This window comes from Lysobacter sp. Root494 (assembly GCF_001427225.1).
Taxonomy (GTDB): domain Bacteria; phylum Pseudomonadota; class Gammaproteobacteria; order Xanthomonadales; family Xanthomonadaceae; genus Agrilutibacter.
Genome location: NZ_LMFH01000006.1, coordinates 110428 through 167522, shown reverse-complemented (window position 1 = coordinate 167522; position 57095 = coordinate 110428). Strand labels below are relative to the sequence as shown.

The 57095-nt window shown below is 64.3% G+C and carries 50 protein-coding genes (2 of these 50 only partly in view); 19 read left to right on the top strand and 31 right to left on the bottom strand.

The genetic code is table 11. The features are described from left to right. The 3 genes from ASD14_RS10060 to purE all read right to left on the bottom strand — a co-directional run. On the bottom strand, positions 1–2033 hold the 5' portion of the coding sequence (locus tag ASD14_RS10060; protein ID WP_056132845.1) for a tetratricopeptide repeat protein. 595 nt of this gene lie to the left of the window's left edge; the window shows 2033 of its 2628 coding nt (coding positions 1–2033); it begins with the start codon at positions 2031–2033; its stop codon lies beyond the left edge, outside the window. A gap of 137 nt (positions 2034–2170) precedes the next feature. Further along, on the bottom strand, positions 2171–3316 hold the full coding sequence (locus ASD14_RS10055) for a 5-(carboxyamino)imidazole ribonucleotide synthase (RefSeq protein WP_056132842.1): 1146 nt from the start codon (positions 3314–3316) through the stop codon (positions 2171–2173). A 10-nt stretch (positions 3317–3326) separates the two neighbouring features. Beyond that, a complete protein-coding gene (gene purE, locus ASD14_RS10050) occupies positions 3327–3842 on the bottom strand; it encodes a 5-(carboxyamino)imidazole ribonucleotide mutase (RefSeq protein WP_056132839.1) in 516 nt (171 codons plus the stop codon). 85 nt (positions 3843–3927) lie between these two features. On the opposite strand from purE, the gene ASD14_RS10045 reads away from it, so the two are divergent. Together ASD14_RS10045 and nadC are read left to right on the top strand one after the other, a co-directional pair. Further along, a complete protein-coding gene (locus ASD14_RS10045; RefSeq protein ID WP_056132836.1) occupies positions 3928–4197 on the top strand; it encodes a Trm112 family protein in 270 nt (89 codons plus the stop codon). Beyond that, the gene (gene nadC / locus ASD14_RS10040) at positions 4194–5096 is read left to right on the top strand and encodes a carboxylating nicotinate-nucleotide diphosphorylase (protein WP_082538899.1); all 903 of its coding nucleotides are present in this window, start codon (positions 4194–4196) and stop codon (positions 5094–5096) included. Before ASD14_RS10045 ends, nadC begins: the two co-directional genes overlap by 4 nt. 66 nt (positions 5097–5162) lie before the next feature. On the opposite strand, the gene ASD14_RS10035 is transcribed toward nadC, so the two are convergent. After that, positions 5163–5951 carry an FHA domain-containing protein gene (locus ASD14_RS10035; RefSeq protein ID WP_056132833.1) on the bottom strand — a complete coding sequence of 263 codons (789 nt, stop codon included), beginning with the start codon at positions 5949–5951 and terminating at the stop codon, positions 5163–5165. A gap of 67 nt (positions 5952–6018) precedes the next feature. On the opposite strand from ASD14_RS10035, the gene ASD14_RS10030 reads away from it, so the two are divergent. Further along, entirely contained in the window at positions 6019–6342 is a 324-nt protein-coding gene (locus ASD14_RS10030; protein ID WP_056132830.1) for a DUF3301 domain-containing protein, read from the top strand. 17 nt (positions 6343–6359) lie between these two features. Here the strand turns inward: ASD14_RS10030 and ASD14_RS10025 are convergent, their stop codons facing one another. The 6 genes from ASD14_RS10025 to ASD14_RS10000 form a co-directional block, all read right to left on the bottom strand. Then, positions 6360–6827, bottom strand: coding sequence for a ClpXP protease specificity-enhancing factor (locus tag ASD14_RS10025; protein ID WP_157475293.1), 468 nt, complete (start codon positions 6825–6827; stop codon positions 6360–6362). Between the two features lie 104 nt (positions 6828–6931). Further along, entirely contained in the window at positions 6932–7567 is a 636-nt protein-coding gene (locus ASD14_RS10020) for a glutathione S-transferase N-terminal domain-containing protein (RefSeq protein WP_056132827.1), read from the bottom strand. 181 nt (positions 7568–7748) lie between these two features. After that, positions 7749–8495, bottom strand: a complete 747-nt coding sequence (locus tag ASD14_RS10015) for a cytochrome c1 (protein ID WP_056132824.1) — start codon at positions 8493–8495, stop codon at positions 7749–7751. Continuing rightward, positions 8488–9747 carry a cytochrome bc complex cytochrome b subunit gene (locus ASD14_RS10010; RefSeq protein ID WP_056132821.1) on the bottom strand — a complete coding sequence of 420 codons (1260 nt, stop codon included), beginning with the start codon at positions 9745–9747 and terminating at the stop codon, positions 8488–8490. Before ASD14_RS10010 ends, ASD14_RS10015 begins: the two co-directional genes overlap by 8 nt. A 3-nt stretch (positions 9748–9750) precedes the next feature. Continuing rightward, positions 9751–10383 carry a ubiquinol-cytochrome c reductase iron-sulfur subunit gene (gene petA / locus ASD14_RS10005; protein ID WP_056132818.1) on the bottom strand — a complete coding sequence of 211 codons (633 nt, stop codon included), beginning with the start codon at positions 10381–10383 and terminating at the stop codon, positions 9751–9753. Positions 10384–10566: 183 nt separating this feature from the next. Further along, the gene (locus ASD14_RS10000; protein WP_056132816.1) at positions 10567–11499 is read right to left on the bottom strand and encodes a lytic transglycosylase domain-containing protein; all 933 of its coding nucleotides are present in this window, start codon (positions 11497–11499) and stop codon (positions 10567–10569) included. 166 nt (positions 11500–11665) lie between these two features. On the opposite strand from ASD14_RS10000, the gene miaB reads away from it, so the two are divergent. Further along, positions 11666–13087, top strand: a complete 1422-nt coding sequence (miaB, locus tag ASD14_RS09995; RefSeq protein ID WP_056132813.1) for a tRNA (N6-isopentenyl adenosine(37)-C2)-methylthiotransferase MiaB — start codon at positions 11666–11668, stop codon at positions 13085–13087. Between the two features lie 319 nt (positions 13088–13406). Here miaB and ASD14_RS09990 read toward each other — a convergent pair whose 3' ends face one another. From ASD14_RS09990 to ASD14_RS09970, 5 genes are all read right to left on the bottom strand, one after another. Beyond that, positions 13407–15071 carry an amidohydrolase gene (locus ASD14_RS09990; RefSeq protein WP_056132810.1) on the bottom strand — a complete coding sequence of 555 codons (1665 nt, stop codon included), beginning with the start codon at positions 15069–15071 and terminating at the stop codon, positions 13407–13409. Between the two features lie 97 nt (positions 15072–15168). Beyond that, positions 15169–16278, bottom strand: a complete 1110-nt coding sequence (locus ASD14_RS09985) for an ABC transporter permease (protein ID WP_056132807.1) — start codon at positions 16276–16278, stop codon at positions 15169–15171. Beyond that, the gene (locus tag ASD14_RS09980; protein WP_056133489.1) at positions 16275–17204 is read right to left on the bottom strand and encodes an ABC transporter ATP-binding protein; all 930 of its coding nucleotides are present in this window, start codon (positions 17202–17204) and stop codon (positions 16275–16277) included. The genes ASD14_RS09985 and ASD14_RS09980 overlap by 4 nt, the downstream gene beginning before the upstream one ends. Before the next feature lie 20 nt (positions 17205–17224). Beyond that, a complete protein-coding gene (locus ASD14_RS09975; protein ID WP_056132804.1) occupies positions 17225–18175 on the bottom strand; it encodes an HlyD family efflux transporter periplasmic adaptor subunit in 951 nt (316 codons plus the stop codon). Positions 18176–18185: 10 nt separating this feature from the next. Beyond that, positions 18186–18872, bottom strand: coding sequence for a TetR/AcrR family transcriptional regulator (locus ASD14_RS09970; protein ID WP_056132800.1), 687 nt, complete (start codon positions 18870–18872; stop codon positions 18186–18188). Between the two features lie 383 nt (positions 18873–19255). Between ASD14_RS09970 and ASD14_RS09965 the strand changes: the two genes are divergently transcribed. Beyond that, positions 19256–20242 carry a PhoH family protein gene (locus tag ASD14_RS09965; protein WP_056132798.1) on the top strand — a complete coding sequence of 329 codons (987 nt, stop codon included), beginning with the start codon at positions 19256–19258 and terminating at the stop codon, positions 20240–20242. Between the two features lie 40 nt (positions 20243–20282). After that, on the top strand, positions 20283–20765 hold the full coding sequence (ybeY, locus tag ASD14_RS09960; RefSeq protein WP_056132796.1) for an rRNA maturation RNase YbeY: 483 nt from the start codon (positions 20283–20285) through the stop codon (positions 20763–20765). A gap of 188 nt (positions 20766–20953) precedes the next feature. On the opposite strand, the gene ASD14_RS09955 is transcribed toward ybeY, so the two are convergent. Next, positions 20954–21655, bottom strand: a complete 702-nt coding sequence (locus tag ASD14_RS09955) for a hypothetical protein (protein WP_056132793.1) — start codon at positions 21653–21655, stop codon at positions 20954–20956. Between the two features lie 257 nt (positions 21656–21912). On the opposite strand from ASD14_RS09955, the gene ASD14_RS09950 reads away from it, so the two are divergent. The 5 genes from ASD14_RS09950 (at position 21913) to ASD14_RS09930 (ending at position 27532) form a co-directional block, all read left to right on the top strand. Further along, entirely contained in the window at positions 21913–22701 is a 789-nt protein-coding gene (locus ASD14_RS09950) for a transporter associated domain-containing protein (RefSeq protein ID WP_235565391.1), read from the top strand. Between the two features lie 49 nt (positions 22702–22750). After that, a complete protein-coding gene (locus ASD14_RS09945; RefSeq protein ID WP_235565375.1) occupies positions 22751–23989 on the top strand; it encodes a DUF4105 domain-containing protein in 1239 nt (412 codons plus the stop codon). 154 nt (positions 23990–24143) lie between these two features. After that, positions 24144–25136 carry a magnesium/cobalt transporter CorA gene (corA, locus tag ASD14_RS09940; protein ID WP_235565374.1) on the top strand — a complete coding sequence of 331 codons (993 nt, stop codon included), beginning with the start codon at positions 24144–24146 and terminating at the stop codon, positions 25134–25136. Between the two features lie 109 nt (positions 25137–25245). Next, positions 25246–27306, top strand: coding sequence for a carbon starvation CstA family protein (locus ASD14_RS09935; RefSeq protein ID WP_056132785.1), 2061 nt, complete (start codon positions 25246–25248; stop codon positions 27304–27306). A gap of 10 nt (positions 27307–27316) precedes the next feature. Continuing rightward, the gene (locus ASD14_RS09930) at positions 27317–27532 is read left to right on the top strand and encodes a YbdD/YjiX family protein (RefSeq protein WP_056133484.1); all 216 of its coding nucleotides are present in this window, start codon (positions 27317–27319) and stop codon (positions 27530–27532) included. A gap of 23 nt (positions 27533–27555) precedes the next feature. Here the strand turns inward: ASD14_RS09930 and ASD14_RS16335 are convergent, their stop codons facing one another. Beyond that, on the bottom strand, positions 27556–27729 hold the full coding sequence (locus tag ASD14_RS16335; RefSeq protein ID WP_200947053.1) for a hypothetical protein: 174 nt from the start codon (positions 27727–27729) through the stop codon (positions 27556–27558). A gap of 209 nt (positions 27730–27938) precedes the next feature. Between ASD14_RS16335 and ASD14_RS09925 the strand changes: the two genes are divergently transcribed. The 3 genes from ASD14_RS09925 to ASD14_RS15740 all read left to right on the top strand — a co-directional run bounded on the left by ASD14_RS09925 (position 27939) and on the right by ASD14_RS15740 (position 30915). After that, positions 27939–28829 carry a hypothetical protein gene (locus ASD14_RS09925; protein ID WP_056132780.1) on the top strand — a complete coding sequence of 297 codons (891 nt, stop codon included), beginning with the start codon at positions 27939–27941 and terminating at the stop codon, positions 28827–28829. A gap of 150 nt (positions 28830–28979) precedes the next feature. Further along, complete coding sequence (locus tag ASD14_RS09920; protein WP_056132778.1) at positions 28980–29726, top strand: ankyrin repeat domain-containing protein; 747 nt, start codon at positions 28980–28982, stop codon at positions 29724–29726. Between the two features lie 34 nt (positions 29727–29760). After that, complete coding sequence (locus ASD14_RS15740; RefSeq protein ID WP_082538897.1) at positions 29761–30915, top strand: XVIPCD domain-containing protein; 1155 nt, start codon at positions 29761–29763, stop codon at positions 30913–30915. A gap of 101 nt (positions 30916–31016) precedes the next feature. Here the strand turns inward: ASD14_RS15740 and ASD14_RS09905 are convergent, their stop codons facing one another. Together ASD14_RS09905 and ASD14_RS09900 are read right to left on the bottom strand one after the other, a co-directional pair. Further along, a complete protein-coding gene (locus tag ASD14_RS09905; protein WP_056132770.1) occupies positions 31017–33092 on the bottom strand; it encodes a S9 family peptidase in 2076 nt (691 codons plus the stop codon). A gap of 115 nt (positions 33093–33207) precedes the next feature. After that, the gene (locus ASD14_RS09900) at positions 33208–35214 is read right to left on the bottom strand and encodes an oligopeptide transporter, OPT family (protein WP_056132767.1); all 2007 of its coding nucleotides are present in this window, start codon (positions 35212–35214) and stop codon (positions 33208–33210) included. Positions 35215–35342: 128 nt separating this feature from the next. On the opposite strand from ASD14_RS09900, the gene ASD14_RS09895 reads away from it, so the two are divergent. Further along, positions 35343–37295, top strand: a complete 1953-nt coding sequence (locus ASD14_RS09895) for an oligopeptide:H+ symporter (RefSeq protein ID WP_162247698.1) — start codon at positions 35343–35345, stop codon at positions 37293–37295. A 74-nt stretch (positions 37296–37369) separates the two neighbouring features. On the opposite strand, the gene ASD14_RS09890 is transcribed toward ASD14_RS09895, so the two are convergent. The 8 genes from ASD14_RS09890 to ASD14_RS09855 form a co-directional block, all read right to left on the bottom strand. Then, positions 37370–39346, bottom strand: coding sequence for a S9 family peptidase (locus tag ASD14_RS09890; RefSeq protein WP_056132762.1), 1977 nt, complete (start codon positions 39344–39346; stop codon positions 37370–37372). 12 nt (positions 39347–39358) lie between these two features. Further along, positions 39359–41395: a S9 family peptidase gene (locus tag ASD14_RS09885; protein ID WP_082538896.1), complete on the bottom strand. Its 2037-nt coding sequence runs from the start codon at positions 41393–41395 to the stop codon at positions 39359–39361. A gap of 78 nt (positions 41396–41473) precedes the next feature. Then, on the bottom strand, positions 41474–42358 hold the full coding sequence (gene rfbD / locus ASD14_RS09880; RefSeq protein ID WP_056132757.1) for a dTDP-4-dehydrorhamnose reductase: 885 nt from the start codon (positions 42356–42358) through the stop codon (positions 41474–41476). 5 nt (positions 42359–42363) lie between these two features. After that, positions 42364–42921: a dTDP-4-dehydrorhamnose 3,5-epimerase gene (gene rfbC / locus ASD14_RS09875; protein WP_056132755.1), complete on the bottom strand. Its 558-nt coding sequence runs from the start codon at positions 42919–42921 to the stop codon at positions 42364–42366. Beyond that, entirely contained in the window at positions 42918–43805 is an 888-nt protein-coding gene (rfbA, locus tag ASD14_RS09870; protein ID WP_056132752.1) for a glucose-1-phosphate thymidylyltransferase RfbA, read from the bottom strand. The genes rfbC and rfbA overlap by 4 nt, the downstream gene beginning before the upstream one ends. A 33-nt stretch (positions 43806–43838) precedes the next feature. Beyond that, a complete protein-coding gene (gene rfbB, locus ASD14_RS09865; RefSeq protein ID WP_056132748.1) occupies positions 43839–44894 on the bottom strand; it encodes a dTDP-glucose 4,6-dehydratase in 1056 nt (351 codons plus the stop codon). Between the two features lie 81 nt (positions 44895–44975). Continuing rightward, positions 44976–45458, bottom strand: a complete 483-nt coding sequence (ssb, locus tag ASD14_RS09860) for a single-stranded DNA-binding protein (protein WP_056132746.1) — start codon at positions 45456–45458, stop codon at positions 44976–44978. 246 nt (positions 45459–45704) lie between these two features. Beyond that, positions 45705–46613, bottom strand: coding sequence for an AraC family transcriptional regulator (locus tag ASD14_RS09855; protein ID WP_162247697.1), 909 nt, complete (start codon positions 46611–46613; stop codon positions 45705–45707). Positions 46614–46947: 334 nt separating this feature from the next. On the opposite strand from ASD14_RS09855, the gene ASD14_RS09850 reads away from it, so the two are divergent. Genes ASD14_RS09850 through ASD14_RS09840 form a run of 3 tightly spaced genes read left to right on the top strand, consistent with a single transcriptional unit; the run spans position 46948 to position 49938 of the window. Further along, positions 46948–48084 carry a histidine kinase gene (locus ASD14_RS09850; RefSeq protein ID WP_162247696.1) on the top strand — a complete coding sequence of 379 codons (1137 nt, stop codon included), beginning with the start codon at positions 46948–46950 and terminating at the stop codon, positions 48082–48084. Beyond that, complete coding sequence (locus tag ASD14_RS09845) at positions 48081–48872, top strand: LytTR family DNA-binding domain-containing protein (RefSeq protein ID WP_056132737.1); 792 nt, start codon at positions 48081–48083, stop codon at positions 48870–48872. Before ASD14_RS09850 ends, ASD14_RS09845 begins: the two co-directional genes overlap by 4 nt. Before the next feature lie 55 nt (positions 48873–48927). Continuing rightward, positions 48928–49938: a polyprenyl synthetase family protein gene (locus ASD14_RS09840; protein ID WP_056132734.1), complete on the top strand. Its 1011-nt coding sequence runs from the start codon at positions 48928–48930 to the stop codon at positions 49936–49938. A gap of 204 nt (positions 49939–50142) precedes the next feature. On the opposite strand, the gene ASD14_RS09835 is transcribed toward ASD14_RS09840, so the two are convergent. From ASD14_RS09835 to ASD14_RS09820, 4 genes are all read right to left on the bottom strand, one after another. Beyond that, positions 50143–50928: a dienelactone hydrolase family protein gene (locus ASD14_RS09835; protein WP_056132731.1), complete on the bottom strand. Its 786-nt coding sequence runs from the start codon at positions 50926–50928 to the stop codon at positions 50143–50145. A gap of 135 nt (positions 50929–51063) precedes the next feature. After that, positions 51064–52542 (bottom strand): UDP-N-acetylmuramoyl-L-alanine--D-glutamate ligase, encoded by a 1479-nt coding sequence (gene murD, locus ASD14_RS09830; RefSeq protein WP_082538892.1) that lies wholly within the window; start codon positions 52540–52542, stop codon positions 51064–51066. After that, a complete protein-coding gene (gene murL / locus ASD14_RS09825) occupies positions 52481–53842 on the bottom strand; it encodes a UDP-N-acetyl-alpha-D-muramoyl-L-alanyl-L-glutamate epimerase (protein WP_056132728.1) in 1362 nt (453 codons plus the stop codon). Before murL ends, murD begins: the two co-directional genes overlap by 62 nt. A 79-nt stretch (positions 53843–53921) precedes the next feature. After that, entirely contained in the window at positions 53922–56504 is a 2583-nt protein-coding gene (locus ASD14_RS09820; protein ID WP_056132725.1) for a bifunctional aspartate kinase/diaminopimelate decarboxylase, read from the bottom strand. Positions 56505–56678: 174 nt separating this feature from the next. Between ASD14_RS09820 and ASD14_RS09815 the strand changes: the two genes are divergently transcribed. After that, positions 56679–57095 carry the 5' portion of a PhzF family phenazine biosynthesis protein gene (locus ASD14_RS09815; protein WP_056132723.1) on the top strand. Its footprint extends 462 nt past the window's final position, so only the first 417 of its 879 coding nucleotides appear in the window; it begins with the start codon at positions 56679–56681; its stop codon lies off the right edge, out of view.

Here is a 57095-nt window from a genome sequence, read left to right as displayed (position 1 = left end):
AGGTCGTTTTTGGCGAGGTTGCTGAGCGCACCCGCGATTTCCTTCCCTTCGCCGATTCCGCGGCACGCCTCCAGCGTCTGTTCGTAACAGGAACGCGCGCCGACCAGGTCACCCGCGAACTGGCGGTGGACAGCGAGTGAATTCAGGCTCGCCGCGATGCCGCGCGCATCTCCGGCTTCGCGGCTGATGGCGAGCGCGTCTTCGTTCAGCCGCCAGCATTCGTCGAACTGTTCGCGCATGCTCGCGATCGCGCCTGCGCAGTTGAGCAGCTTCACCAGCAACGAGCGATCCGCATGCGCGCCGCATTTGTCGAGGATCGCGCGCAGCTGCCGATCGGCTTCGACGATGTGCTCGCGGCGCTCCCAATAAGGAAACAGTGCGACGCCCATGCGAAGCGCCCACGCAGTATCGCCACGACGCAACAGGCACGACAGCGCGGCGAGGAAGTTGTCGTGTTCGATATCGCAACGCGCCAGCCAGTTCTCGCGTTCGACCTGCGAGAGCGTACCGTTGCCCTCCTCCGCCAGGACCAGGCAGTAGGCGGCATGCGCGCGGCGCACATCGGCCTCTTCGCTGCTGGCGGCCAGGCGCTCCTTACCGTATTCGCGGATGGACTCGAGCATGGTGTAGCGCGGTTCGTCCTCGCTGCGCAGCGGAACGATGAAGTTCTTCGCGACGAGGCCCTGCAAGGCGGCATCGGCGTCGGCTTCAAGATCGCCCGAGGTGTTGCCGACCGCCTCCACGGCCTCCGCGGTGAAGCCGTTGACGAATACCGCCAGCCTGCGGAACAACACGCGCTCGGATTCGTCCAGCAGTTCGTAGCTCCAGTCCATCGTGCGCCGGAGCGTGCGCTGGCGCTCGGGGACGTCGCGCGCGATGTGCGCGGGCAAATCCAGGTGACCACTGAAGCGCGCAAGCATTGCGGCGGGAGTGAGATTTCCGGCCTGCGCGGATACGAGTTCGATCGACAGAGGCAGGCCGTCGAGACGACGGCACAACTCGGCGATGGCCTGCGCGTTTTCAGCCGTCAGCTCGCTGTTGCGCGCGGAAGCGGCGGCGCGTTGCAGGAACAACGCGACGGCCGGGTTCCCGGCCAGCTCTTCAAGCGGTGGTAGTGGTTCGCAGCAGGGCACCGGCAACGGGGCCAATGGATATTCGTGCTCGCCGTAGATGCGCAACGCCGCGCGGCTGGTCGCAAGCACCTTCAACTGCGGGCATGCATCGAGCCATTCGCCGATCAGCGAAGCCGCGCTCGCTATCCGCTCGCAGTTGTCCAGCAACAGGAGGGTGGGCTGCGTCACTTCGCGGCGCAGGTGATCGGCGATCGCGACTTCGAGGTCGCGCCCGCCTCCCTGGCTGACGCCAAGCGCGCACGCGATCACGGTGGCCATTCCCGTCGCATCGTCCACGGCGGCAAGCGATACGAATATCGCCCCACGATCGAATGCGCCGCTACTGTCCCACGCCGCCTGCAAGGCCAACCGTGTCTTGCCGCTGCCGCCGGCGCCGGTGATGGTGAGCAGACGCACCGGATCGTGTTGCAGCAGCGAGCGCAACTCTTCGAGTTCCGAGCTGCGGCCCACCAATGCCGCGCGCGGCGCGGGCAACTGTATTCGCCGTTGGGTGCGGATCGCCGGAGCCGCGGGAGATTGCGTCGCCGTCGCACGGCTTTCGTCAGGTTCGACGAGAACGCGCACCAGGGGTACGTAATGCCCCTTGGGCACTTCGATCAGGATCGGATCGCCGCGACCGGCGTCGCGGTAGTAGTCCTCGAGCCGCGCCCGCAGGCGGCGGGCGTGCGTGCGCACGATGGTGTCGATGCGCGGATCGAAATCGGGGCCGCGGCCGAATACCTCGACCCCGAGCGTGTATTCCTTCAATGCGCAGCCGTCGCGTGCCAGTGAACGTTCGACGACATAACGCAGGAAGCGGCTCAGGATCGGCGCATTGACGAAGGCAGCGCTACCGAGCACCCGCTGCAGCTGGGCCGCCACCGCCGTTGCCGACAGGCAGTCTTCAATTGGCACGTTCATGCGTGAAGGTCGCGGCGCACTGACCTGACCCCAGGAAGGCGAATCTCGCCTGCGACAACGGCCGTTCCGGGCGGCTCCGGCCAGTGTGGGCGTTCAGCAGGTCCCACACCGGAGCGCCGCATGGAAGCTCCGCCTATTCAGCTGCCGCGCAAGGCCTCGACCACGGGCGCCACCTGGTCCTCACGGGCCAATACCCTGCCGACCTGCTGCAGCGTTCCCGCAAGCTCTTCCGGGGAATCCGCGCGCAGGGTCGCATGCCCAACCTTGCGTCCGGAGCGCGCTTCCTTGCCGTAGTCGTGCCAGTGTCCACCCGCTTCGTCCAGTACTGCGTTCGCGTCGGGCATTTCGCCGATCCAGTTGAGCATGCAGGCCAGGCCGACCATCCGCGTGCTGCCGAGGGGCAAGCCGAGCACGGCGCGAAGATGGTTCTGGAATTGCGAGGTTTCGCTGCCTTCGATCGTCCAGTGGCCCGAGTTGTGCACGCGTGGTGCGAGCTCGTTGGCGAGCAGCACGCCATCGCGGCAGAACAGCTCCAGCGCGAACACGCCGACGTAGTCGAGCGCCTCCGCGAGTTTCCTCGCGTGCGCGAAAGCGGTTTGCGCCAGCGCGGCATCGGTTTTCGCGGGCGCGAGGCTCGCCGAAAGCACGCCATCGACGTGCCAGTTTTCCGTCAGCGGCCAGGTGCGGAATTCGCCATCACGGCCGCGCACCGCCACCACGCTGAGTTCGCGCTCGAATGTGACGAAACCTTCGAGGATGAGACCGACCGTCGTCGCCTGCGCACCGAGCGCATCCCATGCCGCAGCAGCATCACCGGGCGACTTGATCCGGAACTGCCCCTTGCCGTCATACCCGAGGCGGCGTGTCTTGAGGATGCATGGCGTGCCGAGCTGGGCGATGGCGGCATCGAGTTCTTCGCGCGAAGCGACCGCGGCGAACTCCGGCACGGGAATGCCGAGTTCGCGGAACAGCGTCTTTTCGGCCAGGCGATCCTGTGCGATCGCGAGCGCACGTGGTTGCGGGAATACCGGGATGCGGTCGGCGAGCCACTGCGCGGACTCGGCGGGAACATTCTCGAAGTCGAACGTCGCGACATCGACTCTCGAAGCGAATTCCCCCAGTGCATTCTCGTCGCGCCAGTCGCCGACGATCATCGGCGCGAACTGACCCGCACAGGCATCGGCGACGGTATCCATCACCAGGAAGCGCAGGCCGAGCGGAGCGCCGGACAGCGCCATCATGCGGGCGAGCTGGCCGCCGCCGAGAATCCCTACCGTCGTCATCGCGTGCAACTCATTTACGAGGATCGTCGTTCGCGATCACGTCATCGGTCTGCTTCGCGCGGAAGGCGTCGAGTGCGGCACCGACTCCGGGAAACTCATGGACCAGCATCGCGGCGGCGAACAGACCTGCATTCGCCGCGCCTGCATTGCCGATCGCGAACGTCGCCACCGGAATGCCAGCGGGCATCTGCACGATCGACAGCAGCGAATCGATGCCGTTGAGCGCCTTGCTTTGCACCGGTACTCCCAGCACCGGCACCGCGGTCTTGGACGCCAGCATGCCCGGAAGATGCGCCGCGCCGCCGGCGCCCGCAATGATCGCGCGCAGGCCGCGCCCGGCGGCGGCTTCGGCATAGGAGAAAAGAACGTCGGGCGTACGGTGCGCGGAAACCACGCGGACCTCGTGCGGAATGCCCAATGCTTCGAGCCGCGCCGCAGCGTGCTGCATCGTTTCCCAGTCGGAACGCGAGCCCATGACGATGCCGACGAGCGCGTTCCCGGCGACAGGTGCCTCAGTTGCTGCCATGACGGATCCCGGCGGCGAACGCCGCTCTTAAAAGATTATTCTACCGGCCTTCTGCCTCGCCTTCATCGCCCCGGACTCTGTCGATATGGACCGCAAGCTGCTCGATCTCCTCGTCTGTCCCACCACCCGCCAGCCGCTGAGCCTGCTCGACAGCCGTGGCCTGCAGGCTGCGAACAACGCGATCGCCGTGGGCGGCATCGTGCGCGCGGACGGCAGTCCGCAATCGGAGCCTCTGCGCGAAGCGCTGGTGACGCGCGACCGCAAGACGCTGTACCGCGTCGATGACGGCATTCCCGTGCTGCTTGCCGAGGAGGCGATCCCTACGGCGCAGATCGAAAGGTTCCCGCCGGCATGAGTGATGTGTTCTTGAAAGATGCAGCTACGGGTGACGAGTTCCTGCCGCCTCCGCCCGAGGTGATCCAGGCCGACGTGGCGCGCGCGCTGGCGGAAGACATTGGTACCGGCGACGTGACCGCGACCCTGTTGCCGGATGCCGCCGACAGTGCCTATCTGCTCTGCAAGGAAGACAGCGTCGTTTGCGGCCGTCCCTGGTTCGACGCGTGCCATCGCGCGCTCGATCCGGATGTCCGGATCGACTGGCGCGTGAAGGAAGGCGATTGCGTGCGCAAGGGCAGCGTGCTGGCCACGTTGCAAGGGCGCGCGCGCGCGCTGGTGAGCGCCGAACGTACTTCGCTCAACTTCCTGCAGACGCTCTCGGGCACCGCTACCGTGACGGCGACGTACGTCGATGCCATCCGCGGCACCGGCACGCGGATCCTCGATACGCGCAAGACGATTCCTGGCCTTCGCCTCGCGCAGAAGTACGCCGTGCGCGTGGGCGGTGGCGTCAACCATCGCATGGGCCTCCATGACGCGGTGATGCTCAAGGAAAACCATGTTCGCGCCGCAGGCTCCCTTACCGCCGCGATCCGCTCGGCGCGGGCGATGCATCCTTCGTTGCCGCTGATCGTTGAAGTGGAAACGCTGGCGCAGCTGGCGGAAGCCCTGCGCGAAGGCTGCGATCGGATCCTGATTGACGACTTCGATGCCGCGACGCGACGCGAGGCCGTGCGCATCGCCCATGCGGCTCCGTTCAATGGCGCCATCCCGCTCGAAGTCTCCGGCGGTGTCGACATGACCACGTTGCGATCGATTGCCGAGGATGGCGTGGATTTCATTTCGATCGGCGGCCTGACCAAGCACGTGCACGCGATCGACCTGTCGTTGAAGTTGGGACTGCCACCGTCCGGCTGAGCCGTGGTCGCAAACGACAAAGGGCAGGCTTGCGGCCTGCCCTTGTATTTCGACGCGGTGAAGCGATCAGCCGCTGCTGAGTACGATGGTGATCACGGCCGCGGCGATTGCAATCGCCAGTCCGCCCCAAAGCCAGATGCCACCACGCGGCGTCTGCGCGACCTTCGTCGCCTGGATATGCACCGGTTCCTGCGCGGCGGCGCCTGACAGGCGGAAGCGCAGCTTGTCGAAGCCGATTTCGTCCCCGACGCGGGCCTTTTCCTTGATCACTCGGCGATCGTTGAGGAAGCAGCCGTTGGTTGAATTGAGGTCTTCGAGCTGGACGCCGTCCTCGCCCGGCACCAGGCGCGCGTGGATGCGCGACAACCCGGGATCGTTGATGTGGATGTCGCATTCGGGCGAGCGGCCGATCGTGATCGGACCCTGCAGCGGATAGCTGCGTCCGAAGGCCCCGCCGGTGACGCCGCGCAGCACGTACATCGGGATAACCTGGCGCACCGCGGTGACGCCTGGATCGTCATTGGCCGCGCGCGGATAACCTGGCGCGGCGTCATCGCTGGTTCGCGCGGAGACCGCATCGACCGCGGCGAGCCGCGCCAGGACATGGTCGAACGTGACGGTGTCGCCCGGACGCAATGCGATCAGGCCATCGACGTGGCGCCCGTTGACGCTCACCGTCGTGCCCACGGGCACTTCGAGCATCACGCCCGTCGCGCTCACATGCAGCTGGCAGTGCTGGGGCAGCACGCCAGGCGTATCGAGCACGATATTGGATTGCGGATCCGAGCCCACGCGGTTCACGCCTGGACCCAGCAACACCTGCGGATGTTCACCACCCGGAAAAACCAGCTTCATTGGCACGCCGCCCTCCCCCGGCGAACGTAAACTTGTGGCCCGTATTCTGCGCCACTCCCTTGGATCGATGCCGACTCTAATCGTACTGATGATCGTGTCTGCGATGGCGTTCGCGTTCTGGAACGCCAGCCGCGCCGCAGCCGAGCGCGCCGAAGCGCTCGGACGTGATGCCTGTCGCATTGCCGGCGTGCAATGGCTGGATCAGAGCGTCCATGCAATCGGCCTGCGCGTATATCGCCAGGAAAGCGGGTGGCTGGGATTCGAGCGCACCTTTCGTTTCGACTACTCGCATAACGGCGAGGACCGGCATATCGGCCGACTGGTATTACGAGGCGATCGGCTGGTTTCGTTCAGTGGCCCGGTAATGCCATCGACAGCGCAGCTGCACTGAAGCGTTCAGTCAGCGCGTTATTTCACGACGCGCAGGTGCCCGCTTCGACGAGGTGTCGGCGTGGGCGGATCGTCGCCGTCGTAGGGATCGTCGGAAACCACGCTGAGCGGTCCTTGCACGACTTCACCGTCCTCGGTTTCGATCTCAACGTCCGCTTCGTCCGAGGCGTCGGCCAGCGTGTCTTCCGGCAAGGCCATGCCCTGCCCCGTTTCGCGCGCGTAGATCGCCAGCACGGCTGAAACCGGCACCGAGACCGCATGGCTGACGCCGCCAAAGCGGGCACTGAAGCGGATCACGTCGTTGCTCATCTGCAGTCCTGCCACCGCTCGCTCGGCGACGTTCAGGACGATGCGTCCGTCCTTCACCGCGTGCACCGGAACCTGGACATGCGGGCGGGTGGCATCGACCAGCAGGTGCGGGGTCATGCCGTTATCGGCAATCCATTCGTACAGCGCCCGCAACAGGTACGGGCGATGGCTGGTCATGGCGTTGCTTTCTTCTGTCATGCGGGAAGTGTAGCGCCGCGCCTGCGGCCGGAAAGCGAAGGGCCCGGATTCCCGGGCCCTTTCTGGTGGCATGTTTGAGGCGATCAGGCCGGCAGGTCGCGCAGCTTGCGTTCGGCATCGGTAAGGCTTCGGGTAAAACCGGGGTTACGGAAGATGCGGTTGCCGTAGTCCTCGATCACCTTGCCGTCCTTCGGCAGCGGCACGCCCAGCGCCGGCAGGCGCCAGATGATCGGGGCCATCGCGCAATCGGCCAGGCTCATTTCCGGGTTGAGGAAGAACTTGCTGGCCTTGAACAGCGGCACCGAGGCCGTCAGCAGCTCCTTGAGGCGCTTGCGGCCGGCTTCGGCCTGCACCTTGTTGCCGAGCTGGATCGCCTGCACCTGCGGCACCCAGTCGTGCTCTAGGCGCAGCATCGCCAGGCGCAGGCGCGCGCGCGACAACGGATCCACCGGCATCAGGGGAGGATGCGGATAGCGCTCGTCGAGGTATTCGCTGACCACGCTGGCGGCGTACAGGACGAGGTCGCGCTCAACCAGCGTCGGCACCGAGTGGTAGGGGTTGAGGTCGACCAGGTCTTCCGGCGGATTCTGCGGATCGACCGGTATCAGGTCGTAGGTGACTCCCTTCGCCGCCAGCACCAGCCGCACGCGATGGCACAGTACGCAGTCGTTGGACGAAAACAGGGTCAGGGCATTACGCATACGTGGACTCGCCGCCATCATCGATTGCTCCCGCATTCGGTTTCGACCGGCGCCTCCCGCCGGCCTCAGGACGCGCCACCCCCTGTGGGCGGTCGCCTAGGTTCCCGAGACTAGCGTCCCTGTTTAAAAAAGTCGCCCCCCGGAGGCACCAGAAGCAGAACGCCCGGCACTGGGCCGGGCGTCTGGAGGTTGGAGGCGCTTAGTGGACGTCCTTCCAGTATTCGTTCTTCAGCATGTAGGCCAGCAGGGTGAAGGCGACCAGGAACAGGATCACCCACACGCCCAGCTTCTCGCGCTTGAGCGCGGCCGGTTCGCCTGCGTACTCGAGGAACGTGGTGATGTCGCGGACCGACTGGTCGAACTGTTCCGGCGTCTGCGTGCCCGGCGTGGTGATCTTCAGGCCGTGCACCGGACGATCGCCGGTGGCCTTGTCGGGCTCACCGTATTCGGCGTGCTGCAGGCCCTGCTGTTGCCACAGCGGGTTGGGCATCGAGGCGTTCGGGAACAGCTTGTTGTTCCAGCCCAGCGGACGCGACTCGTCCAGGTAGAACGACTTCAGGTAGGTATAGATCCAGTCACTGCCACGCACGCGGCCGATCAGGCTGAGATCCGGCGGCATCTTGCCGAACCACTTCTTGGCATCGTCCTCGCTGAGGCTGACCAAGACCTGCTCCCCGTACTTGGCGCCGGTGAAGTTGAGGTTCTGCATCACCTCTTCTTCGCTCAGGCCGAGATCGTCGGCCATGCGCGAGTAACGCATGTACTTGAGCGAGTGGCAGCCCGAGCAGTAGTTCATGTAGAGCGCGGCGCCGCGCTGCAGGGACGCGCGGTCGCCCAGGTCGGTCCCTGCGTGCATCAGGTTCCCGCCTTCGCTGGCGAATGCGGAAACCGAGACCAGCAGACCCGCGGCGAGGCCGGCCAGGGTGCGGACGAAATTCTTAGTCATGCGTCGTCACCCGTTCCGGTACCGGCTTGGTCTTGTCGATAGCGGACCACAGCGGCATGGTGATGAAGAAAGCGAAATACAGGAAGGTCAGCACGCGGCCGATGATGGTTTCGACCGGGTCGGTCCCCGGGCCGGAGCCGATCTTTCCCAGCCACACGAAGCAGATCGCGAGCAGTGCGAGCATCGCCTTGGTGATCCAGCCGCGATAGCGGACCGACTTCACCGGCGAACGGTCGAGCCACGGGATCAGGAACAGCACCGCGATCGCACCGAACATCACCAGCACGCCCGACAGCTTGTGCGGAATCACGCGCAACATCGCGTAGTACGGCGTGTAGTACCACACCGGCTTGATGTGCTCCGGCGTCACCAGGCGGTTGGCCTCGGTGAAGTTGTCGTGCTCGAGGAACCAGCCACCGAACGCAGGCGCGAAGAAGATGATGAAGGCCGCCAGCACGAGGAACGCACCCATGTAGAAGGTGTCCTTCACCGTGTAGTACGGATGGAACGGGATGCCGTCGGCCGGCGCGGTCGGCGACCAGCGGTTGCCCTTCGGACCCTTCTTGATCTCGACGCCGTCGGGGTTGTTCGAACCCACTTCGTGCAGCGCGCCGATGTGCAGCACGACCAGCAGCAGCAGGACAAGCGGCAGCGCGATCACGTGCAGGGCGAAGAACCGGTTGAGCGTGGCGTCGGACGGCAGGTAGTCGCCCATGATCCACTCCGTCAGGCCGTTGCCGATGACGGGGATCGCGCCGAACAGCGAGATGATCACCTTCGCGCCCCAGAACGACATCTGGCCCCACGGCAACACGTAGCCCATGAAGGCTTCGGCCATCAGCACGAGGTAGATGAGCATGCCGATGATCCACACCAGCTCGCGCGGCTTCTTGTACGAGCCGTACATCAGGCCGCGGAACATGTGGATGTAGACGACGATGAAGAACAGCGAGGCGCCGGTGCTGTGCATGTAGCGGATCAGCCAGCCCCACTCGACGTCGCGCATGATGTATTCGACCGACGCGAAGGCTTCCGTCGCGCTCGGCTTGAAATGCATCGTGAGGAAGATGCCGGTCAGGATCTGGTTGGCCAGAACCACGATCGACAGCACGCCGAAGATGTACCAGAAATTGAAGTTCTTCGGCGCGTAGTACTCCGTCATGTGCTTCTTGTAGACGGGGGACAGGCCCGGCGCGCGTGCGTTGACCCAGTTGGTCATGCCGACCGACAGGCGGGAAATGATGTTCGCCATGACTTATGCGGCTCCCGCGCTGTTCGACGACGAGGGATCAACACCGATGATGATCGTGGTGTCGTTTTCGTAGTAGTGCGGCGGAACCTTGAGGTTCGTCGGTGCGGGCACGCCCTGGAACACGCGGCCGGCCATGTCGAAGCGCGACTTGTGGCAGGGGCAGAAGTAACCGCCCTTCCATTCCGGATCGAACGGTTCGGGACGGATTTCCGCCTTCAGCTCCGGCGAGCAACCCAAGTGCGTACACAGGCCGACGAGCACGGAGATTTCCGGCTTCAGCGAGCGCAGTTCGGGGTTCGCCTTCTTGATGTAGTCAGGCTGCTGGTCGGCGTTGTCCGACTTGGGATCGCGCAGGCGGCCATCCAGCGTCGGCAACGCCGTGAGGATCGCCTGGGAGCGCTTGACGATCCAGATCGGCTGACCGCGCCATTCCAGGATCAGGCGCTGGCCTTCGACCAGGCCGGTGATGTCGGCAGTGACCGGAGCACCGGCGAGTTTCGCCCGTGCGCTCGGATTCCACGACTTGATGAACGGTACCGCCGCAAACCCCGCACCGACCGCGCCGACCACGGCGGTTGTCGTTGTCAGGAAACGGCGGCGGCCCTCATTGACGGGGCTGTCCCCTTGGTTGGCCATCCGGCACTACTCCGCAAAAGCTTGAAAAACGAAGTTCATCGCAGGCCGACGCCACTGGCGAAGGCTCGCGGCTGAAAAAGACGGCGAAGTGTAACGGAACGGTGAATGGCCCGACAATCCGGCGAAACCCGAACAGCCGCTGGATTCGGAACGCAGAGCCGCTTTTTGCCGGTTGATCGGCGCTCAGCGCGAGCCGGCAGCGGCCGTTCCCGCCGAAGCGAGGGAGGTCGAGGCACCGCGGTAACGATCCGCAAGCACCGCCACGCGCTGCACGTAGCGCTGGGTTTCGGCGTACGGAGGCACGCCCTTGTACTTGTCGACCGCGCCTTCGCCGGCGTTGTAGCCAGCGGCGGCGAGCTTGAGGTCGCCGTTGAAGCGCTTGAGCAGCCAGCCCAGGTATTGCACGCCGCCGCGGATGTTCTGCGCGGGATCGAATGCGTTGGTGACGCCGAAGCGGCGGGCCGTGGCAGGCATCAGCTGCATCAGGCCCTGCGCACCCACGCGGGACATCGCATTGACGTTGTAGGCCGACTCGGCGTGGATGATCGCCCGGACGATCGCCTCTTCCACGCCGAATTGCGTGGCAGCGGCCGCGATTTCACTGCGATAGGCCTCGGTATTCAGCCGGAGCTTGCCGAAGTTCACCCCGGGAAGTGCGCTACACGCGTAGCACGTTTCCATGAAACTGTATTTGATGGTGCGCATCGCCGTCGCGCCCGCGACGCCACGTGGCGGCTTGCTGCTGTACACCCGCACGCCATCCTTGATGTAGGAGTAGACCTGGCCGCGCACCAGGCGCTTGCCGTTTCCCGCCGGAGAAACTTGCGGCACATCAGCGGCAGCCGGCTCCGATGTCGATGCTTCGATCAGGGCTGGGGAACCGGCCACGGGGCTCGCGGGTGTCGCCGTGCCCGCACTGGGACCTGTCATCGTGGGTTGTGCGCGGCGTTCGTTGCCCGTGTACTGGCCCGCAACCACGCAAACCGCGCCCTTCACCTTCTTGCTGGCGTATGCACGACCGCCATCAGGACTTTCGCAGCGGTAAACAGTGCCCGCCCACGCAGGCATCGATGCCAGCGCGATCGCAGCTACCAGAATTCCCCTGATCCCCATCATGCGGCGGACTATCCCCTCATTGGAAATGCTTTACAAGTCGTTGATTTGTATGAACGCGACGCGGATCGCGTTTCGGCCATCGGCCTCTCCGGCGACCCCTGTCAGCGGTCGCTACAATGCGCGCCCCGGTGCGGAGTAACCGCCGCCCTCCCGGATACCAAAGCCAATGACCAACCAGATCCCTGCGGCGGACGCGCTCGACTCCGCTTCCTCCGAGCAGCTCCCGTCCCTTCGCGGCAAGCTCTTCATCGAGACCCACGGCTGCCAGATGAACGAGTACGACTCGGCGAAGATGGCCGACGTGCTCGCCGCCAGCGACGGCCTCGAGTTGACGACGAACGTCGAGGAAGCCGACGTCATCCTGATCAACACCTGCTCGATCCGCGAGAAGGCGCAGGAGAAGGTCTTCAGCCAGCTCGGCCGCTGGAGGTTGCTCAAGGAGAACGGGGTCAAGCAAGGCGGCAAGCCAGTCGTGATCGGCGTGGGCGGTTGCGTTGCATCGCAGGAAGGCGAAGCGATCATCAAGCGCGCGCCGTACGTCGACCTGGTCTTCGGCCCGCAGACCCTGCATCGCCTGCCCGAACTCATCCAGGCCAAGCGCGAGACCGGCCTGCCGCAGGTCGACATCAGCTTCCCCGAGATCGAAAAGTTCGACCGTCTCCCCGAGCCACGCGCCGAAGGCCCGTCGGCCTTCGTCTCGATCATGGAAGGCTGCAGCAAGTACTGCTCGTTCTGCGTGGTGCCCTATACCCGCGGCGAGGAGATCAGCCGGCCGTTCGAGGACGTGCTGGTCGAAGTCGCCGACCTCGCCGCGCAGGGCGTGCGCGAGGTCAACCTGCTCGGGCAGAACGTCAACGCCTATCGCGGTCCTTATGGCGAGGGCGAAGTCGCAGACCTCGGTCTGCTCATCCGTGCGATCGCCGAGATCGAAGGCATCGGCCGCATCCGCTTCACCACCTCGCACCCGCTGGAGTTCTCCGACTCGCTGGTCGAGGCCTATCGCGACGTCCCCAAGCTCGCCAATTTCCTGCACCTACCCGTACAGGCCGGCAGCGACCGCGTGCTCGCCGCGATGAAACGCGGCTACACCGCGCTGGAGTTCAAGCAGAAGATCCGCAAGCTGCGGGCGGTGCGTCCGGATATCTCGATCTCATCGGACTTCATCGTCGGCTTTCCCGGTGAAACAGACGCCGACTTCGAGAAGACGATGAAGCTGATCGAGGACGTCGGCTTCGACCAGTCGTTCTCCTTCATCTACTCGCGCCGCCCAGGCACGCCCGCGGCGGACCTTGAAGACACCGTGAGCAGCGAAGAGAAGCACGCGCGGCTGTCGCGCTTGCAGGCGACGATCAACGTCAAGGCGCGTGAGATCAGCGATGCGATGGTCGGCAGCGTGCAGAAGGTGCTGGTCGAAGGTCCGTCGAAGAAGGATCCGAACGAACTCACCGGCAAGACCGAGAACATGCGGTCGGTGAATTTCGCGGGGCATCCGCGGTTGGTCGGCCAGTTCATCGACGTGGCGATTACCGAGGCGATGAGCAACTCGTTGCGTGGGCGCGTGGTGGCGGCTGACGAAGCGGCGGCATGAGGTTTGAAGCAGCGCTTCATAGCACTCCGCTGCCTTTCTCTTTTGCCTCTGCGCTTTGCCGTTGCTCGTGATTCTCGCGGAAGCGGGAAGCCAGCGACTCTGCCTTGAGTATTTTGTCTGCGAAAGACACTGGATTCCCGCTTTCGCGGGAATGACGGGCAACGGCAAATGCACCGCCAACTCACCAGTCCCTTGGGACGTCAGCCGATTGGACTCGCTTTGTAGAGCGAAGCGTGCCGTTACTCTTTTCCGGGAATACGAAGCTAAAGGCGACCCAGAAAGCTCGGCTCTACAAAGCGCAAGCCGGATCGCGCGCCTACTACTTCCTGCGATACACCGCCTCGCCATCGACATACGTCGCTTGCACGGTGAGATTGCGCAGCTGCGCCGGGTCGATCGCCAACGGATCTTCCGCGATTACAACGAAGTCCGCGCGCTTGCCGACAGCAAGACTGCCGACTTCGTCCTCGGAAAATCCGGCATGGGCCGCATCGAGCGTAAAGCCTCGCAGCGCTTCGAATGCGGTCAGCTTTTCCTGCGGCATCCAGCCGCCGGCCGGCTTGCCTTCGGCATCAGTGCGCGTCGCGGCGGCGTACAGGCCAAGGCGCGGATCGACGGATTCGACCGGGAAATCCGAACCCAGCGCCAATCGCGCTCCGCTGTCGCGCAACTGACGCCACGCATAGGCGCCAACGATGCGCTCCGGCCCAATCCGATCCTGCGCCCATGGCATGTCGCTGGTCGCGTGGGTCGGCTGCATCGAGGCGATCACGTGCATCTGCGCAAGCCGCGAAAGATCCGCCGGGGCGAGCACTTGCGCGTGCTCGATGCGCCATCGGTGGTCGCCTGCCACGTCCGCGCCGAGCGCGTGCGCATATGCCTGCAGAACTTCGTGATTGCCACGATCGCCGATCGCGTGCGTCGCGACCTGCACGCCGCACCCCTTCGCCTTGGCGGCGATACGAAACAGGTCGGCGGGCGAGCTCAGCATCAATCCGCGATTGTCGTGATCGTCGCTGTAATCGGCCAGCAACGCAGCACCGCGACTGCCCAGCGCGCCATCCGCGTAGAGCTTGACCGTGCGCATCTGCAGGCGTCCGGAAGGATGCCGGTACAGGCCGTCATGACAGAGCTTGTCGAGCGCATCGCCATCGCCCGCGGCCATCGCGGTGATGCGCAGCGGCATCTCTCCGCGGTCGGCCAGGCGGCGATAGCGATCGAGTTCCGTCAGCGGAATGCCGGCATCGTGCACGCCGGTGAGACCGTGTTCGACTGCATCGCGCATGCCTAGCACGAGGGCACGCTCAGCCGTGGCTTCATCCAGCGGCGGGCGTGCATCGTTGACGATATCCATCGCGGCGTCGACCAGGATGCCGGTCGGATTTCCTTTCGCATCGCGCTCGATGCGTCCGCCGTCGGGCTGCCAGTTGCCTTTGAGGTCGCGCCTCACCGCGCGCATCGCGGCGGTGTTCGCCCATCCGGCATGGCCATCGACACGCTCCAGCCAGACCGGCCTGTCGGGGAACGCGACATCCAGATCAGCGGCGCTGGGAAAGCGCTTGTCGGTCCAGTCATTCTGGTCCCAACCATGGCCGATCAGCCAGGCTTCCTTAGGCAATGTCGCTGCGAATTCGCGCAGCCGTCGCAACACCTCATCCTTGCTGCCCGTGCCGACGAGATCGGCGGTGAGATGCGTCATGCCCAGGCCGGACACGTGCGCGTGGGCATCGATCAAACCCGGGATCACGGTTGCATCGCCTACATCGAGCCGACGGGCAGCTGGATAACGCTTGCGCAATTCCTTCGCATCGCCAATGGCGAGGATGCGTCCGTTTTCGTCGAAGGCCATCGCCTCCGCTCGCGGGAGCGCCGTATCCATGGTGTGGATGCGCGCGGCGGTCAGCACGGTTACTTCCGCCAGTGCCGGCGTGGTCGCCAACATTCCCAGAAACGCCGCTGCAAGTGCCCGGTTGATCGCGCCCATGTCCCGCCTCCATGTCCGAATCCGGCGACTTTGGACAAGTGGGCAGCCGGGTGCAAGCGAACCGCCTTGCAGGATCGGGCGTCATGCCGCAGCCGGATCAATCCAGGCGCTTGCGGAAGCGGCTGATCGCCAGCGTCATCATCACAGCGGTGAACGCTATCAGCGCCAGGACGTCCGGCCACAGTTCGAACAATCCGGCGCCGCGCAGCATCACGCCGCGAATCAGGCGCAGGAAATGCGTGAGCGGCAGGATTTCGGCGATCCACTGCACGATGCGCGGCATGCCGGCAAACGGAAACATGAAGCCGGACAGCAGGATCGACGGCAGGAAGACGAAGAACGTCATCTGCATCGCCTGGAACTGCGACTTCGCCTTCGTCGAAATCAGCAGGCCCAAGGTGAGGTTGGCGAGGATCAGCAGCACCGCGGCGAGGTAGACGTCAAGCGCACTGCCGCGGATCGGCACCTTGAACAAGGTCAGCCCCAGTGCAAGCACGACCGTGGTCTGGATCAGGCCGATCGCCGCATAGGGCAGCACCTTGCCGATCATCAGTTCGCTGCGGCTCAGTGGCGTGGCGATCAGCAACTCCATGTTGCCGCGCTCGCGTTCGCGCACGATGGCGACGCCGGTGAACAGCACCATCGTCATCGTCAGGATCACGCCGATCAGCCCTGGCACGATGTTCACCGCGGAACGGCGTTCCGGGTTGTAGAAGGCGACCACGCTGATCTGTCGCGGCGTTGTTTCGCGCGCACCGGTGAGCTGTGCAACGTACGAGGAACTGTCGAGCGGCATCTGCGCCAGCTGGATGGCCGCGCTCTGCACGACGGTGTCGCTGCCATCGACCAGCACCTGCACGGCTTCGCGGCCTTCGGCGCGCCTTCGTTCGAAATCGGCGGGGACGACGACACCCACGCTGATGCGCCCGCGCCGGAGCAGCTCCATCGCTTCCTGCGGCGTAGCCGCCTCGCTCGTCGGGCGGATGACGCCGGTCGCAAGCAGGTCCATCACCAGTGCGCGCGACGCGCCGGTTCCCGCCTGGTCGACGATCACGGCGTCGAGACCGCGCAGGTTGAGGTTGATCGCGTAACCGAACAGCACCAGCTGCATCACCGGAATGCCGACGATCATCGCCAGCGTGATGCGGTCGCGGCGCATCTGCCGCAACTCCTTCAGCATGATCGCGCCGAGCCTGCGCCAGTTCATGCGGCATGTGCCCGTGCGTCTTCGCGCCCGCGCGTGGCCGCGACGAAAACGTCTTCCAGGTTGGCATGCACGGGCGATACTCCACCCTGTACGCCCGCGTCCGATAACGCCGAGTGCAATCGTGCCGCGGCGCCACCATCGGCTTCGGTGAGGACGCGCAGCGTGTTACCGATCTGCGCGACACTGATCACTCCATCCTGCTGCAGCAACAACGCCTGCGCGCGACGCGGCTGGGCTGCAGTCACCAGCAGCGTGCGGCCGTCGAGTTCACCCGTGAGCTGGGCGGGCGTTCCGTCGGCGACGAGCGCGCCCTGGTCGAGGATCGCGATGCGATGGCATCGCTCGGCCTCGTCCATGTAGTGCGTCGAAACGAGAATCGTAGTGCCGGCATCTGCCAGTTCGAAGAGTTTTTCCCAGAAGTCGCGACGCGACTCTGGATCCACGGCGCTGGTGGGCTCATCTAGGAACAGCAGCTCGGGCTCATGGATCACGGCCCCGGCGAGCGCAAGACGCTGCTTCTGCCCGCCGCTCATGGTGCCAGCGAGCTGCTTCTGCCGGTCCTCGAAGTGATAGCGCTGGACGACTTCGTCGATGCGGCGTGCGGCGCGCGCCTTCGGAATGTCCTGCACGGCCGCAAGGAATTCCAGGTTCTCGCGCACGCTGAGATCTTCGAACAGCGAGAACTTCTGCGTCATGTAGCCGATCCGGCGCAGCAGCGCTTCGGATTGTTCGGGAATGCGCAGGCCCAGAACTTCGATATCACCGGAGGTTGGTGCAAGCAGACCGCACAGCATGCGGATGGTGGTGGTCTTGCCGGAACCGTTCGGGCCGAGAAAGCCGTAGACATGCGCCTTCGGCACGGTGAGATCGACATGATCGACAGCGACCAGGCTGCCGAACTGCTTGGTCAGTCCACGCGCACGGATCGCGTCATCGGCCGCGGTGTTCATGGCTCGAATTCGACGCGCACCGGCAATCCTGCCGGCAGTTCGCCGGCCGCCTTGTCGAGCTGGATTTCTGCGAGATAGCTCAGTCGCGCGGCGTCCTCGCCGATGAGGGCGTAGTACGGCGTGAAGCTGGGTTCGCTTCGAACCATGCGTACGGTGCCGGTAACGGCTTCGTCGCGCCCTTCGATGAAGACGCGCGCCTTCTGTCCCACTTTGACGTTTACGCGAATGGGTTCCGGCACATACACGCGCGCATACGGTGCCTCGCCGGCCAGAAGAATCGCCAGCGGCGCGCCGACCGGCGCCTGGTCGCCTAGCCGGTACGGCAATGAATCGACACGCCCGGCGCGCGGAGCGACAACATTGAGTTTGTCGAGCGTGACCTGTTGCGCGCTGGCCTGCGCTTCGGCGGCCCGCGCGGCCGCTTCGCCTTGCGCGATGCGTTCCGGTCGCGTGCCGTTTTCGAGTTCTGCCAACGCCGCCTGCGTCGTACGCACCTGCGCAGCGGCGCTGCTTGCGGCAGCGCGGGCGCGATCGACGTCCGCGGCGGCGATCAGTTTTCGCACGCCCAGCGGCTGCACACGGGCGTAGTACGCGCGTGCATCGCGCGCCTGCGCCTGCGCGGCCGCAAGTTGCGCGCGGGCCTGTGCGATGGTTTCGCTGCGCGCACCGGCTTCGAGCTCCTGCAGGGCTTCGCGCTGGCGCTGCGCTTCCTGGCGTGCGGCGATGGTGGTCGACTCGACTCGCGTAGGTTCGAGCTTGAGCAGCGATTGGCCAGCCGTGACCTTTTGCCCTTCGTGCACGCTGATTTCGACGATGCGTTCGGCCGCCGGTGCGGGCAGGGTGATGCGGTCGTATTCGAGCGTTCCCAATGCCTGCGGCGGTGCCTCATCGCAGCCGCACAGCACGAATGCGAACGTGACCAGCAGCATGTGTCGCTTCGAAACCATGGAGCCTCCGTCAGCTGACCTGCACCCCGTGATCGAGCAACGCGATCGCGTGATCGCGGATGTTCACGGCATCGATGTCGCCGGCATTGAAGATGCCGCGCCAGATCGGCGCACCCGCAGCGGGAAACAACGTGAGCCCGATCAGCGATACCACCAGCAGCCGCGGATCGAGATTCGGATTCAGCCGTCCCTGCTGTTGTGCTTCGGCGAAGCGTGTTGCAAGCAATTGCGGAATCTGTGGGCCGACGCGCGAGATGACGAGTTCACGCAGCACGCCGCCCTCGCACAGCACTTCGCGCACCCACAGCGCCGGCCACCAGGGATGTCGCTCGATCATTTCGCTCATCTTGCGGACAAACCCGGCGATCAGCGCCGTGACGTCGTCGCTGGCGCCTTCCACGACGCCGCGCATCTCGGCGAGTACGGGTAGCAGCCGCTCGGCGACGAGCGCGTCAACCAGCTGGTTCTTATCACCGAAGTAGTAGTGCAGCAGCGCAGGCGTGACCGCGCCTTCGGTCGCGATGGCGCGCAACGAAGTGGCGGCAATGCCGTCGTGGGTGAAGCAGGCGATGGCGGCGTCCAGCAGGCGGGCGCGCAGGTCGGGGCTGTCGCCGGTCGGACGGCCTGGAGTGCGCTTGCGGGGGACCTTGGCGCGTTTGGCGGGGCGCGACGGCGCTGGAGCTCGAGGACTGGCCACGAAGGACTAATTAATTGTTCAATCAATTATTTGCAAGGGGCATCCGACAAACGGCGTCCGACGCGCACGCTGACGGGACGTGATCCGTCATACCGCGCAGGACCGGCCGGTACCCGCGCATGAGGCGCCGATCACCAACCAGGCGACCAGGCACTTCGCATCAGCGCATCGCGGTCACCTGCGGGAATCACAACGCTCTCACCCGCATCCATGCGTAGTGATTTCGGAGGTCCACAGCCGCTTGGCGCACGCGACACTCGACGTCGGCAGTCGTACTGCAACACGCTACTCAGCGCGGACGTGTCGATCACTCCGGCTTTGCGAAAACGCTGGTGCAGGCGCAAGCTTCCCCTCTGCCTAGGCGCCCCACCCTGACAGCCCAGATGCCCTCACGCACCGTTTCCGAATTCGCCCTCGATCCACCCGAGGCCGAGCGCCTGGCCAACCTCACCGGCCCCTTCGACAGCCATCTGCGCATGATCGAATTGCGCCTCGGCGTGGAGATCGCCAATCGCGGCAATGTGTTCCGTGTCGATGGTCCGGACACCTCGGTCAACAAGGCCGAACGGCTGCTGCGCGAGCTGTGGAGCGAAGCGGGCGACACGACACTGACCGAGCCCGACATTCACCTGCACCTCACCGAATACGACGCGGACGAAACCGTCGCCGACGACATCGAACCGCAGGAAGTCACCATCCGGGTCAAGCGCGGCACCCTGCGCGCGCGCGGCGCGAACCAGGCCAGGTACCTGCACGCGATCGCCACCCACGACATCAATTTCGGCATCGGTCCTGCGGGCACGGGCAAGACGTTCCTCGCCGTCGCGATGGCGGTCGAAGCGCTGAATGAGTCGCGCGTTCAACGCCTGATCCTCGTACGGCCGGCGGTGGAAGCCGGCGAGAAGCTCGGCTTCCTGCCTGGCGATCTCACCCAGAAAGTCGATCCGTACCTGCGTCCGCTCTACGACGCGCTGTACGAGATGTTGGGCGTGGAAAAGGTGGTGAAGCTGCTCGAGAAAAACGTCATCGAGATCGCGCCGCTGGCCTACATGCGCGGACGCACGCTTAACGACGCCTATGTGATCCTCGACGAAGCGCAGAACACCACGATCGAGCAGATGAAGATGTTCCTGACCCGCATCGGCTTCGGCAGCACAGCCGTGGTGACCGGCGACATGACCCAGATCGACCTTCCCAAACACCAGAAGTCGGGGTTGAAGGACGCGCTCGAGGTACTGCGCAACGTCAACGGAATCAGCTTCACCTTCTTCGAATCGCGCGACGTCGTCCGCCATCCGCTGGTCGCGCGCATCGTCAATGCCTACGATGCGCGCGATGCCACGGATGCGCAGACCGGGCCGGCTTCCTGAGCCAGGGTTCCCTCATTACTTTTCGACAGGACTTCCCAGCATGACCGTCGGCCCGGTTCGTCTCGATGTCACCGTTACCTACGCCGTGCCGCGCACCGGCGTTCCGTCCGCCGTGAGTTTCCGCAAGTGGGTGGCGGCCGCGCTGCACAGCCGGATCCGCGAGGCTGACCTTGCGGTCCGCATCGTCGGCACCAAGGAAGCACGGGCGCTCAACCGGCACTACCGCGGCAAGGACTACGCGACCAACGTGCTGAGCTTTCCGGCGGAATTACCCGACGGCCTGCCCGATGGCGTGAAGCTGCCGCTGCTGGGCGACCTGGTGATCTGCGCCCCCGTGGTAGCGCGGGAAGCCAAGGAGCAGAAGAAGTCGATCGTCGACCATTACGCGCATCTGACCGTGCACGGCGCCCTGCACCTGCTCGGCTGGGACCACGAGAACGAAGCCGACGCGATCTGCATGGAGCAGCTGGAGCGCGAGATCCTGGCGGGCTTGGGGATCGAGGATCCTTACGTCATCGCCTGACCACTGACGGGATGCTGTTCCGCTCGACAAACGTCGCCATTGGAATCGCCGGACTTGCGCCTGCCCGGCCGATCGACCGCACTCGTCATGAGTCGACGCCCACATGCTTGCGCACAGCTTGAGCTGCAATGACCACCCACGGCAGCGTCATGGATTCCGGCATAAGCGGGAATGACGACTTTGCAACGTCAGGGGTGAGCTGCGGCTCCGTTGTGCCGGGTACGGCCTTCGTGCCGCGCTCGCGTACGGGCCGCCTTGCGTGCGGCTTCGGAACGGGCTTCCGCACCCTTCGTCCGTACAGCCTTCCTGGCAGCCGCCGACCGATCAGAAGCGGTGCGTTTGCGAGCCGCTGTTTTCGCCTGCTTCGACAGTGCCGAGCGGCTCGCCGCGGAGCGGCCTTCGCGCTTGAGCGCCTTGGTGGTTGCGCGCGAGCGGGTCTTCGACGGGGCCGCTCGCTTGCTTGCGCTCTTGCGAGGTGCGCTCTTCCGGGCCGGGGCCTTACGCGCAGTCGATTTCTTCGCAGCGGTCTTCCTGGTGGCGCTCTTCTTCGTGGCGGGGCTCTTCTTCGAAGCCGCCTTCCGCGGAGCGGCCTTCTTCGCCGCGGTCTTCTTCGAAGCCCGTTTCCGTCCAGTGCCCGCCTCGACATCACGCTCGGCCTTGCGTCGCGTCTCTTCGGAAGCCTCGCCCTTCTTCGGCGGCGGCAGGTCGACGCCCGCGCGCCGCGCCTTGGACAGGCCGATCGCGATCGCCTGCTTGGTCGAACGCGCGCCGTGCTTGCCTTCGCGGATGTGGTCGATTTCCTCGTGGACAAATTCGCCAGCCTGGGTGCTGGGTGCCTTGCCTTCGCGTCTGTCCTGCTGCGCGCGCCGGATTGTGCTTTTCTCGGGCATGTCGCTGTCTCCGAGTGGGCCCGACGGCCATTATCGGCATCGCCCCGCCATCTTCCCGTGAACCTCGCGGCTGGCCGCTTGGAACCTGTCAGCGTCTGCCCCCGCTTCCGCGCTAGACTTCCCGGGTCCGCCCAGCCCCCGGGCGATGCCGAAACACCATGTCCGAGGACGACAGTAGTACCCCCCAGGATTACCAGGACCGCCTCCAGGAACGCCATCAGGAGCGCCGGCGTGGCTGGCTGGAACGCATCAGCACGATGCTGTCCGGCGAGCCCAGTACCCGCGAGGATCTGGTCGAGCTGCTGCGCGATGCCCAGGCCGACGGCCTGATTGCCGCCGACACCCTGCGAATGATGGAAGGCGCGATCGCCGTGTCCGACCTCACCGTCGGCGACGTGATGATCCCCCGCGCACAGATGGTTGCCCTGCCCGCCGACGAATCGCTGCTGCAGCTGATGAAGCGCGTGGTCGAATCCGGCCACTCGCGCTTCCCGGTGCACGGCGAGGACAAGGACGAGGTGCTCGGCATCCTGCTGGCCAAGGACCTTCTACGCGGCGTCGTTGCCGACAACGGCCCCGCCAGCATCCACTCGCTGCTGCGGCCGGCCGTGCTGATCCCCGAATCCAAGCGCCTCAACGTGCTGCTGCGCGAGTTCCGCCAGTCGCGCAACCACATGGCGATCGTGATCGACGAGCACGGCGGCGTGGCCGGCCTGGTCACGATCGAGGACGTGCTGGAGCAGATCGTCGGTGACATCGATGACGAACATGACGAAGCCGAGGACCCGCAGGCCCTGATGCGCGCGCAGGCCGATGGCCTGTTCGTGGTCGATGCGCTCACGCCTATCGCCGACTTCAACGAGCGCTTCGATGCCAACTTCGACGACGACGAATACGACACGATCGGCGGCCTGGTAACGGCGGCGATCGGGCATCTGCCGGAATCCGGCGAGGAGCTCGCGCTGGGCCGTTTCGTGTTCCGTGTTTCTGCCGCCGATGCACGGCGCGTGCACGCTTTTCACGTCGACGTGCTCGGCGATGCGTAACGACACCCTCCCCTTCCCCGCCGCCGCGCGGAGAAGGGCGAACGCGGTGATGCGGTGGCTCCTGCTGGCCCTGCTCTGCGCCTTCCCGATGGCCGCCCTGGCTCAGGCGGACATCGCGCCGCCGACGGTTGTATCGCAGCCCTCGGCCGTAACTCCCACGACCACGCAAACCGTGCCGCGCATCGGCATCATGATGATGGAGCCCGGTGAAATCTTCTGGGAGCGTTTCGGCCACGATTCGGTGTTGGTGGCTGATCCGGACACGGGCGAAACCATTTCCTACAACTTCGGCTTCTTCGATCCGACCGAACCGGACTTCGTCAGCCGCTTCGTTCGCGGCGACATGCGTTATCGCCTCGCCGCCGTGCCGTATGCGGACGATCTCGTCCTCTATCGCGCGGAAGGCCGCGGCGTGAGCGTGTTGTGGCTCGATCTCGAAGCCGCGCAGGCGCGTGAAATCGCGACGGCTCTGGCCGAGAACGCGCGGCCGGAAAACGCCTTCTATCGTTACGACTACTTCCGGGACAACTGCTCGACGCGTGTGCGCGACGCCATCGATCGCGCGCTCGCGGGTGGCTTGCAGAAGCAAGTGGTTGGGCGTTCGCAAGGCCTGAGCTGGCGCGACGAAGCGTTGCGGCTGGCCTCGCCCGCCCCATGGATGTGGCTGGGATTCGACATCGGCCTCGGGCCTGCCGCGGACCAGCCGATGACGATGTGGGAGCAGGCCTTCGTGCCGCGCCGCCTCGCCGACATTCTCGTCGAAGCAAAGAATGGCGAAGGCCGCCTGCTGGTGCACGAGCGCGAGGAGATCCTGCCCCATCGCATAGCCCCCGAGCCCAACGCCCACGCATTGCGCTGGTGGTTGTGGGGCCTGTGGGGCATCGCGATCGCGATTGCCATTGCATGGATGGGCCAACGCAACGCGGGGTCGCGCGTACTCGGCGCGATCCTGCTTCCGTTCTGGCTGGTTGCCGGTTTCATCGGTGCGCTCCTGCTGTTTCTGTGGTTCGGTACCGCGCATGTGATGGCTTGGGCGAACCACAACCTGTTCGTGCTCAACCCTCTGGCGTGGTTCGCGCTGCCGGGCGCGTGGCGGACGATCCGGGGACGCGCACCCGGACGATGGGCCGCGCGCGTTGCGCAAGTGATCGCGTTGTGCGCGGTGGCGGGGCTGCTCGTACGATGGGTCAGTGCCGAGCCGCAAGCCAATCTGCACTGGATCGCATTGCTGTTGCCGGTTCATGCGGCGGTTGCGTGGGTGTTCTGGCGCGGCACTCCCTCGCGCTGAGGAACGTTTGCAGCCAGCCTGTCCGGCTCGTTCGCCCGGGCGGGCGATCATCGCAGGGCACCGGGCATGCTCCGCTACAAGGCAAAGCTTGTGGACGAGGCACCAGCCGCAAGGCGGCTTGCTGCCGGAAGCCGCGGAAGGCACGATGCCGCGCATGAAGGATCCAACGCTGCCCCAGTGCGTCGTCAATTGCGTGGCCTACGGCCGCGACGGCGAACGCCGCGACATCAGCCTCGATGCGATCAGCGACGTGCTCGCGGTCGACGACGGCAGCTTCGTCTGGGTCGGCCTGTACGAGCCGGACGAAAGCATCCTCGACAAGCTGCAGGAAGAATTCGGCCTTCACGACCTCGCCGTCGAGGACGCGCATAACGCGCACCAGCGGCCCAAGGTCGAGGCGTACGGCAATTCGCTCTTCATCGCCATCCATACCGCCCAGACAGTCGACAGCCACATCCGTTTCGGCGAGACGCATATCTTCGTCGGGCCACGCTACCTCGTCACGGTGCGCCATGGCGCTTCCAGCAGCTACGCGCCGGCGCGCGCGCGCATGGAACGCGAACCCGACCTGCTCCGGCACGGTCCGGGAGCGGCGCTCTACTCCGTGCTGGACATGGCGGTCGACAACTACCTGCCCATCGTCGACGAGTTCACGCATGAACTGAACGAACTCGAGCAGGACGTCTTCTCCGAGGAGTTCCGCAGGGACACGGTACACAAGCTCTATGACCTCAAGCGCGAACTCACCCGCCTGCGCATGGCGGTGTCGCCGCTGCAGGACATCCTGGGCCAGCTCGCGCGTGCGCGTTCGACGCTGATCGATGAAGAAATCCAGCTCTACTTCCGCGACGTTCACGACCATACCGTGCGGCTCAACGAAACCACCGACACCCTGCGCGAGATGCTCACGGCGGCGATGACGGTGAACCTGTCGCTGGTAACTGTGCAGCAGGGCGAAACCGTGAAGCGCCTCGGCGCCTGGGCCGCGTTGCTGGCCGCACCGACACTGATCGCAAGCTGGTACGGCATGAACTTCGCCCACATGCCCGAACTGGCCGGCCGTTACAGCTACTGGATCCTGATCGGGGTGATGGTCGCGATCTGCGTGGTGCTCTACGGGATGTTCAAGCGCGCCAAGTGGTTGTAACTGCGACCGGCTCCACGTATGCGACCAAAGTCGAAGGCGGCATTGCGCACTGCGCATTGACCCCGGCATGGCAAGGGTAGACCCTTCGACGATCCACTCGGAGGGTGCCATGAAACCATTGTCCTGGCTGGGCTGGGCCGCGCTGGCGGTCGTAGCTGCATTCTGTCTTGGCGCGATCGCCCTGCATCGCGGCGAAACGATCAACGCGATCTGGCTGGTGGTCGCTTCGGCCTCGATATTCACCATCGCATTCCGTTTCTACGGCCTGTACATCGCGCGAAACGCGCTGGTGATCGATCCCTCGCGTGCGACCCCTGCGTGGCGCCGCAACGATGGCCTCGATTTCGTGCCGACTCCGAAGAGCATCGTCTTCGGTCATCACTTCGCCGCGATTGCAGGTGCAGGACCGCTGGTCGGGCCGGTACTCGCCGCGCAGATGGGCTTCCTGCCCGGCACTCTATGGATCCTCTTCGGTGTCGTCCTCGCCGGTGCGGTGCAGGACATGCTGGTGCTGTTCTTCTCCACGCGCCGCGACGGCAAATCACTCGGCGAGATGATCCGCGCGGAGATGGGCCCGACCGCAGGCGTGGTGTCGATGATCGGCATCCTCATGATCATGGTGATCCTGCTCGCCGTGCTCGCGCTGGTCGTGGTGAAGGCGCTGGCGGACAGCCCCTGGGGCACCTTCACCGTCGCAATGACCATTCCGATCGCGATCCTGATGGGGCTGTACCTGCGCCACTTCCGTCCGGGTCGTATCCTCGAAGTCTCGGTCATCGGCTTCGTCCTGCTGCTGCTCGCTATCTGGGCCGGCGGCAAGGTCGCCACGAGCGAAGCCTGGGCGCCGATGTTCCATCTCAAGGGCACGATGCTGGCGTGGCTGATGATCGGTTACGGCTTCATCGCCGCGGTGCTGCCCGTGTGGTTCCTGCTGGCGCCGCGCGACTATCTCTCCACGTTCCTCAAGATCGGCACGATCCTCGCGCTGGCGGTTGCGATCATCTTCGCGATGCCCGAGCTGAAGATGCCCGCGGTCACGAAGTTCATCGATGGCACCGGGCCCGTATTCGCCGGCAGTCTGTTCCCGTTCCTCTTCATCACGATCGCGTGCGGCTCGGTGTCGGGATTCCATGCGCTGATTTCCTCCGGCACCACGCCAAAGCTGATCTCCAGCGAAGCGGACATCCCGGTCGTTGGTTACGGCGGCATGCTGATGGAAGCGTTCGTCGCGATCATGGCGCTGATCGCTGCCTGCGTACTCGACCCGGGCGTGTACTTCTCGATGAATGCACCCGCCGCGCTGCTCGGCACCACGGTGGAGTCGGCGGCGACGGCGGTTTCCAACCTGGGCTTCGTCGTCACGCCCGACATGCTCGCCGCAACCGCGAAGGAGATCGGCGAAACCACCATCCTCTCGCGCACCGGCGGCGCACCGACGCTCGCCGTGGGCATGGCGCAGATCCTGCACGGCCTGATACCGGGCGAAGGCATGATGGCCTTCTGGTACCACTACGCGATCCTGTTCGAAGCGCTCTTCATCCTGACCACGATCGACGCCGGCACGCGCGTTGCCCGCTTCATGATCCAGGAACTCGTGGGTCTGGCCTACGAACCGTTCCGTCGCACCGAGAGCTGGGCGGCCAACCTGACCTGCACCGCGATCGCGGTCGCGCTGTGGGGCTACTTCCTGTACCAGGGCGTTGTCGATCCGCTCGGCGGCATCAACACGCTGTGGCCGCTGTTCGGCATCGCCAACCAGATGCTCGCGGGCATCGCGCTGGTGTTCTGCAGCGTGGTGATGGTGAAGATGAAGCGCGAGAAATTCCTCTGGATTCCACTGATCCCGACCGCGTGGCTGCTGGTGTGCACGCTGGTCGCCGGCTGGCAGAAGCTTTTCCACGAGGACCCGAAGATCGGCTTCATCGCGAATGCACGCAAGTTCGCCGACGCCGCAGCGCGTGGCGAGGTACTGGCACCGGCAAAGTCGATGGAGGACATGTCGCGCGTGATTCTGAACAACTACATCGACGCGGGCCTGTGCGCGCTGTTCGTTGCGGTCGTCGTGGCCACGGTGTTCTTCGGCATCCGGGCCGCGCTGGCCGCACGCAGCAACAATGCGCCGACGTCGAAGGAAAGCGACTATGTCGCGGTCGACGCAGTGGCGCCCTGAGGCCGCGATGATGACCAACGCCGGCCGCTTTACCCTGGACCTGCTCGCGCGCTGGTGGCGCGCGAGCGCCCAGACGGCACGGCTGGCGATCGGCATTCCCGACTACGACGTATACCTGGACCACGTGCGCCGCGCGCATCCCGAGCACGCGCCTATGACGCGCGACGAATTCTTCCGCGAGCGGATGGAAGCGCGTTATGGCAAAGGACGGTCGCGCTGCTGCTGAGCTCGACCGTGCGTTCCGCCTTGTCAGCGGACGTTGTCCCAACCGGTGCGTTTGCGCCGGTCCTTGCCGCTGCGGCGATCGTTCTTGTCGGGTTCGAACCGGATCATGTCGCGTCGATCATGTCCCTGCCGGCGCTCGTTTTCCTTGCGCCGTTCCGGACCGCGATAAGGCGCGTTGTCGCCAGGATTGTCAGCCATGGATTGCTCCCCCGAGCATGCCCACGGCCGAGCTTCCGCCTGCTGTCGGGTTCCGTCAAGCCGGGCCGCCGAGGCACTCCATCCGGCCAAATCCCCAGTCGGAAACATCAAGCCGGCGAACACATCCGTTCTGGTAAGTAGGCAACGGCTCCATTCATGCGGTACGACGCGCGTCGGATGCGGGAGCCTCACAGAACGAGAGGCTTCCAATGAAAATCGCACGTCACCGCCCGCGGCCTGCCGCGGCTGTATCGCTGTCTGTCCTCACCCTGCTGACGGCCGGCCTCTTTGCCGCGCCGGTCTTCGCGCAGACGACCACGGGTTCGATCGTGGCCAAGAAGTTCTACGACGCCAATGCCAACGGAGTTCGCGATACCGGCGAACCGTGGCTGTCCGGCTGGCCGATGACACTCACCGGGCCGGGTATCGATTCCACGCGCAACTCGACGGCTACCTGGACCGGCTTGGCGGGCGGCGCCGGCTATTCGGTGCTCGAAGCCACGCCGGTCGAAACCAACTGGGTACAGACTGCGCCGCGCGTCGGAGGCGTACCGGTCAACCCGAAGGACGTCAGCGTGATCGCATGCCAGACCCTCACCATCAAGTTCGGCAACTACTGCAAGAAGGGGAGCGGCGGACGCACGCCCGGCTTCTGGAGCAACCAGAACGGCCTGGCCAAGTTGAATGACGGCGATCCGCCGAGCAATGCACCCGAACTGGGCCTGTTGTCGAGCCTCAACCTGGTCGATGCGAATGGCAATGCGTTCGATCCGGCCGATTACGGCAGTTTCCGCACCTGGCTGCTCGGCAGCACCGCGGTAAACATGGCCTACAAGCTGTCCTCGCATCTGGCTGCGATGACACTCAATGTGGAGGCGGCTTACGTAAACGCGGACTCATTCTTCCTTCCCTGCAACTGCACCATCGGCGAGTTGCTCGACGATGCGGATGCATCGCTCGCCGCCTATCCGTCCACGCCGGCCGGCCACCCGCAGCGAGCCAACCAGGAAATGCTGAAGAACTGGCTGGACCAGTTGAACAACGGCGCATTGATCGTGTCGGCAACGCCTTGTCGCAGGACGTTCTACAGCGGCTATTGATCAACAACATCACGTCGTACAGGACGCCCCGGCTGAGCCGGGGCGTTTTCCTATCAGAACGAGTCAGACTTTCCAGGCCCATGGACTTGCCTCTTGAGCACCGGAACGGAACTCGGCTAACCTCACGCCACGCTGTCATCGGACGACACCATGCGACCCATCGCATTGCGCAAGATTTTTCTCGTACTGCTAGCCGGTCTCGCCGGCCCCGGATGCGCCAAGGAGGACCTGTTGAAGCACAAGGTTGATGTGCACGAAGTGTTTCCCGACACCCGCGTTGTTGAACTCGCAAAAGCAGTTGCGGATGGCGATAGAGACAGAATTAGTCGCCTTGCAACTCCCAGCACTGTCGAAGTGACGGGCGATGAAGGCATCACCCTTTTGCAATGGGCTGTCCTCAACGGCAGCTTGCCTGGTCTGACTTCACTGCTTGAAGCCGGAGCTGATCCTGCGCATCAAGGCATGGATGGATACACCGTCATGCATACCGCTGCGATGGCAGAGGACTCGCGATACCTGACAGCGCTGCTGGGTCGCCGCATTTCGCCAGATTTGCGAAACCGAGACGGGCAGACGCCTCTTTTCATCGCCATCGCTGCTCGACGTACAGCACAGATTGAGGCGCTGCTCGCAGCCGGAGCCGATCTCAACATCGCCGATAACGTCGGCGATACACCCCTGCACAAGGCTGCACTCGTCAATGATTTCGAGCGTACGCGTGCCCTGCTTGAATCAGGGGCAAATCCGCGAGCTACGAACGCGCAGGCGGCTACGTTCCAGGATTACCTGTTCATGGCTGATCCCGAACTCTTGAATGAGCCCGCGCGGCGCAACCGAATTTCCGTTCGTGAGTGGCTAACGCGGCACGGAATACCAGTTAACGATCCACATCAATAGCCAACGTGTAGGCCAGTTCCAAAGGATTGAGAACATGAGCGCACGAACTTCCGACGCAGACCCTAACGATGCATTTGCCGATGCCATTCGAGGTGTCGATCCGCAACCGATGGACTCGGTTCTGGCACGAATCAATGCAGACACATACGAAGAATCTGGCTCGCTTATAGACAACTGGTCACCAGTAGCAGCCGAACAGCTTGCTGCCTTCAAAATTCGGCTGTCAGATCTGGAAAATTCGCATACCGGTTTTCGGGCGAGACTTTATACAGATGGCAATAACCACTATGTACTCGCCTTCCGCGGTAGCGACGAAGCTGAGGACTGGAAACACAATATTCGGCAAGGAGCGGGGCTGCGCGACGTCCAGTACGAACAAGCTATCGATCTCGCCAGAAAAACGCACCGCGCGTTTGGTAACAACGTGGTTCTCACAGGCCACTCGCTAGGTGGCGGGCTGGCTACTGCAGGCGCTCTGGCAACTGCTGCACCCGCAGTAACGTTCAACTCGGCGGGGCTTCATACAAACACCATCGAACATCTCGGTTTCGACACGGTTGCCGTACGGCGCGAATTGATGGGGAACGGCCAGATTCGCCACTACAGCGTGACAAACGAAATTGTTACTTCGCTGCAAGAGCACAATCTGCTTACCCGCGGCGTCATGCCTGACGCTCTGGGTCACAGGATCGAACTTCCGGACCCACATCCCGTGCGTGGCTGGAAATCGCTGATTCCAGGAAGCGCTCTGATGCATGGAATCGCGATCCACGGCATGGACTCGGTGATCGAAGCACAACAGCTTGCGGCTCATGGCTCCGTCGCGAATCCCGCGCACCCGCAGCACCGCCTGTTCAATGAAGCGCTCAATGGGCTGAAGGGGATCAACAGGGAAACCCTCGGGTTCCGCAGCGAGGACGAATACCGCAACGCGGCCGGCAGCCTGGCGGTGAAGGCGCAGCAAGGTGGGCTACACCGCATCGACCACGTGGTCGGGGGTGCAAACGGCACGCTGTTCGCGGTCGAAGGGCCGCTGGAAAGTGCCGGTCATCGCATCGTCGGGATCGACAAAGGACAGGCTGTGGCGCAGTCGATCGAAACCAGCTCGCAGCAACTGCAATCGCCTGCTGAAGCGCCCGCCCAACCGATGCAGCCCGAGCGGCAACGACACGCCGTTGCCTTGCCATGACACGGCGAAAGAACTGGCGTCGCGACCAGCATCCCTTCAGCTACTGAAAAACAAAAAAGGGCGAAGCCGCAGCTCCGCCCTTCTTAGTTTCAGTCCAACGCTTATTGCCCGATGTGCTGCTTCAGCCAGCCATTGACGGTGTCATGCCACTGCACCGAATTCTGCGGCTTCAGCACCCAATGGTTTTCGTCAGGGAAGTAGAGGAACTTCGACTCCACGCCCTTGCGCTGCAACGCGCTGAACAACGCGATGCCCTGCTCCACCGGGATGCGGAAATCCTGCTGCCCATGGATCACCAGCATCGGTACGTGGAACTGGTCCACGTGATTGGCCGGATTGAACTTCTGGTAGCCCTTGGGATTCTCGAACGGCGTGCCGCCGTTTTCCCATTCGCTGAACCAGAGCTCCTCGGTCGCGTATCCCATCGCCTGGTTCTCGAATACGCCGTCGTGGCTCACCAGACACTTCCATGGTTGGTTCCAGTTGCCCGCGATCCAGTTGACCATGAAGCCGCCGTAGCTGGCGCCTAGCGCGCAGGTCTTGTCGCCATCGAGGAACGAATACTTCTGCTGCGCCGCAGCCCAGCCTTTCTGCAGGTCTTCCAGCGGGCGATCGCCCCAGTGCTGGCTGATTGCATCGGTGAACGCCTGGCCATAGCCGGTCGAGCCGTGGAAATCGATCATCACCACCGCATAGCCCTGCCCCGCATACGTCTGCGGATTCCAGCGATAGCTCCAGCCATTGCCGAAGCTGCCCTGCGGGCCGCCGTGGATCAGGAAGGCGACCGGATATTTCCTGCCTTCCTGGTAATTCCATGGCTTGACAACGTAACCGTGCACGGTCTCGTTGTTCCAGCCTACGAACTTGAATTGTTCGTAATCGCCGAAGCTGACATCAGGCAGCATCTCGCTCGCGCTCGGCGTGATCGCACGCTGCGGAGTGGTGCCGTCCGGATTGGTCACGAACACCTGGTCGCCGGTCTTGATCGTCGCGCGGGTAAAGGCCAGCGTCGGACCCGCCAGCGCGAACGCCGACACCGAGCCCTGCGAACCCGACACGTTGCTCACTTCGCCATTGCCGATCGAGACCGCGAACAACGGATCCTGGCCGAGTTCCTGCGCCGTCGTGTAGATGCGCTTGCCATCCTCCGACAGCGTGATGCCATTCGCCGATGCATCCCAGCGCGGCGCGAGTTCACGTGCCTGGCCAGATGCGAGATCCATCGCCATCAGGCCGAAGCGATCCGCTTCGAAGCCCGGCCGCTTCATCGCGCGGTAGTAAAGCGTCTTGCCGTCCGCGCTGAAGACCGGCGTCGTGTCCCAGGCCGGATTCGATGCGGTGAGGTTCTTCGCGTTGCCGCTGCCGTCCGCGTTGACGAGATACAGATCGAAATTCGTCGACCACGGCTCCTGGCGGTCCGCCTTGCGCGCGCTCAGCACGAGCTGCTTTCCGTCGGGCGACCATTCGTATTCGCTCTGGTCGCCGAACGGCCGGGACGGCACGTCGCCCAGCACGTCCGCGCCGACGAGCGTGGCCGACTTCGCCATCGTCTTGCCATTGCCAAGTTCGGTGACGAACACGCGGTTGAGGCGTCCGTCATTCCACGCGTCCCAGTGACGGATGAACATGCGATCGAACACGACGCCGCTGTTCTTCAGCTTGCTGCGTTCCTGCATGCGCTTGGGACTGCAGGCAAGATCGCTGCCGCAATCGACGAATGCTTCGGTGCTGAACGCCACGCGCTTGCCATCAGGCGAGAGCTTGTAGCTGCCGACGTCACCCGGGATATCGGTCAGCCGCACCGGCTCGCCACCGCGCGAGGGGATCGAATAAAGCTGCATCGAACCCGACTTCGCACTGAGGAAGTACACGGTCGAACCGTCGTGTGAGAACGTCGGCGAGTTGACGTTCCAGCCTTCCGGCGTCAATCGCTTCGGCGGCGCCGCATCGCGCGCGAACAGGTCTTCGATCCACAACGAGGTGGACGACTTGTTGGCATCGAAATCGACGACCCGCCTGGCGAACACCAGCATGCGGCCGTTCGGCGACAGCGTCGGCGCGGAAACACGATCGAGTTTGGCGAGATCGCGGGCTTCGAAGCCGCGCGCGGCGGCGGCATCGAAGCTCGGCAGGGCCGCGGCGATCAGCAGCGAGAGGACGGCGAAACGCAGTTTCATCAGGACTCCGGAGGCGGACAGCGAGGGCCCGATGGTAGGCGGGCGCCCCTGCTGTCCGCAAAGGCCGGAGGTCAAGACCGCGGTTCGCGGCCCTGATCTTGCAAACTCAGGTGTTTCAGGCGTCCGCGGTGCGGCGCGCCACGCCTTCGATCCAGCGGTACAGCACGACCATCGCGACGACGAACGCGATGCCGCCAATCCATACGGCTGCGTTCGCGAACTCCGGACCGACCAGCGCCAGCGGCGCGTCCATCCCGGAGAACGCCACGATCGCCGCGATCAGTACGCCGAGCAGGCCCTCGCCGACGATCATGCCGGAAGCAAGCAGGACGCCGAGCTGTTTGGCGGACTCGGGCTTCTTCGTACGTTCGGCGCGACGATCGTAGAACGAACCGGCGAGTGCACCGACCACCACCATCAGCGTCGCCGACGTCGGCAGGTAGATGCCGAGGCCAACGGCGAGTGGCGAGAGGTGCGCCGACTTCGTCGTCCGGCGCAGCACTTCGTCGACCACGATCAGCACGATGCCGATCATTCCGCCGATGCGGATGAGGCTCCAGTCGATGTTGTTCTGGATCACGCCCTGCGCCAGCGCCGAGATCAGGCCGGCCTGTGGTGCCGCTAGCGCCTTCGACGGATCCGCTCCCGGCGTACCCGCGAAACCGTAGGCGTGATTGAGCAGGTCGAGGATCGGCGGAATGATCGCCGCACCCGCGATCACGCCGATCACCAATGCCCATTGCTGCTTGGCCGGTGTCGCGTCGACGAGCTGGCCGGTCTTCAGGTCCTGCAGGTTGTTGTTGGCGATCGCGGCGATGGTGAACACCACCGATGTCACCAGCAGCGCGAATGCGACCAGTCCCTTCTCGTTGCCCGGCGCCATCAGCGGCTTGATGCCGAACACGAGCAGCAGCGCCGCACCGATGACGACGAGGATGCCGATACCCGATAGCGGGCTGTTCGAGGAACCGATCAGGCCCGCCATGTAGCCGCATACGGCCGACACGAGGAAGCCCATCACCACGCAGTAGATCAGGCCACCGACGACCAGCGTCCACATGTGGTCGCCGAGTCCGCTCTGCACGCTCAGGTGGCCCAGCAGCCACGCGATCGGCAGGAAGCAGGCCAGCATGATGATGCCGACGAGGCCGATCGGAATGTCGTGTTCGGTGCGCGGCAGCGTGTCCATCTGGCCGCTCTTGCGCACGCGTGAAGCGGCCATCGCGGAAGCCAGGCCACTGATCACCGGCTTCACCAGCTTGCCCAGCGTCCAGATCGCAGCAACGCCGATGGTGCCTGCGCCGACGAAGCGCACCTTCGTGCTCCAGGTCGCCTGCGCGAGATCCGCGGCCGCACCGGCGGTGGCGGCGAGCGCCGAGTAATGCGGCACGCCCCAGGCCCAGCCGATGATCGCGCCCAGCAGCATCGCCACGCCCACCCACAGGCCGACGAGATGGCCGACGGCGAACAGCGCCATCGACAGGTTGAAGTCGAAGCCCGTCACCGAGCCCTTGTCACCGACGCGAAAATAGGCGGCGACGTCGCTGGCGAACACGCGCGTGGCGACGATCACCGCGAAGCTTGCCGCGACGATCGAACCCCACACGACGGCCATCAGGCCCGCGCGACTCTCTTCGACGTTTCCGGCACTGCTAAGGCTTTCGTCCGGACTGCCTACCTTGAGCACCTCGGCACACGCGACGCCTTCGGGATACGGCAGTTCGGAATTCGTCACCAGCGCGCGGCGCAGCGGGATCGAATACATCACGCCGAGGATGCCGCCCAGCGCGCAGATCGCAAAGGAGATCCAGTACGGGAAGCCGGTCCACCACCCGATCATCACCAGGCCTGGCAGGACAAAGATGATCGAAGACAGCGTGCCCGCCGCGGAGGCGACGGTCTGGACGATGTTGTTTTCCTGGATCGTCGAATCGCGGAACCTGCGCAGCAATGCCATCGAGATGACGGCAGCGGGGATCGACGTCGCGAAGGTCAGGCCCGCCTTGAGCCCGAAGAACACGTTCGCGGCGGTAAAGGCGACGGTGATGATGACGCCGAGGACGAGGCCACGGACCGTCAGCTCGGTACGCGGCGCGGCGGCAGGTTGCGGTCGGGTATTCACATGGCTGTCCCTGTTCGAGGTTGGCGGAGTATCGCAGACCGGTCGCGCCTCCGGCGCCGCGCTTGGCACGCTGGCTATACTCGCGCCACGTTTTGCGCATGGACGCGCGTCCGCTCCCGGGGTCTTCCGTGTCCGCCATTACCACCGCCACGCCTTCCCGCGCCATCGCTGCGCGGGACGATTTCCTCGGCCATCCCAAGGGCGTCTACGTCTGTTTCTTCACCGAGATGTGGGAACGCTTTTCGTTCTACGGAATGAAGGCGCTGCTCCTGCTGTACCTGCTGCAGCACCACAAGTTCGGGGACCGCGCGGGACTGGATGTGCTCGGCGCCTACGGCGGGCTCGTGTACTGCGTGCCGGTGATCGGCGGGCTACTTGCGGATCGCTTCCTCGGCATGCGCAAGGCGGTGATCTTCGGCGGCTTGCTGCTCGTGGCGGGTCACGCCGGCATGGCATTCGAAGGCCATGCGGCCACGTTGGCAAATGGCGTGGTCACGCGCGACGAAGGCGCATTGAAGATCTTCTACCTGTCGTTGTCGCTGATCATCATGGGTGTTGGATTCCTGAAGCCGAACGTGTCGACGATCGTAGGGCGGCTGTACGAGGAAAACGATCCGCGCCGCGATTCGGGATTCTCGCTCTTCGTGGCCGGCATCAATCTCGGTGCGCTGTTCGCCTCGATCGTGTGCGGCTATCTCGGGCAGCAGTACGGCTGGAAGTACGGTTTCGGCGCCGCCGGCATCGGCATGCTGCTCGGCCTCGTCCAATTCCTGTGGGGCCGCAAGTACCTGCGTGGCGTGGCCGAACCGCCGCGCCCCTTGGGCCGTGGCCGCGAATGGACCATCTATGCGCTGGCGCTGCTGGGACTGCTACCCGTCGCGTGGTTGATGGATGCGGTGACGTCGCTCCAACTATCGCCGTCGACGATCCGCTGGACTTACTACATCGTCGTGATGGCATTGGCGGGCATCGTATGGACGATGTGGCACGGGTGGCGTCGCAACGATGCAACCAAGCAGCCGCTGATGCACTACGCGCCTTCGCTGATCGGTTTTACGGGCGTTGGCCTGGTGTTGATCTGGCTGTCTCAGCGCTACGGCGTGCTCGACTTCTTCGTCGGGGAAGCCACGCTGGCGCTGGTACTGATGTCGGTCGTGTTCCTCGTCGTCGGCTTCTGGTACGCGGGTTTCGTGACGCGTGGCTGCACGAAGGTCGAGGCGCAGCGCATGGGCGCGATGATGGTGCTGATCTTCGCCGCGCTGGTGTTCTACACGCTGTACGAGCAGACCTACGGCTCGTGGGTGACGTTCAACGATCGCCTGATGGGCAAGGACCTCATTCCTTCGCTAGTCGTACGCGAAGGCACGCCGTGGCCCTGGTCGATCATCGCGCTGTTGCTGGCGCCGATTTCCTTCATGGTCGCTTCGGCCATTTCGGACCGGAATCCCGCCTCGACCACGCCCAAGGCATTCTTCCTGTTCTCCGTTGCCTCCATGCTGGTCGCGCTGCTTCACGATGCACTGGTGCTGCCGCAGACCGCCGGTTCGCTCACCTACCTGGGCGCGCTGTTCATCGTGCTACTTGCACCGATGTTCGCCGTGATCTGGGTGTGGCTCGACAAGCGTGGGCTCGATCCTTCCAAACCGACGAAGTCCGCAATGGGCCTGCTCTTCGCCGGCCTCAGCTTCCTGCCTTTGGTATGGGCAGCTCAGCAGGCCGGCGCGAGTGGCGAAATGGCCAGCGTGTGGTGGCTGGTGCTCGCCTACCTGCTGCTTGAGTTGGGCGAGATGTGCCTCTACCCCGTTGGGCTGTCAGCCGTGACGCAACTCTCGGTGCCACGCGTGGTGAGCCTGATGATGGGTACCTGGTTCCTCGCCACGGCATTCTCCGAAACGCTGGCGGCCCTGCTTGGAAAACTTGCCGCGATCGAAGTGCCCGAAGGCGAAACGATGAACATCGCCGAAGCCGCCGCGAAGTACGCCGATCTGTTCACCCTGTTGATGTGGCTGGGCATCGGCTGTGCCGCCGCTGCATTCCTGGTGTCACCGCTGCTGCGACGGATGATGCACGGCATCAGGTAGTGCCCTTTTGAAACCTCTTCAGAAAAAAAAACGGCGCCGATTGGCGCCGTTTCGTTGTTGTTTTCCCTTTCGAACTACAGGCCTGCCTGCGCTGGCTTTCGTGCACCGATGTGGCGATCGAAGAAATCAAGCATCTCCGTATACAGCTTGAGGTTGCTCTCTTCCTTGTAGAACCCGTGCATTTCTCCAGCCTGGATGATCATGCCTTCCGGTGGATTGCCAGCCGCTATCAAAGCCTTGTTCATCGCTTCGGTGTTTTCCGGCGGGCACCGCGGATCGCGAGCACCTGCGGCCAGATACACCGGAATCCTGATCTTGTCGGCGTGGTTCACCGGCATCACACGATCGCGCTCCGTTTCAGTTTCGCCCAGTGCGCGCCTGAGGTACTTGCGCCCGCTTTCGCGCTTGCTGGTATCGCTTTTCGTCATCTGCACGTTGGCGTCGTAGGCGCCTACATAGCCGAATGCGCACTTGAAGAGCGTCTGCTCACGCGCAGGCGCCATCAGTGACGCATAGCCACCGAAGCTGCCCCCGTAGATGCAGACGCGATCCTTGTCGGCATAACCTTCGGCGATCGTCCATCTCGTCGCATCTATGACGTCATTCATGATGCCGTCGGCCCATTGGCCGTAAGCCATGTCCTGGAACGCCTTGCCGAAACCGCCCGAGCCACGGTAGTTGACCTGCATGACAAGGTAACCGCGGCTGGCAAGCAGCTGCGTCTCCCAATTGAATCCCCAGTTGTCACGCGGCCCCATCGGTCCGCCGTGGACGTTGACGATCATCGGCAGGTTCTTGCCATTGGAGCCATGCGGAATTGTCAGGTATCCATAGATCTTCAGGCCATCGCGCGTGGTCAGGGAAAATGGCTTGACGCTGGCCATTTCCTTCGCATCCAGCCATTGCCGGCCCTGCATCAGGAACCGCGCCTTCCCCGTATCGCGATCGTAGAGATAAAGCTCTCCCGGGTTTCTGTCGCTGCTTACCGAGACAACGATCTTCTTCCCATCGCGCGTCGCACTGGAGAAATCGACCATCTGCCCGGGGAACGCAGCGGCCAGCGATGCGTAGATCCCGGCATCGGGATGCTGCTCATCGACGAGCGCCACATGCGGTGCGCCGGCCTCGGTGACTACGCCGAGAATCGTATCGTTGTCGGTCGATGTGATGTACCTCGCTGGCTCGGATACTGGATCGCGAAACAACTCCTTGAACTCGCCCGTCGCCGTATCGATGGTACCCAGGGCTTCTGGTGCCTTGCCGTCGCTGCGAGTCGCATATACGCGGCCGTCACCGGATGTACCCAATACGCTCAGTCGCGTTCCCGATGTCCTGGAACTGTTGACGAGCGTCCACTTTCCGTCATCGCCACGCCGGTATAGCTCACTGTGGGAATCGAACCTGCCCTCGGCATCTTCATCGTCGTAACAGACCGCGAAGCGGACGGCCTTGCCGGCGTCCAGCGCGATCTCGCAGTTTTCGCGCGGCGCGCGGCCGAGCGATTTCCTGCGGCCAGTCAGGGTATCCAGCATGACCACTTCCGTGCCCGCGCCATCGTTCGAGCGCGGATAGCTCACCGACATGATCACGTTGACATCGTCGTCGCGAAGCGTATCCAGCAGCGAAAAGGACTCGTTTCCGACCTGCTTGCCTTTTTCGGTCACGTCGCGCGTGCCATAGAAGATCAACGGGCGCGGCTTGCTGCCGTCGGCATTGACCCCATACCACTCCCCCGTGGCGAACGGCCGTGCGAAGCGCCCGAACTTCTGCACGGAATTGAACATCAGCCGCTCAGGCCCGACCCAGTAGAAATCGCCGACACTTTTATCCGGCAGTTGATTAACCTTCAACACACGAAGGTCGCTGGTACGCAGGACGGTCAGTACATCCAGTTCGCCCTGGTCGACCGTCATGGCGAGGTAATCGCCATTCGGCGATATCTTGACCCCGCTGTAGGTCGGATGACGGACGAAATCCCCGATCGACGGAGCGGCCGAAGCCACGCCAGTCGAAAGAGCCAGGCTAAGAATCGCCAAAAGAAGCTTGATCATCGAAGACCTCATTTACTTGCCCCTCGCGGCAGGAGCACCGGAGGCAGCCGTGGCGACCGCGCCTCCCAGGTGCCGCGCCAGGAATGAAAGCAGCCGCGTGTAGTACTCACGGCGATGTTCTTCCAGGTAGAAACCGTGGCCTTCCGTCTTGTAGTAGAGCGTTTCCACCGGCACTCCTGCATTCCGCAGCGCCTTTTCCATCATCTCGCTGTGCTTGATCGGCGCGCGCTCGTCTTCGCCGCCCGCCGCGAGGAATACCGGCACCTTTATTCGATCAGCCATGCGATTGGGCGACGTAGCGCCCAGCGCCTCGCGATCACCGATCCATTCGCGGATGTAAGTCTCACCGGAGCCGCGCCGCTGGATGTCGCCCTCGGTGTGCATGGTCGGAAGGTCATAGACGCCGACGTAACCCACGGCGCATTTGTAAAGCGAAGGTTCCTTCGCTACCCCCATCAACGACGCATATCCGCCATAGCTGCCTCCGTATATGCAGATGCGACTGGCGTCCGCGATTCCCTGCGTGGTCGCCCAGCGCGTCGCATCGGTCAGGTCGTCCTGCATTTTCAGGCCCCATTCGCGCGCGCCCGCGTGCATGAACGCAGCGCCATAGCCTGCCGAGCCTCGGTAATTGAGCCTGAGCACGGCATAGCCCGCTTCGGCCAACATCTGCGCGTCGGGATCAAAACCCCACGTGTCCTGGACTCCGAAGGGCCCGCCATGCGGCATCACGACCATCGGCAGGTTCTTGCCGCCCGAACCCTTGGGCAGCGTCAGATACCCGTGCAACGTCAAACCATCGCGGGCCTTGAGTTGTAGCGGCTCCGTCGCTGCCGTTTTCTCCGGATCGAACCAGCTGCTCCGGCTCAGCAGGTGGGATGCCTTCTTGGCCTGGACGTCGAAGACGTAGAAATCACCAGGATTCCGGTCGCTCGAGACCTGCACCAGGGCCAGGCGGCCATCGCTCGTCTGGGATGTGATTCGGACGGAATCTCCGCCGAACGCAGCTTGCAGGCTGCGATAGAGGACCGCTTCCGACGATTTTTCATCGAAGAAACCGGTTCGCGGCTTGCCATCCATGAAGAAGGCACCGACCGGGACGCGGGTTCCATTGCGATAGATGATGCGATAAGGATCGCTGTCATCGTCCCGCAGGAGCTCCTTGCGGCTTCGCGTGGCCAGGTCCAGGGTGATGATGGCATCGGGGCCAGTCTCTTGCTCGGCTTGCAGGTAGGCCGTGCGGTTATCGGCGGAGAAGCCGATCGGCGATTCGTGGCGATGCGTGACGGCCTCGTCGGAAATGAGTTCCCATTCCGCTCCATCGCCCTGGCGGTAATAGAGCTTGCGGATGTTGTCAGCTCCGAACCCTGAAGCGAACCGCACGACTCCTGCGTTATCGGTAGTGAAATCCGCATTCCGGACCGGTGCGCGTGCTACCGGATGGCGGCGGCCCGAGTAGGCATCCATCTTCTCGGCGCGTGTGAATGGGTCGCCCGAAAACGGCATGACGGCGATGATGACGTTCTTCCCGTCCTGCGGCAGGTCGTCGGTCAGGAAGGCAGCCACTCGCTCGACTTTTTTCGGCTGGATCTTTGTCCCGAGGCCGGCGCCCTGCAGCCTTTGGCCGACCAGCATCTCGCCAGAACCGGTAGCTGCATCGACACCATAGAGTTCGCCGGTCAACTGCGGACGGGCGAGGTTGCCGAATTTCTCGGCAAGGCTGACGATCACGCGATCGGGACTGACCCAGTCGAAGTCGGCAATGACGCTATTGCGCTCTCCGGCGACAACGCCGCTGGGCTTGTTGTCGGAGCGCCGGATGACTACCAGGATCGTGCGATCCTCCCTTGGAACCGTCGCCGCGTAGTACTCGCCCGTGGGCGACAACTTGATGTCCTCGAAGCCGTCCTTCTTGACGTAGGCCTCGACATTCACTGCGGCTGTCCCGGGCGTGGCCGCAAGTGCAGCCGCACACGCCAGTAACGTTGCTATTCCTTTCACGTTCGCTCCCCGTTTCCCAATCAAAATCAGCCCGGGCACCCAGCGCATTGCACGCCGGCTTTTCAGCCCGAACCTACCCCGCCGCAAGCCTAGCATCGCTGGCGGGGACAACGGAAAACGAAAGATTCAGGCGAGCGTTGTTGCGAGCGCGGAACGCCAGTCAGGCAATGTGACGTGGTACTCGCTGCGTAGCAGCTGCGTGTCCAGCACCGAATAGGCGGGCCGGCGCGCACGGGCCGGATAGTCGGACGTGTTGATGGGGAGCACCCGCGGCAGCCGCGGAATCAGCCCTCGCGCATGCCCCTGCCTGAAGATTTCATCAGCGAAACCATGCCACGTCGTTTCGCCGCTGGCGACAAGATGGCGAACGCCGGATTGCTTCAGGCCATCCCGCAGGATTCGTGCCGTGACATCGGCGATCAACCAGGCTGGCGTCGGACAACCGCGCTGGTCGGCGACTACCCGCAATTCTTCGCGCTCGGCACCCAGTCGCAGCATCGTCTGCAGGAAGTTGCTTCCCCGCGTGGCATAGACCCATGCGGTGCGAAGAATCAGATGCGTCGCGCCACTCGCCTGGATGCGCCGTTCCCCTTCCAGTTTGCTGGCGCCGTAGACGCCGAGCGGAGCGGTTGGATGGTCTTCGCGATAAGGCGTATCTGCGCTTCCATCGAAGACGTAGTCGGTGGAGTAATGCACCAAGAACGTCCCGCGCCCGGCACAGAGGCGCGCGAGTTCGGCTGGCGCGTCCGCATTCGCCTGGAAGGCCAGCTCCGGTTCGTCTTCCGCCCGATCCACGGCGGTGTAGGCAGTCGCGTTCACCACTACGTCCGGAGCCAATCGATCGATCAGGGACGCGAAGGTGTCCGGCATGTATAGATCCAGAATCTCGCCCGTGCCGCCATCGGGCAGCTCACCACTTCGCGTCGCAACGGTGAGCTCACCGAGCGGCGCAAGGCTGCGCTGGAGCTCGTAGCCGACCTGGCCATTGCCGCCGAGCAGAAGGATCTTCATGAGGGTCAGCCCGTGTAGACCGGGAGCCGACCCTCTGCGATTTCCGACAGCAGGGGCGCGCGCATGTCTTTATCCGACAACTGCGGAGCACTGACAGGCCAGTCGATCGCCAACGCAGGATCGTCCCAGCGCACACCGGCATCTGCCTTGGCGTCGTAGCTCGCAGTGCACAGGTACGTGAATACCGCGCGTTCACTCAATACCACGAAGCCGTGCGCGAAGCCCTCGGGAATCCAGAAGTGACGCTTGTTCCCGGCGCTCAGAACTACTGCAGTCCATTTGCCGAAGGTAGGAGATCCGCGACGGATGTCGACGGCAACATCCCAGACCTCTCCTTCGATGACCGAGACATACTTCCCTTGTGGATTGGGCCATTGATAATGAAGCCCGCGCAGCACGCCCTGCGCCGAGGACGAAACATTGCCCTGCACGAAGCGCGGCTCCAGTCCGTGCGCGGCAAGCTTCCCGGTGTTGAACGATTCGAAGAAAAACCCGCGTGAATCGCCGAAGACCTGTGGCTCGACGACGATACACCCGGGAAGATCGGTTTCGATCACCTTCATGCGACCGGCCCGTGCTCCAGCACGCTCAGCAGGTACTGGCCATAGCCGTTTTTTGCGAGCGGTTTGGCGAGGTCGCGGAGCTGGGCTGCGTCGATCCACCCGTTGAGATATGCGATCTCCTCCGGACAGCAGACACGCAGGCCTTGTCGCTTCTCGATCGTCTCGATGTAGCTTGACGCCTCCATGAGCGATTCGTGCGTGCCCGTATCCAGCCAGGCAAACCCGCGCCCGAGGCGTTCGAGCTGCAGCGATCCTTCTTCGAGATAGCAGCGGTTGAGGTCGGTAATTTCCAGCTCGCCGCGCGAAGAGGGTTTCAATCCGGCGGCGAACCCGGAGGCGCGCCCATCATAGAAATACAGGCCGGTGACCGCGTAATTTGACCTGGGCTGGGCCGGCTTTTCCTCTATTCCAATGACCTTGCCCGCTGCATCGAACTCGGCGACACCATAACGCTGCGGATCCTTGACCCAGTACCCGAACACTGTCGCACCGTGGTCGCGCATTGCAGCGCCTTTCAACAACTCAGTAAGGCCGTGCCCGTAGAAGATGTTGTCCCCCAGCACCAGGCAGCTCGGTTTCTCCCCGACGAAATCCCTGCCGATGACATAGGCCTGCGCAAGGCCTTCGGGGTCTGGTTGCACCGCGTAGCCAATCTTCATTCCCCATTGGGAGCCATCGCCCAACAGCCTTTTGAAGAGCATCTGCTCGTGCGGCGTATTGATGATGAGGACTTCGCGTATTCCCCCAAGCATCAACACGCCCAGCGGGTAATAGATCATCGGCTTGTCGAATACCGGCAGCAGCTGCTTGCTGATGGCCTGGGTGATCGGATATAGCCGCGTGCCGGAACCGCCGGCAAGGATGATGCCTTTGCGCTGCGTCATGGGGTCACTCGGAAGGTTCCTGCCATAAGGGTATCAACCGGGCAAGCCGACACGCTCCATGCGGTAGCTGCCGTCCAGCACTCGCCTGACCCACGCCTGGTTGCCCACATACCACTCCACCGTACGGACCATGCCTTGTTCGAAGGTCATGGCGGGCGTCCAGTCAAGTTCGTTTTTCAGCTTCGATGCGTCTATGGCGTAGCGCCGGTCGTGTCCCGGCCGATCGCTGACGTGGGTGATCAGCGATTCGCGCGCACGGCCATCCGGCAGCGGTTGACGTTGATCGAGCAAAGCACAAATCATCTTCACCACTGCGATATTCGTTCGCTCTGCATTTCCACCCACGTTGTATGTCTCGCCAGTGCGCCCGCCTTCGAGCACGCGCCGGATGGCGGCGCAATGGTCGCCTACATGCAGCCAGTCGCGCACGTTGAGCCCGTCGCCGTAGACCGGCAGCGGATCGCCTGCGAGCGCCTTGGTGATCGTCAGCGGAATGAGCTTTTCCGGGAACTGGTAGGGACCATAATTATTCGAACAATTGGTCGTCAGTACCGGCAGCCCGTAGGTATGGTGGAACGCGCGAACAAGATGATCGGAAGCCGCTTTCGATGCGGAATATGGCGAGTTCGGCGCATACGGTGTCGATTCCGTGAACCTGCCCGTTTCCCCGAGCGTGCCGTAGACCTCGTCCGTGGAGACATGTAGGAAGCGGAATGCATCGCGCGAAGGCGCGTCCAGCTGCTTCCAGTAATCGCGGCTCTGCTCCAGCAGATTCAACGTGCCGACAACGTTGGTCTGTACGAATGCAGCCGGGCCATCGATCGACCGATCGACATGGCTTTCGGCCGCGAAATTGATGACCGCATCGGGACGGTGCTCTCGCAGCAGGCGTTCCACCAGTGCGGCGTTGCCGATGTCCCCCTGCACGAAAAGATGATCGGGGTTCCCGCGTAGGGAAGCCAGGGTTTCGAGGTTCCCCGCATACGTCATTGCGTCCAGGTTGATGACCCGTATGCCCCGCTCCACTGCATCGAGAACGAAATTGGCACCAATGAATCCCGCGCCTCCGGTTACCAGCCACGTAGTCATGCAGGTGCTCCTCGCCATAAAACAAAGGCGCTGGCCGTTTCGTCACGCCAGCGCCTTGCATTATTCATCCAGCGGGTACCTTTAGAACGGGATGTCGTCATCCGCAAAATCCGCACCGAAATCGCTCGCCTTCGCCGGTGCCTGTTCGCGGCGCGGAGCGCCGCTGGCGGGCTGCGACGGCCGAGATTGGCCACCGCCGTATTCGCGTCGCGGAGCTGCGCCTTCGGCGCGGTCGCCGCCGCCCAGCATCTGCATGTCGTCGGCGATGATGTCGGTCGTGTAGTGCTTCACTCCGTCCTTGTCGTACGAGCCGTATTCGATCCTGCCCTCGATGTAGACCTGGCGGCCCTTCTTGAGATATTCGCCGGCGATCTCACCAAGTTTTCCGAACAGCTTGACCCGGTGCCACTCGGTCTTTTCCTGCTGGTTGCCATCCTTGTCCTTGCGGACCGAGGTCGTGGCCAGGCTCAGCGTGGTAATGGCCATGCCGCCCTGCGTGTACTTGGTCTCCGGATCGTTGCCCAGATTGCCGACCAGGATGACCTTGTTGATGCCACGTGCCATGGGGTTGCGATCCTTTCAGGGGGGATCCGAGCAGGGATCCCGGGGTAGGAAGTAGACGAAGGCCCGTCGCAGCGGCCCTGTCGGGTCTGCGCGGGCAGATGCAATAAGAGTATATCCGGCCCCCCTGATCGATCGGTGCGGGTCGGACTGCCGGGTAGGAAATTACCGCTTTTGCGGGCGGAAGCGCCCGCCGTTGGAGGGCCCCCAGGAACTGGTGCTGCAGCCGGCGGCCTGAACGGTTGGGACTCAGGCCCGACCCATCAGCGAGGCCGGCCCTGCCCCGTTCACGGCGACCGTCAGTTGGAACCGGCTCCGCCACGACGACGCAGTCTCGCCGTGCCAAGCCTTGAACTGGCGGGCGAAGCTGCAGGGATCATGGAAGCCGCAAGCTTCCGCCAGCTCGGTGATGGAAAGCTGGCTGTGCTGCAGCAAGTCGCGGGCCCGCTGCATCCGCAGCCGCATCGACGCCTTCTGCAGGGTTTCCTGGTAGACCGCATGAAAGGTCTTCGACAGCCACCAGCTCGAAAAGCGGGTCAGCTCCATCAGGTCTTCGATCCGCAGCATCCGCTGGGGATTTCCTTCGAGGTACAGCCGGGCCTTCTGGATCCGGGCGAAGATCCGGGTCTTGCGATGGAACGAACGGCCGGGGCAGCGCTCGATCATCACGGCGAATGCATCCTGCGCAGCCTGCCAGTGCTTCAGCAGGGGCTTCAACCCGCGCATCACGGCGGCGACTCCCGCTTCGTCCGGCAGGGAGGCGCACTGCCGCCACAGGCGCAGTGCGAGTCGGCGCTCGCGCAGCGACACCCCGCCACGACCGGGCAAGAGGCCGCGATCGGTGGAATCCAGCGCACCATGCATGACGTCCGGCGTAAGGGTCAGCCCCAACGTGAGTCCGCTGCGTCCGGCCTGGACCTCGGGCATCGAGCCGCGTTCCAGCGCGATCCATTCGCCCGCATGGAGGGTGAAACTTCCCTCCGCAGCGGTGACCTGGGCCGTTCCACGCAGCTGCAGCCAGAAGGAAAACATCGAAGCCGGCGTGCGCATCCGTTCCGCGCGCGACACCGTAATCAGCCGGGCCGGGATGGCTGCCAGCGCTGCGGCGTGGGGGATCGGCATTCGCGCGTCGTGCGCGGTTACGAAGGTGTCGGCCATGGTCGGCTCCTGATGATCGCTGGCGATACGCATGGATGGGACTGGCGAGCTTCGTTGTAGCGCGACTCGCGCCGGTCGTCCCGTGGTATTCGCCAAGCCCCCCGTGAGCCTCGACCAGCGGCCGCGCGATCGACGAACACGCCATTTGCGCCGATGAAAATTCCAGCTGTTCCGCCACCCACTTCCGCCTTCGCGCCTATACCGCTTCTGCAGCACGCCGGGCGCATGCTCCATGCCGGCCTCTGCCGGAAGGCCCTGCTTGCATCACACGCCCGTGCCGGGTACACCACTCGCCCGGCACGACGCAGATGCATCGGCCAGGCAGACAGGTGCAATGACCACTTCACGTAATCACATGCAGGCAGACATCCGGCACATTCCCGGCCTGCGCAGGCTCGACCCGCTCGATCGCACGGTCGTCGCACTGACGCTGGCCGTATGGGCGATGCATTACGTCATGCGCACCATGCTCAGCCTGATGCCGGGCGATACCTGGATCGAACCTGGCAGCCTGATGGCTCGCACCGTGGCGAGTTCCATTGGCTTCGCGCTCTGCCTCGGCATCCACGCGCTGCTGAAGAAGGTGGGCAGCGATCACCCCTGGCGGCTGCTCGGCTACACCGTTGCGCTGAGTTTTCCCGCATCCGTGCTGCTCACGTGGATGGGGGAATACGTCTTCCGCTATTTCACCAATTACTACGTGATGTATCCCGGCCGCTGGATGTCCTTCTGGGAACTGAGCGAGACCTACAAGGCCTACCAGTGGAATTTCTTCGCCTGGGCCGCGCTGTACGCCGCCGCCCGCAACAACGCCGAAGTGCGCCGCCGCGACCAGCAGCTCGCCGATGCCAACAGCGCCGCACAACAGGCGCAACTGCTCGCGCTACGGCTGCAGATCAACCCGCACTTCCTGTTCAACACGCTCAATACGCTCGCAGGACTGATCGTGCTCGGCCGTACTACGGAGTCCGAGAAAATGGTGCTGAGCCTGTCGCGCTTCCTGCGCTATACGCTGGCGCGCACGCCATCGCAGCTGACCACGCTGGCCGACGAGATCGGCATGCTGCGGCAATACCTCGAAATCGAAGCCGCGCGTTTTTCCGATCGGTTGAAAGTGACCTGGGATGTGCCGACGGAATGCATGCAGGCGATGGTGCCGAGCCTGGTCCTGCTGCCGCTGGTCGAAAACGCGTTGAAGTACGGGCTGGGCGGGTCCGAACGCCCCGTCGAGATCGTGATCGGTGCGCGCCACGAAAATGGCCAGCTGCTGCTCAGCGTCGAGGATGACGGCGGCAGTGCACATGGCCAGGGCAATGGCGGCCTTGGAATCGGCCTCTCCAACGCACGGCAGCGGCTCGACGCGCTATATGGCGACGATGCGCACCTCGATAGCGGCCCACTCGACAACGGCTGGCGCAGCGTGATCCGCGTGCCATGGCAGGAAGACCAGGTGCTGGAACCTGCCGCATGATCCGCATCCTGCTCGCCGACGACGAGCCCATCGCCCTGGATCGCCTCGAATTGGCGGTCGCCGGCATTCCCGACGCGGAACTCGTCGCGAAGGCGCGCAACGGCAAGGAAGCGCTCACCTTCATCCGCGAACTCAAGCCCGACATCGCGGTGCTCGACATCCAGATGCCGGTGAAGGATGGCTTCGCGGCGATCGCCGAACTCAAGCCTGGCGAGCATCTGCCGGAAATCATCTTCGTCACCGCCTACCAGGAACACGCCGTCCGCGCCTTCGAAGTGCACGCGGTCGACTACCTGCTCAAGCCGGTGTCGTTCGAACGCTTCCGCGAAGCCGTGCGACTCGCACGCGCGCGCCTGGACGCACGCGCCGCCGAAGTGCGCTTCGCCGAACTGCAGCAGCTGATCGCCAGCCTGCGCGCGTCGGGCACGCCCGAGAATGGCGTCACCTATGAGCGAGAATTCTGGGTTCGTACGCGCGACGGCATCGTCCGCATCGCCGCCGAGAACATCGATGCGATCACCGCGGAAGGCGACTATGTTCTGCTGCACACCGGCGGCCGCTCGCACCTGCTCAAGGACACGATCAGCTCGCTCGCGACGCGCCTGGATCCGGCCGTCCACCTGCGCGTGCATCGCTCGACCATCGTCAACCTGAAACAGGTGTCGAGCCTGCACCGGCGCGGGCCCAAGGGCCTTTCACTCACGCTGGCATCGGGCGGCGATTACGCCATCGGTCCCAACTACGTGGAAACCGTGATCAAGGTCGTCAACGCGCGCCGCTGGCGCTGATCCGGCAGGCGGATCCGATCGACGGGCGCGCTGGGCCGCCCCGTATAATTCGCCCATGTCTGCCGATTCCTCCCTGCGCTCCGCGACTGCGTCGCTTCCCGACCTGGCCACGATCCAGGCACTCGCCCGCGACGACATGGCCGCGGTCGATGCGCTGATCCGCCATCGCCTCGCTTCGGACGTGGTGCTGATCAACCAGGTGGCCGAGTACATCATCGGCGCCGGTGGCAAGCGCTTGCGGCCGATGCTGCTGTTGCTGGCCGCAGGGGCCTTGGGGCACCGCGGTGCGGACGCGCACCAGCTCGCTGCCGTGATCGAGTTCATCCACACCGCGACGCTGCTGCACGACGACGTCGTCGACGAATCCGACCTGCGCCGCGGCCGCAAGACGGCCAATGCCGTCTGGGGCAATGCCGCCAGCGTCCTGGTAGGCGACTTCCTGTATTCGCGCAGCTTCCAGCTGATGGTCGAACTCGACCGGGTGGAAGTCATGCGCATCCTCGCCGACACCACCAACCAGATCGCCGAAGGCGAAGTGCTGCAGCTGCTGCACGTACGCAATCCAGACACCGACGAAGCCGCGTACCTGCGCGTGATCGAGCGCAAGACCGCAGTGCTGTTCGCAGCAGCGACGCGGCTTGGCGCGCTGCTGTCCGGCGCGGATGCGGCGACCTGCGACGCGCTGCACGCGTACGGCTTGAACCTTGGCTACGCCTTCCAGATTGCCGATGACGTGCTCGACTACGCATCGGATGCGGAGACGCTCGGCAAGAACCTGGGCGACGACCTCGCCGAGGGCAAGGCCACTCTCCCTCTCATCCACGCCATGCTGCACAGCGACGCCGCTACGCGCGATCGCCTGCGCCATGCCCTCGAGCATGGCGATATGGATGCGCTGCCCGACGTGCTGCAGGCGATCCGCGCCACCGGTGGACTCGACTACAGCCGGCAGCGGGCTTCCGAATACGCATCGGCAGCCGAACGTTCGCTCGACGGAATCGTCGACAACGAGTACACCGCTGCGCTGCGTGGGCTGGCTCGTTACGCAGTCAACCGCGATCACTGACGGAAAGCGGGGATCCCATCGACGCAGCGTGCGCCGAGCGCGCGATCTTGTGTCCGGCACTGCCAGACGCGAAGCGGGCGATAGCGGCGATCTGCAGCGGCTTACCTGCTCGATGCCAAGTTCCACGCAAGCCGGAAGCGTCCAGGCGGGCCCGGCTCGGGAAGGCGGCGCGAACTCATTGCCAATGCCGAGCGCCGGCGCTGCTCATTTTTTCCCGAATCGCTCGGTGAAGAAGTCATCCATCATGCGAAACGCGCGCGTCGCCGACCGCTCGTTGTAACGGCAGTTGCTTTCGGCCTTTTCTTCAGGCTCGGTGAAGCAATGCACCGTGCCGCCGAAATCGACGAGCTGCCAGTCGGCCTTCGCCTCGTTCATCTGCTGCACGAACTTGCTGCGGTCTTCCCCGGTAACGCTCGCATCGTCGGCGCCATTGAGCACCAGGACGCTGGCCTTGATGCCTTCCGGGCCAGGCTTCGCCGACGCCTTCAGGTTGCCATGGAAGCTCACTACGCCGGCGATGTCCGCACCGCTGCGAGCCAGGTCCAGCACCGCACCACCGCCGAAGCAGAAGCCGATCGCACCCATTCGCGAAACATCGAGCGGCGCCTTGCCCTGCTGCGACTTCAACACGTCCACCGCCTTCGCGGCACGCGCAGCCAGACCTTCGGGAGCTGCATAGGCGGATTGCAGGGCCTTCATCGCTTCGGCGTGATCCCTCGGATGGACACCTTTGCCATACACATCAGCAAGCAGGATCACGTATTTGTCGCCGGCGATGCGTTTGGCCTTTTCGACCGCGGCCGCATTCACGCCCATCCAGTTGGGCACCATCACGATGCCAGGTCGCCGGTCCATGGCGGCATCGTCGTAAACGACATAGCCCGCGAATGCCTGCTTGCCGATCTTCCATTCGACCGGCCTGGCCTGCATGGCGGCAAATACGGGCGTAGCGAACAGCAGGAGCAGTGCAGCGGCGAGTAAACGATGCATGGCGTTCTCCGTGTGCGTTCCGGAAGCGTAGGCGGCACCGGTCGCCCCGGCGTGAAACCGGATCTTGCACGGCCCGGTCCGATCCGGCATTTGCCATTGCTGGCGCGATCGGCGCCAGCGCAAGGCCGCTGCAAATCAACCGGTGACGCCCAGACCCGGAATTGCGCTGATGCTATCGGGGTCGAAGCCGGCCAGTTCGGCAAAGTGGCGGCCGCGCGCGACGTAATCCTTGTACGCGCCGAAGCTCGGCGCCCCTGGCGACAAAAGCAGCACGCCTTCGCCGGCCAACACTGCTTGCGCCTGGCGCATGGCATCGGCGAGATCAGCCGCAGCCCCCAGGTGGAAGCCGCCCTGCCTGGCAACGGGCTTCAGCAGTTCGAAGATCCGCGGACCGTTCTGGCCCATGGTGATGATGGCCAGTGGTGCCGACACGCGCATCGCCGCGGCGAAGTCCTCCCACGGCAAACCACGATCGTGTCCGCCGACCAGGAGCGCCACCCGGCGATCGCGGAAAACATCGAGCGCCGCGAGACTCGCGTGCGGCGTGGTGCTGATCGAATCGTTGACATAGGTGACGCCATCGCGCGTACCGACCGTCTGCAGGCGATGCGGCAACGGCTTGAAGCCGGCCGCATGCGGCGCGAGCACGGCGGCATCCAGTCCCAGCGCTTCGATCGCGGTCAGCACTGCGCAGAGATTTCCGCGGTTGTGGCGTCCGGGCAGCGGCAGCGAACCCGTGTCCATCACGCGTTGCTGGCCGCGATACAGCACGTCTCCGCGCAGGTGCCAGCCGTCGGCACGGCCGAACCAGCGCACTTCGCTTTCCGGCAGGACGAGCGCGGACAGGATCGGATCGTTGCCGTTGAGCACCGCGATGCGCGGCTTCGCTTCGGTCAGCAGGCGCAGCTTGTCGGCCATGTAGCGCTCGTGCGAGCCGTGCCAGTCGAGGTGCTCGGGAAAGATGTTGAGCGCGACTGCGATTTCCGGCCGCGCACCGCTCGCGGCGACATCGCCGGTCTGATAACTCGACAGTTCGATGGCCCAGTAGTCGGGCGTGGGCTGCGCGTCCAGCACCTCCAGCAACGGCACGCCGATGTTGCCCACCAATGCGGTGGCATGTCCGCCCGCGCGCAGCAGATGCGCGAGCAATGATGTCGTGGTGCTCTTGCCCTTGGTGCCGGTCACGCACACTGCGTTGTCCACGAAACCGTCGACGCCGGCATGTTCGCCGAACCAAAGTGCGGTGCCGCCGATGAAATGCGTACCCTGTGTGCACGCATCGACGGCTTCCGCACGGTACGGACTGATGCCGGGCGACTTCACGACGAAATCGAATGCAGCCAGTCGCCCGGCCGTCGTTTCGGTTTCGACAGACAGAAGCGCATCGTCGATTGCCTTGGCATCGGCCGCTTCATCGGCGTTGCAGAACAAGGTGAGAGCAAGCTGCGGCAGCTTCGCGCGGATTGCGCGGTAAGCCGCGCGACCCTCGCGGCCCCAGCCCCATAGCGCGACCTTGCGGCCGTCGAGCGAGCTGATCACGAATGGCGCACTGTCAGGCAGCGAATTGCGCACGCAAGCGTTCCCACAGCTTCGCCGGCACACGATGCTCTTCATCGATCACCAGCAACGGCTCGATGCGCAGCTCGGTTGCATCGAGCTGCGGCCGGATCTCGCGTGCGAAACGTTCGACCAGTGCATCCTCGCGCCATTCCGGCCGCTCGCTCAATGCCGCCATCGCCGCACGCGATTCACGACCCTCGCCCACGCATTCGAACGGTTTGTGGTCCATGTACTCGAGCAGCGCATCGTAGCCGCCGGTCTGCGCCGGATCGTCGAGCAGGTTGCGGCCGAAGATGCCTACCAGACGCGGCTTCGGCATGAACGGCGCGAGCGCGAGGAAGACGAAGTGGCATTTCGGGCACACGCCGCACCAGCGGTTGGCGGGCCGTTCGCCGAGGATGTGGAAGTTGCGATTGCAACTGCTGAAGTGAGCGTCGTAACGGTCGCTCTTCGCGAACTGGCGCGCGACGGCGAGTTCGCTGAGCGGCCGCAGCAGCGAGTAGTAATGCAGGTCGGCCGCGATCTCGCGCTGCACGTACTCCCCGAACAGGCGTTCGCACGCCCAGCCCTTCGACCACTGGTGGTTCACTTCACCGGTGCCTTCGATGAAGCTGCCGTAGCTTGCGGAACGTTCGTTGGAGAACACCACCTGGTCGACGCCCAGCAGTACCGCGGCGAAGACCATGATTGCGGAGTTCAGCACGGTCACCGGGATATGGCCGTTCCACGCGCCTTCGCGATTGAAGTCGAACAGCTGCGGCGCCAGCGCGCGGCCGATGTTGAGCGTCGGTAGCCCGGTTCGTTCGGCGCAGGCCTTGATCAGCTGCGAGCCACCGATCCAGGTCACCGTCTGTTCGATGCCCAGCGCGCGTAGCGCCTCGATGCTGACCAACGAGTCCTTGCCGCCGCCGATCGCGACCAGTGCGTGCTCGCGCAGGCCCAGCGCGGGCGCGGCCGGACGACTCGTGTTTCCGTGCGGAAAGCGGATTTTTCCATGCAGGTTGAGCCCGTTGCGATACGCGAATTCGCCGAGTCCGTTGACGTATATCGTTTCGATCATCGCGGCGGTATCCGCATCGATCGCATACGACTCGATACGTATCTCTTCCGGCACGGTGGCCTTGTAATAGCTCACGCCGGCGATCAGGTGTAGCAGCTGCAACGCCCGCATGGCGGCAGCGGTGCGCTGTTCGTCGAGAACGAACGGGGCGCCGGGTACCGTTACGGTTTCGATCAGCTCGGGGCCGTCATCGAAGGCGTACACCAGTTGCGCGACACCCGTAGCCGCGTCGAACGTGCAGCGCACGAAGCGGAAGGCCTTGATTGCGTCGCGTTGGAATTTCCAGTCTTTCATTTCAGAACCTGAGTGGCGCGGACCTCGGTCCGCCGTCAAAAACTCGTGTCGCTGCCTGCGAGGCGGGCTTGAGCCCGCCCTACCGGACTTCTTCCGCCGGCAAGGCGCGCAGGTTGTACGTATTCGCCATCGCCATCCCATAGGCACCCGCATCGGCGACCAGCAGCACGTCGCCTTCGCCCGTTGCTGCGGGCAACAGGCGGCTGCGGCCAAGTACGTCGCCGCTCTCGCAGATGGGACCGACGATATCGAAGGCCGCGCTTGCACTGTCATCCAGCCGGCTGAGGTTGTGGATGCCGTGGTAGGCCTCGTACATCGCGGGCCGCACCAGCGCGTTCATGCCCGCATCGCAGCCGACACGGCGCACGCCGTCCTTTTCCACTACCTGGGTGACGCCGAGCAAGAGCACACCCGCTTCGGCGACGAGGTAACGGCCTGGCTCGATCACCAGTCCGTAGCGCGGATACGCGGCCTTGATCTCGTCGAGGCCTTGTCGCCACGCCACGAGGTCGAAGTCCTGCGCATCCGGTGTGTACGGAATCGGCAGGCCACCGCCGATGTCGATGGTCTCGACCGTCCCGACGTTGTCCGCGAGGCCCGCAAGTTCCGCGTACACGCCGCGCCAGTGGCGCGGATCGTCGATGCCGCTGCCCAGGTGCGCGTGCAGGCCGCTGATGCGGATGCCGAGCTTGCGCGCTTCGGCGAGGAACGCATCGAAGCGCGCGATCGGCAGGCCGAATTTAGCGGCGACGCCACCCGTCTTCACCTTTTCGTGGTGGCCTTCGCCGTGACCGAGGTCGAGGCGCAACCAGATCGTGCGGCCGCGGAACACTTCGGGCCAGCGCTGCAACGCTTCGACATTGTCGAGCGTGACGGTGACGCCGCGCGCGAACGCCGCTTCGTACTCGCGCCGCGGCGCGAAGCTGGGGGTGAACAGGACGCGCTGCGGAGCGAGGTTCGGCACGGTGGCGAAGACGTGGTCGAGCTCGCCCTGCGATACACATTCCAGGCCGAAGCCCTCGCGTACCAACGTGCGGAGGATCTCCGCGTGGGGGTTCGCCTTGATCGCATAGAAGCAGCGATCGATCGCGCTCACCGCCATCAGTCCACGCGCACGTTCGCGCACGGTGGCGAGGTTGTAGACGTAACGGGGCGTTCCGGCACGCGCGCGTTCCAGCAATGCGTCGCGAGCGTCGACCCACCATGCCGGCGCGCGCTCGACCTTGCCGTGCGCGATCTCGCGCCAGCTCGGGCCGAACACGCTGGCATCGGCGACCGGCATCGCGCCGCCGCGGATCAGCTCCGCGTGCAGCTGCGGCAACATGCCGTCGGCGTCGGCTTCGTCGATGACGAAGGTGAGGTTGAGATCGTTGGACGACTGCGAGATCAGGTGCACGCGCTCGCGGCCGAAGGTCGCCCACACGTCCGACAGCTTGTGCAGAAGCGAACGCATGCCGCGGCCCACCAGCGTGATCGCCGCGCACGGCGCGATCACCTTGACGCGGCAGATTTCGGCGAGATCCGCACTCAGTGCTTCGAGCACGTTCGAGTTGACCAGGTTCTCGCTCGGATCCAGCGAGACGGTGACGTTGGTTTCCGACGAACCGATCAGGTCGATCGACAGACCGTGGCGCTTGAAGCGCTCGAACACGTCGGCGAGGAAGCCGACCTGCTGCCACATGCCCATGCTTTCCATCGACACCAGCACGATGCCGTTGCGGCGGCTGATCGCCTTGACGCCCGGCACCGTCACCGCGCTCGCGTCGATGCGCGTGCCTGGCAGGTCGAAGCGTTCCGTGTCGAGGATCGCCATCGGCACGCCAGCGTCGCGGCACGGGCCGATCGAGCGCGGGTGCAGCACCTTGGCACCCGTCGTCGCGATTTCCTGCGCTTCGGCGTAATCCAGCCGCGTGAGCAGGCGCGCATCGGGCACGTCGCGCGGATTCGCGGTGAACATGCCCGGCACGTCGGTCCAGATCTCCACGCGCTTCGCCTTCAGCAAGGCACCGAAGTAGGCAGCTGACGTATCGGAGCCGCCGCGACCAAGGATCGCCGTCCCGCCGTCGCCGTGGCGTGCGATGAACCCCTGCGTGATCAGCATCCGTGCCGGCTGCTGCGCGAAGCGTTCGTTGAAGGTGGTGTCGCCGTTGTGGCGGCAATTCACCGACAGGCGCTGTGCCCACGGGCTCGCGTTCGGCAGCGACACGGCGTCGAGCCATTGCCGCGCATCGCACCAGCCGAAGTCGAGACCCTGCGAACGCAGGTAGGCCACGCCCAGCGTCGACGAGAGCAGTTCGCCCTGCGCGAGCACTTCGGCCTGCCAGTCGAGCGTGCATTCGGTAGCGCGCGGATCCGTGCCGAGCGCTTGCAGCGCGGCGAGACGTTCGGCCAGCACCGTGTCCGGCTCGAGGCCGAGTTCGCTGCAGAAGCCCCGATGGCGTTCGACCAGCGCGGCGATGCGAGCGGCGACGCCGTCGCCATTCGCTATCGCCTGCAGTTCATTGGTCACACCCGATAGCGCCGACACCACCACCAGCACGCGCGCGCCGTCTTCGGCCATGCGTTTCGAAGCGAGGCGTCCAATGGTGTCCCAACGATTGCGGCGCGATACGGAGGTTCCGCCGAACTTGAGTACTACCCAGGGAGTCGCTCCCGCTGTCACTGACGTGTGTCCTTCTGATGGAGTGATGAGAGTTGCTGATAAGAAGCCGCAATGTCCGCGCGGCATCGCGGGCCTCTAGAATCCAGCCGTGAACCGCGCGCACGAAACGTCAATTCTAGACGAAGCGGCCACGCCTTCCCCCACCGGAACACCGTTTCCAGAGCCCTATCCCAGATGAAACGTCGTTATCTGCAACTGGACGTCTTCGCCGGCCACCCCGGCGACGGCAATCCGCTGGCCGTCGTGCTCGACGCCGAGGGCCTGGACGATGCCGCGATGCAGGCGATCGCCAAGTGGACGCGGCTGCCGGAAACGACCTTCGTCTTCCCGCCGACGGTACCGGGCGCGAGTTACCGCATCCGCATGTTCAGCCCGCGCCGCGAAGTGCCCTTCGCCGGGCATCCCAGCGTCGGCACCGCGCATGCGGTGATGGAAGCCGGGCTGGCCGCGCCCCGCGACGGCCTGCTGCACCAGGAAGGCATTGCCGGCGTTCTGCCGCTGCAGGTGGTTGGCGAAGGTCGCACCCGCACGATCGCCGTGCGTACGCCGAAGGCGCGCGTGGTCGAGGTCGCCAGCGCCACCGATCCGCGC

Coding starts and splice junctions, on each gene's coding strand:
- ASD14_RS10055 (WP_056132842.1), bottom strand. CDS start 3,316: ATGACGACGGTAGGGATTCTCGGCGGCGGCCAGCTCGCCCGCATGATG.
- purE (WP_056132839.1), bottom strand. CDS start 3,842: ATGGCAGCAACTGAGGCACCTGTCGCCGGGAACGCGCTCGTCGGCATC.
- ASD14_RS10045 (WP_056132836.1), top strand. CDS start 3,928: ATGGACCGCAAGCTGCTCGATCTCCTCGTCTGTCCCACCACCCGCCAG.
- nadC (WP_082538899.1), top strand. CDS start 4,194: ATGAGTGATGTGTTCTTGAAAGATGCAGCTACGGGTGACGAGTTCCTG.
- ASD14_RS10035 (WP_056132833.1), bottom strand. CDS start 5,951: ATGAAGCTGGTTTTTCCGGGTGGTGAACATCCGCAGGTGTTGCTGGGT.
- ASD14_RS10030 (WP_056132830.1), top strand. CDS start 6,019: ATGCCGACTCTAATCGTACTGATGATCGTGTCTGCGATGGCGTTCGCG.
- ASD14_RS10025 (WP_157475293.1), bottom strand. CDS start 6,827: ATGACCAGCCATCGCCCGTACCTGTTGCGGGCGCTGTACGAATGGATT.
- ASD14_RS10020 (WP_056132827.1), bottom strand. CDS start 7,567: ATGGCGGCGAGTCCACGTATGCGTAATGCCCTGACCCTGTTTTCGTCC.
- ASD14_RS10015 (WP_056132824.1), bottom strand. CDS start 8,495: ATGACTAAGAATTTCGTCCGCACCCTGGCCGGCCTCGCCGCGGGTCTG.
- ASD14_RS10010 (WP_056132821.1), bottom strand. CDS start 9,747: ATGGCGAACATCATTTCCCGCCTGTCGGTCGGCATGACCAACTGGGTC.
- petA (WP_056132818.1), bottom strand. CDS start 10,383: ATGGCCAACCAAGGGGACAGCCCCGTCAATGAGGGCCGCCGCCGTTTC.
- ASD14_RS10000 (WP_056132816.1), bottom strand. CDS start 11,499: ATGATGGGGATCAGGGGAATTCTGGTAGCTGCGATCGCGCTGGCATCG.
- miaB (WP_056132813.1), top strand. CDS start 11,666: ATGACCAACCAGATCCCTGCGGCGGACGCGCTCGACTCCGCTTCCTCC.
- ASD14_RS09990 (WP_056132810.1), bottom strand. CDS start 15,071: ATGGGCGCGATCAACCGGGCACTTGCAGCGGCGTTTCTGGGAATGTTG.
- ASD14_RS09985 (WP_056132807.1), bottom strand. CDS start 16,278: ATGAACTGGCGCAGGCTCGGCGCGATCATGCTGAAGGAGTTGCGGCAG.
- ASD14_RS09975 (WP_056132804.1), bottom strand. CDS start 18,175: ATGGTTTCGAAGCGACACATGCTGCTGGTCACGTTCGCATTCGTGCTG.
- ASD14_RS09965 (WP_056132798.1), top strand. CDS start 19,256: ATGCCCTCACGCACCGTTTCCGAATTCGCCCTCGATCCACCCGAGGCC.
- ybeY (WP_056132796.1), top strand. CDS start 20,283: ATGACCGTCGGCCCGGTTCGTCTCGATGTCACCGTTACCTACGCCGTG.
- ASD14_RS09955 (WP_056132793.1), bottom strand. CDS start 21,655: ATGCCCGAGAAAAGCACAATCCGGCGCGCGCAGCAGGACAGACGCGAA.
- ASD14_RS09950 (WP_235565391.1), top strand. CDS start 21,913: ATGCTGTCCGGCGAGCCCAGTACCCGCGAGGATCTGGTCGAGCTGCTG.
- ASD14_RS09945 (WP_235565375.1), top strand. CDS start 22,751: ATGCGGTGGCTCCTGCTGGCCCTGCTCTGCGCCTTCCCGATGGCCGCC.
- corA (WP_235565374.1), top strand. CDS start 24,144: ATGAAGGATCCAACGCTGCCCCAGTGCGTCGTCAATTGCGTGGCCTAC.
- ASD14_RS09935 (WP_056132785.1), top strand. CDS start 25,246: ATGAAACCATTGTCCTGGCTGGGCTGGGCCGCGCTGGCGGTCGTAGCT.
- ASD14_RS09930 (WP_056133484.1), top strand. CDS start 27,317: ATGACCAACGCCGGCCGCTTTACCCTGGACCTGCTCGCGCGCTGGTGG.
- ASD14_RS16335 (WP_200947053.1), bottom strand. CDS start 27,729: ATGGCTGACAATCCTGGCGACAACGCGCCTTATCGCGGTCCGGAACGG.
- ASD14_RS09925 (WP_056132780.1), top strand. CDS start 27,939: ATGAAAATCGCACGTCACCGCCCGCGGCCTGCCGCGGCTGTATCGCTG.
- ASD14_RS09920 (WP_056132778.1), top strand. CDS start 28,980: ATGCGACCCATCGCATTGCGCAAGATTTTTCTCGTACTGCTAGCCGGT.
- ASD14_RS15740 (WP_082538897.1), top strand. CDS start 29,761: ATGAGCGCACGAACTTCCGACGCAGACCCTAACGATGCATTTGCCGAT.
- ASD14_RS09905 (WP_056132770.1), bottom strand. CDS start 33,092: ATGAAACTGCGTTTCGCCGTCCTCTCGCTGCTGATCGCCGCGGCCCTG.
- ASD14_RS09890 (WP_056132762.1), bottom strand. CDS start 39,346: ATGATCAAGCTTCTTTTGGCGATTCTTAGCCTGGCTCTTTCGACTGGC.
- ASD14_RS09885 (WP_082538896.1), bottom strand. CDS start 41,395: ATGCGCTGGGTGCCCGGGCTGATTTTGATTGGGAAACGGGGAGCGAAC.
- rfbD (WP_056132757.1), bottom strand. CDS start 42,358: ATGAAGATCCTTCTGCTCGGCGGCAATGGCCAGGTCGGCTACGAGCTC.
- rfbC (WP_056132755.1), bottom strand. CDS start 42,921: ATGAAGGTGATCGAAACCGATCTTCCCGGGTGTATCGTCGTCGAGCCA.
- rfbA (WP_056132752.1), bottom strand. CDS start 43,805: ATGACGCAGCGCAAAGGCATCATCCTTGCCGGCGGTTCCGGCACGCGG.
- rfbB (WP_056132748.1), bottom strand. CDS start 44,894: ATGACTACGTGGCTGGTAACCGGAGGCGCGGGATTCATTGGTGCCAAT.
- ssb (WP_056132746.1), bottom strand. CDS start 45,458: ATGGCACGTGGCATCAACAAGGTCATCCTGGTCGGCAATCTGGGCAAC.
- ASD14_RS09855 (WP_162247697.1), bottom strand. CDS start 46,613: ATGGCCGACACCTTCGTAACCGCGCACGACGCGCGAATGCCGATCCCC.
- ASD14_RS09850 (WP_162247696.1), top strand. CDS start 46,948: ATGACCACTTCACGTAATCACATGCAGGCAGACATCCGGCACATTCCC.
- ASD14_RS09845 (WP_056132737.1), top strand. CDS start 48,081: ATGATCCGCATCCTGCTCGCCGACGACGAGCCCATCGCCCTGGATCGC.
- ASD14_RS09840 (WP_056132734.1), top strand. CDS start 48,928: ATGTCTGCCGATTCCTCCCTGCGCTCCGCGACTGCGTCGCTTCCCGAC.
- ASD14_RS09835 (WP_056132731.1), bottom strand. CDS start 50,928: ATGCATCGTTTACTCGCCGCTGCACTGCTCCTGCTGTTCGCTACGCCC.
- murD (WP_082538892.1), bottom strand. CDS start 52,542: ATGAAGAGCATCGTGTGCCGGCGAAGCTGTGGGAACGCTTGCGTGCGC.
- murL (WP_056132728.1), bottom strand. CDS start 53,842: ATGAAAGACTGGAAATTCCAACGCGACGCAATCAAGGCCTTCCGCTTC.